The following is a 40,766-nucleotide window of genomic DNA, read 5'->3' as shown; positions in this document are numbered from 1 at the left end:
CCTGATCCCATGCCGAACTCAGAAGTGAAACGCGGTAGCGCCGATGGTAGTGTGGCATTCGCCATGCGAGAGTAGGACACTGCCAGGCACCCAATACAAGAAACCCCGCTCATCGAGCGGGGTTTTTTATTGGCTGAAATTCAGCACGTCGTCGGATTATTAGACTTTCCCCTTCTTGTCATTCATTGATTACCCTTCTAAAGCCCCAAAAAGACCTCTTTTCCTGTTCGATATTTGCTCACTAGTTCAATGTGTTGGATATAAAAAACACAGAATGTGATGCCTCTACCTTTCTTGTGATGCCCGCTCTGGTTTAATTCTTCAGTCCACATGGATGGACCAAGGAATCACAATAATTTAAGGAATAGACCCATGTTCAAAAGAACAGTAACGATGATGCTGGCGGCGGGAACCCTGGTATTAGGCGGTTGCGCATCCAATGGTGGTGCAGAGCAGGCTGGGGCAGACAACAGCGATTTCGGTGGCAAGTCCATCTACCTGCGCGGGGAGATGAACGACTGGATGGCGACTGATGAAAGCAAGGTAGTCAAGGTGGCCGACAAGCTCTATATGGCCAAAGGCACCCTCAAGAAAGAGTGGGCCCCCTACAAGTTCAAGTTTGCAGATTCAGGCTGGAGCTGCGGTACCAACTTTGGCTACAAGAGCCCGAGTGATGGTGTTGCCGTGTTGGGTGGTGAGGCTGTGCCGGTCAACCCCTGCTCCAAGTATGAGGACATGAAGTTCTCACCGGATGCCGATGGCGTCTACGAGTTCTATCTGAATATGGCAGGTGAAACGCCGACTGTTTACGTCAAGAAGCCCTGATCTATCTCTGAGTGTTAAATCTCTCAGCAAATTAATCAGTTAAGTGCCTCGGCCCAGAAATCTGCTGGCCGGGGCATTTTTTTAGTTTAGAATCGGCGCCTTCATGGCGTCAGGTGCACTATATGTTGTGTTATTAATTTTAGATGGCACTGTTTGTTGTGTTTTTTGCTGTTGTCATGATGTTGATGCATTCACATAAGGTTGATTGAAAATGGCTAAATCGAACCCGGTGCTGGAGAGTGAGCTTGGCTCCCGCCTTATCCACATGCAGGAAACGTCCCTCGAGATCTGGGATAGCAAGTATCGCCTCAAGAGCAAGGATGGCACTCCCATCGACAGCTCTATCGATGAGACCTACCAGCGGGTAGCCCGTGCGTTGGCAGAGCAGGAGCTGGAACCTGAGGCCTGGTATGAGCCGTTCCTGTGGGCGCTGCGCAATGGGGCCATTCCGGCGGGCCGCATCACCTCCAACGCCGGGGCTTTTGAGCACAAGCCCGCGACTTCAACCATCAACTGCACTGTTTCCGGCACCATCGAAGATTCGATGGACGATATCCTCGGCAAGGTGCACGAGGCTGGCCTGACCCTGAAAGCCGGTTGTGGTATCGGCTATGACTTCTCGACTCTGCGCCCGCGCGGTGCTTTTGTCTCCGGTGCCGGTGCTTACACCTCAGGTCCGCTCTCGTTCATGGATATCTATGACAAGATGTGTTTCACCGTCTCGTCAGCCGGTGGCCGTCGTGGCGCCCAGATGGGCACTATGGATATCCGCCATCCCGATGTGATCGAGTTTATTCAGGCCAAGCGTGAAGATGGCCGCCTGCGTCAGTTCAACCTCTCCCTGCTCATCACCGAAGATTTCGTCAAGGCGGTGAAAGAGGATGCCCCCTGGTCGCTGATCTTCCCCTACACTGCCAAAGAGGTGGAGCAGGATGGCATTGCGCTGGACGATCCTGCTCAGGTGCTATGGGCCGACTGGCCCAACAAGGAAGGGGTTGTATTCAACGAGTTGGGGCAGGTCGCCTGCAAGGTCTACAAGACCATGCCCGCCCGCAAGCTGTGGAATGTCATCATGACCTCCACCTATGACTATGCAGAGCCCGGCTTCATCCTGATCGACAAGGTCAACCAGATGAACAACAACTGGTTCTGTGAAGAGATCCGCGCGACTAACCCCTGTGGTGAGCAGCCGTTGCCGCCCTACGGTGCCTGTCTGCTGGGCTCGGTCAATCTGACCAAGTTTGTGCGCGACCCTTTTACTGAAAACGCGGCATTCGATTGGCAGGCGTTTCGCAAGGTGGTGGCCATCTTTACTCGCATGCTCGACAACGTGGTGGAGATCAACCAACTGCCACTGGCCAAACAGCGCGAGGAGATCACAGCCAAGCGCCGGCATGGCATGGGTTTCCTGGGTCTTGGTTCGACCCTCACCATGCTGCAGATCAAGTACGGCTCTGCGGCATCCGTAGCCTTTACCGAGCAGGTATCCCAGGAGCTGGCGATGACCGGCTGGCAGGAGTCCCTGCGTCTGGCCAAGGAGAAGGGCCCTGCCCCCATCATGGATCAAGAGTTTGAAGTGACCGGCAAGATGCTGCGTCTGCGCCCCGAGATGGCGGCTGATGGCATCAAGGTGGGCGACAAGGTGAAGGGCAAGGTGCTGCACGCACGCTACAGCCGCTATATGCAGCAGGTTGCCGAAGTGGATCCTGCGCTGGTCGCCGAGCTGGCCGAAGTGGGTGGGCGTTTCACCCACCACAGCAGTATTGCACCCACCGGCACTATCTCGCTGTCTCTGGCCAACAACGCCAGCAACGGCATCGAGCCGAGCTTTGCCCACCACTACAGCCGCAACGTTATCAAGCCGGGCAAGAAGAGCAAGGAGAGCGTGGATGTCTACTCCTTCGAGCTGCTGGCCTATCGTGAGCTGGTGAATCCGTCCGCCATGCCCTATGCCGATGATGAGGCGAGCCGTCTGCCGGACTACTTCATTACTGCTGATGACATCACCCCGGCGCAGCATGTGGACATTCAGGCTGCGGCCCAGCGCTGGATCGACTCCTCCATCTCCAAGACTGCCAACGTGCCAACCGATTTCCCGTTCGAGCAGTTCAAGGACATCTACATGTATGCCTCGGACTCCGGCCTCAAGGGGTGCACCACCTTCCGCTTCAATCCGGAGGCCTTCCAGGGCGTGCTGGTGAAGGAGAAGGATCTGGAGAACACCCTGTACGATTTCACCCTGGAGGATGGCTCCGTCATCTCCGTCAAGGGGAACGAAGAGATCGAATACGATGGCGAGCTGCATACGGCCGCCAACCTCTACGACGCCTTGAAAGAAGGCTATTACGGTAAATTCTGAGAACGACATTATGGTCAAGAAGATCGACAAGAAAATCGTCGCCTACAAGGTGCGTACCAAGGATGAGCCGCAAGAAGATCTCTCTGTGCAGGATGACGTAGTGCATATGCACGAAACCGTGCTGCGCCCGGAGCGGCTGATGGGAACCACCTACAAGTTGAAGACGCCGGAGCATGTCTCCGAGCACTCACTGTTCATCACCATCAACGACATCATTCTCAACGAGGGCACGGTTCACGAAACTCGCCGTCCGTTCGAGATTTTCATCAACTCCAAGAGCCTGGAGCACTATCAGTGGATCGTGGCGCTAACCCGCATCATCTCGGCGGTATTCCGCAAGGGTGGGGATGTCACCTTCCTGGTGGAGGAGCTGCGTTCCGTATTCGATCCCAAGGGAGGTTACTGGAACAAGGGCAAGTATGTGCCGTCGCTGATCGCCGAGATTGGGAACGTGATCGAGAGCCATCTCACCGAGATAGGCATGCTCAAGGCGCCGGGTTTGGACGAGCATCAGCAGGCATTTCTGGCCGAGAAGCAGGCCGAGTTGAAAGCCGCTCAGGAGGCTGAAGAGCAGCAGGCGAGCAGTGGTTTTCCGGCCAATGCCGCGCTCTGCTACAAGTGCCACACCAAGGCGCTGGTGCTGAAGGATGGCTGCATGACCTGCCTCAACTGCGGCGACTCCAAGTGCGGCTGACAGACAGGCCCAAGTAGTTGAACGATAGAGAAAAGACCGGCCACAGTGCCGGTCTTTTTATTGCTGTTTTTATGCGCAATCACATCAGGCGGCCAAGTGATTTGTTGCGCGATAGTAAAATCGGGCGTAGCGTTGAGGGTAATAAAACTGTCACGGCCGTGTGGTTTCAATGACATCTGAGATTCACACACGTGGCCCTTCAGTGCCAAGGAGGATGCTTATGGACAATACGGACCGAAAGCTGTTTATCCTGGATACCAACGTTCTGCTTCACGAACCCCTCGCTATCTACTCCTTCAAAGAGCACGATGTGCTCATCCCCATGACGGTGCTGGAAGAGCTCGATAACATCAAGGATCGCAACAAGGATGTCAGCCGCGACGCGAGGGTCGCCATCCGTGCGCTGGAGGATGTGTTCCGCGATGCAACCCCAGATCAGATCACCCAAGGCGTTCCGCTGGCTGGCGAAGCGAGCGGCAATATCTGCATCTTCAGCGATCACCATCTGCCGCAGGATGCCGAGGTGTTTACCGACAAGGAGGCCGACAACCGCATCATCAACGCGGCCCTCTATCTGCAAAAGCATGAGTTGAAGCGTCAGGTGGTGCTGGTCACCAAAGACATCAACATGCGCCTCAAGGCCAAGGGGGCCGGGCTTGCTCACGTTGAAGATTACCGTAGTGACCAGCTGATCGATGATATCCGCCTGCTAGCCAAAGGCTTTCAGGTGGTGCCCGGCAGCTTTTGGGAGCGGGTTGGCGAGTGCGAGAGCGAGACCCACGGCCGCGACACCATCCATGTGATCGATGCCAATCTGCTGGAAGGGGTTCACGTAAACCAGTATCTGGTGGATGAAGAGAATTTCTTCGCCGCCCGGGTGCTCAGCCACGATGGCAACAAGATCCGCATCAAGGATCTGGGCCGCGAGCGGCTGATGTCCCGCAAGGCGTGGGGTGTCCATCCCAAGAACGTCTATCAGGGGATGGCGCTGGATGCACTGCTCGATCCGCACATCGATCTGGTTATCCTGACCGGCCCGGCGGGTTGCGGCAAGACCTTGCTGGCCATGGCTGCTGCGCTGGAGTTGGTGATTGAGAAGGGCATTTACGAGAAGGTGATCGTCACCCGGAATACCCCGGAAATTGCCGAAAGCATCGGCTTCCTGCCCGGCACCGAAGAGGAGAAGATGATGCCCTGGCTGGCGGCGGTGACCGACACCCTGGAGGTGCTGCACAAGCAGGACGAGAACATGAGCGGCTCGCTCAGCTACATCATGGAGAAGGCCAACATCCAGTTCAAATCGGTCAACTTCATGCGCGGGCGCAGCATCCAGAACACCTTCGTGCTGCTGGATGAGTGCCAGAACCTGACCGCTTCCCAGATCAAGACCATCATCACCCGTTGCGGCGAAGGCACCAAGATCGTCTGCTCCGGTAACCTGGCCCAGATCGACTCCAACTACCTGAGTCCGGTGACCTCGGGTCTGACCTACATTGTTGAGCGTTTCAAGGATTTTGACGGCAGTGCCAACATCTTCCTCAATGGCGTGGTGCGCAGCCGACTGGCTTCGTTCGCCGAGGAGAATCTCTGATTTAGTTGACTATCTTCATATGAAAAAGGGAAGCCACTTGGCTTCCCTTTTTTGATCCCGTCACCAGTTCAGTGTCCTTGGGTCACTGTCCAAGGTAGCGCAGCAGCCCCGGGTGGTCGCTATTTTGTAGAATATCCGGCTTGCCTTGCAGGGCGATGCGCCCCTCGTCGACAAACAGCACCTGATCGGCGATAAGCTGGGCATCCTCCGGATTGTGGGAAACCATCAACACGGTAATGCCCTGCTCGCAGGCGAGGCGGGCCACTTCGGCCAGCATCTCCCGACGCAGGGCCGGATCGAGGGCAGAGAAGGGTTCATCCAGCAGCAGCAGCGGTTTGCCGCGCACCAACGCGCGAGCCAGCCCGACCCGCTGCTGCTGGCCGCCAGAGAGCTGTTCAGGCAGGCGGCTTAGCATCTCGCCAAGACCAACCCGCGCGGCTGCATCGATCACCTGTACCCGCTGGGCTGCACTCAGGCGCAGGCCCGGGTGCAAGCCGATGGCGATGTTGTCGAACACCGACAGGTGGAGGAACAGGTTGTGATCCTGAAACAGGGTGGTGACTGGCCGCTCGGCTGGCCCCAGCGGCAGCAGATCTTCACCATCGAAGCTGAGGCTGCCTGACTCCACCGGCACGAAACCGGCGATCATTCCGAGCAGGGTCGACTTGCCTGCGCCGCTTGGGCCGATCAGTGCGGTGATCTCCCCCTTGGGCAGCTTCGCGTTGAAGCTGACGCGCCAGTCGGGGTAGCTGGTCACCAGCGTATCAATGTTCAGCATGTTTTCCTCCAAGCCCCCGCTCCACCAGCCAGAACAGGGAGAAACAGAGCGTAAGCAACAGCAGAGCGGTGGCTGCTGCCTCGGTCAATCGGTAGCTGCCGAGCTGCTGGTAGAGCAGCCAGGGCAGAGTGGTGAGCTCCTGACTGCCAAACATGGCAATGGCGCCAAGATCCCCCAGCGAGAGGATCATCGACAGCGCCATCGCCAGTGCCAGCGGGCGGCGCAGCAGCGGCCACTCCACCAGTCGCAGGCGATGCAGGCCGCGTACCCCCAGACTGTCCGCCAGCCGATCGTACTGGCGTACCACCAACTGCATGGGGGCAGAGAGGGTGCGCATCACATAGGGCAGCGCCATCAGGGCGTTGACCAGCACCACCAGCCATGGGCCGAGTGCAAATACATCGGCAAAGGGCATAAACAGGATAAAGAGTCCGGTGGAGAGCACCACCGCCGGGATCATCAGGATCATCGAACCGCTGGCCTCCCACAGGGCCGCAGCGCGCCGCTGGCGGGTGCGCACCTTGAGGTGACGGCTGGTGAGCAACAGGCCGCTGCCGAGCAGGGTTGCCAGGGTGCCTGCCGCCAGTGCAATCAGCAGCGACTGGCCGCTCGCCTGCCACAGTTTGGCGGAAGTGAGCGCCGTCAGCAGGCCGGGGTGAAGGCCAGCCACCACAATGGCCAGCAGTGGCGGCAGAAAGATGGCGAGCCCGATACCGAGCGAGAGCAGGTCCACCATGGCCGTGCCCGGCTGATGGCGATCCGGTCGCAGGCAGGGGCGACGGGGAGTCACCCTGCTGGCCGGGGGGCTCTGCAGCTTGTGCTGCAGGGCGAGCAGGGCGGCGGTCAGGATGAGCTGCACCAGCGCCAATCCGCCCGCGGTGGCGAGATCGAAGTCAAAGCGCAGCGCCTGATAGACGGCCACCTCCAGGGTGGTGGACTTGGGGCCGCCGCCCAGCGCCAGCACGGTAGTGAAGCTGGTGAAGCAGAGCATAAAAATGAGGCTGGCCAGCCCCGGCAATATACCGCGAATCAGCGGCCACTCCAGCAGCCGGAAGATATGGGATGAGCGCATGCCGAGCTGGCTGGCGAGGCGCCAGCTCGATTCGGGGATGCTCTCTATGCTCTGCAGCATCAGGCGTGCCGCCAGCGGCATATTGAAGAAGACATGGGCCAGCAGGATACCGAACAGGCCGTAGAGATAATTGCCGGGATCCAGCCCCAAGGTGCGCAGCAGCTGCGGCAGCCATCCCTGTTTGCCGTGGACAGCCACGATACCGAAGATGGCGATGATGACCGGCAGCACCAGCGAGAGACCAAATAGTTTAATCAGCAGGGTGCGGCCAACGAAGCGCCGCCGCGCCAGCGCGCGGGCCACCGGAATGGCCAGCCCGAGACTGAGCAGGGTGGAGAGCAACGCCTGCCCCAGACTGAAGCCCAGCACATGACGCAGATAAGGGTCTGCGAGCAGGGTGCGGGGGGCCAGCGAACCGGCCTGCAACAGCAGGGCCGCGAGCGGCCCGAGGGATAACAGCAGGATCAACAGGGTGGCTGCACTGCCCGGCAGCCACCAGAGGGGACGAGCCTGTGGTTTCAGATAACGGCTCACTGGGTGACGGCTTGCAGCCACTCGCGGATCCACCCTTTGCGATTGGCGGCCACCTCATCGCTGCTGAAGGCGAGCGGCTTGGCTACGGTGATCATCTGCTCGAAGCCCTTGGGCAGCGGCGTGTCGATCACCGGATACATCCAGTTGCCGGTCGGGATCTCGTTCTGGAAGGCGGGGCTCACCATAAATTGCAGGAACTGGTCAGCCAGCTTCCCCTGTTTGGCGCTCTTCAGCTTGGCGGCCACTTCCACCTGACGGTAGTGACCCTCCTCAAAGGCGGCAGCCTGATACTGGGGCTTGTTCTCGGCAATAAGGTGGTAAGCGGGGGAGGTAGTGTAGGAGAGCACCATGTCCGCTTCGCCATCGAGGAACATGCCATAGGCCTCTGACCACCCCTTGGTGACGGTGACTGTCTTCTTGGCAAGCGTGGCCCAGGCTTCAGGAGCCTTGTCACCGTAGACAGACTTCATCCACAGCATCAGCCCCTGTCCCGGGGTGGAGGTGCGGGGATCCTGATAGATCACCTTGAGGTCGGGACGCTCCACCAGATCTTTCAGGCTCTTGGGCGGCTGCTTGAGTTTGTCCTTGTCATAAACGAAGGCGAAGTAGCCGTAGTCGTAGGGGACGAAGGTGTCATCCTGCCAGCCACCCGGCACCTTGATGCCATCCAGCTTGGCGGGATGGGGGGCGAACAGGCCGCTCTGCTTGGCTTCGCTGATGAGGGCATCGTCGAGCCCCAGCACCAGATCGGCCTTGCTGTGGTTGCCCTCCAGCCGCAGCCGGTTGAGGATGGCGACCCCATCTTCGAGGGGAACCAGATTGAGGGTGCAGTCGCACTCTTTCTCAAAGGCCTGTTTGATCTTGGGCCCCGGACCCCATTCGGCAGTGAAAGAGCTGTAGGTGTAGACGGTGAGGGTGTCGGCGGCGAACACATTGGCCGACAGCAGGCCGGTGGTGACCAGCAGCAGGGTCTTCATGGGTGGCACTCCCTATTACTTGTTAATAACGAGGTGCCAGCGGGTGAGGGCGCAAAAAATGAGCGCCATGCCTCAAATTCCTCCGCCAGCATTATCTGGATCAGGTACACGGGTATAATCTCAGCGGTAAACCGCACCCCGTTTGAGAAACGAACCGCATTGTATTAACGTTCTTTTGGGTAGACCAGCACAATTGTGCAATACCCATGAGATGACGCCCACCCAACAGAGGATGCTCGCGTGCTTACCAATACCAAGGAAAGGCGTGCCTTTGCGCGCATGGTCATCAATGCTCCGGTCACCGTCTATCAGCAGCAGCTGGTGCTGGAGGGGATCTGCCGGGATCTCAGTGCCAACGGCATGGGGATTGCGGTCTCTGAACACCAGCTCGACATCAATCAGCCCATCCGGATCAGTCTTGCCACCAACAACAACCTGTTGCCCCCCTTTGAAGCCCATGCCCGTATTATCCGGGTGCTGGAGGAGGAGAGCGGGTTGCTGCTGGCGGTAGAGTTTCTGCCTCAGGGTTAATCCTCTCTCCCCATCGGCAGAGGGAGGGGATTAACCTTTCTCCTGAACCGGCTGCACACTCAACTGCTTGCTATCGACCAGCGTTTTGCTGGTCGATGCTATTTGGCCCGCAGGCAAGGTGGCTGGACCGGTAGGTTCGAGCAACAAGTAGTTCTGCCCCTGCCAGTTGAGGGTCACATCCCCCGGCTTGGCGGGCAGGTCAACGGCCAGCAGGGCATGGCCGGGGACAAACACCATGGCCTGTTTCAGCTCCGGAAAGAGCTGGGCCAGCATGGCGGCCATCAGGGTTACCTTGCTGTCGCAATCACCCCGGTTCTGCTCCAGCACCTGACGGGGAGATAGAAATCCCTTGCCCTGCCTGCCGTTCAGGCTGTCGAGCTGCTGATAGGGGATGCTCTGGATAAAGGTGAGCATATGGGCCACGGTTTTCTGGCGCGCTTCCGTTTCGGTGCTGCCCTGCTGCTTTAGTTGATCCGCCAGCGGAGCCAGCCCGCTGCGACTCTCCAGCGCGATGCGCACATGATCCTGCTTCACCGCCAGCTGCCCGTCGGGGGTGTTGAAGTACTGGAAGTAGTGTTTGGTCAGCCACGCCTGCTCCTCTTTGCTCCGCTTGGACTGCAGAAAGGCCATCGCCTCGCGCGCCTTGTCCTGATTGCGGCTTTTCAGATGCAGCTCCAGCGAGGGGCGAGCGAGGGTGAACTGCACCTCGGGGTAGTTCTGGCGCACCTCCCGCAGCAACACCTGCAACACCTCCTCCTGCATTCTCGCCGGGCGATAGGCGATGAGGGGCGGCAACTTGCCCTGTTCGAGCCGGTAGGTGAGCTGTTGGGGTTTGCCTTCGCTATTTTGCCAGCCGACGCTGATCTGGCCGAGGCTGTTGTTGAAGCTGGTTTGGCTGGCCCCCGCAGGCAGGGCAAGCAGCAGGGCACAGAGCAGAGGAATTGCCGTCGGTCTCTTCATCATCCTTTCCTGTGGCACGGGCCAGTTCCGGTGGCCCAAAGTGGGAAGCGTCGCGGACAGTAAAACAGGGAGCCGAAGCTCCCTGTTGATTCTACTCGTTTTTTTGCAACTGGCGCGTTAAATCCAGCTCGGCTGCTTCGCCTCAAAGGCGCTGATGGCGGCCTCGTGCTGCAGGGTCAGACCGATGGCATCCAAGCCGTTGAGCAGACAGTAACGGCGGAATTCATCGATCTCGAAACCGAAGCAGAGGCTACCTGCACGTACCTGATTGGCTTCCAGATCCACCTCGATCTCGATGCCCGGTTTGGCGGTCACCAGCTGGAACAGGGCATCGACCTCCTCCTCCTTCAGGCGCACCGGCACCATGCCATTGTTGATGGCGTTGCCGTAGAAAATGTCGGCAAAGCTCGGGGCTATGATGGTCTTGAAGCCGTAGTCGGCCAGCGCCCAGGGGGCGTGCTCGCGACTAGACCCGCAGCCGAAGTTCTCGCGGGCCAGCAGAATGCTGGCACCGGCGAATTGTGGCTGGTTCAGTACAAACTCGGGGTTGGGCTGCTGGCCGGCATCGTCGAGGAAGCGCCAGTCGTGGAACAGGTGCTTGCCAAAACCGATGCGGTTTACCTTCTGTAAAAACTGCTTCGGAATAATGGCGTCGGTGTCGACGTTGGCGCTGTCGAGGGGGACGACGATCCCTTTATGCTGTTTGAATCCTGTCATCTAAATGTCCTCTTACAGTGCGCGAATGTCGGCGAAGCGGCCGGTGACGGCGGCAGCGGCGGCCATGGCCGGGCTCACCAGATGGGTGCGGCCGGCGCGGCCCTGACGCCCTTCGAAGTTGCGGTTGCTGGTGGAGGCGCAGCGCTCCCCCGGTTGCAGCCGGTCGTTGTTCATCGCCAGACACATGGAGCAGCCGGGCAGGCGCCACTCAAAACCGGCCTCGATGAAGATCTTGTCCAGCCCCTCGGCTTCGGCCTGTGCCTTCACCTGCTCGGAGCCAGGCACCACCAGCGCCTGCACGCCAGCGGCTACCTTGCGACCGCGAGCGATGGCGGCGGCGGCGCGCAGATCCTCGATGCGGCTGTTGGTGCACGACCCGATAAATACTTTGTCGATGGCAACGTCGGAGAGCTTCTGACCCGGTTGCAAGTCCATGTAGGCGAGCGCCTTGCGGGCGGATTGCTGTTCCATCAGATCGCTGAAGGATTCTGGCGCCGGAATAGGCTCGTTGACGGCAATCACCTGACCCGGATTGGTGCCCCAGGTGACTTGCGGGGCGATATCGGCGGCGTCCAGCACCACTTCGGCATCGAAGTGGGCACCATCGTCGCTCTTGAGGCTCTGCCAGTAGGCGATGGCCTGCTCCAGAACCTCGCCCTTGGGAGCAAACTCCTTGCCACGGATGTAGTCGATGGTGGTCTGGTCGGGGGCAATCATGCCCGCCTTGGCGCCGAGCTCGATGGCCATGTTGCAGACCGTCATCCGCCCTTCCATGGAGAGGCTCGCAATGGCATCGCCAGCGAACTCCACCACGTAGCCGGTACCACCGGCGTGGCCGACCTTGCCGATAATGGCCAGTACCACGTCCTTGGCGCTGATGCCCTCGGCCAGCTTGCCGTTGACCGAAATGCGCATGGTCTTGGCGCGGCCCTGTTTCAGGGTTTGGGTCGCCATCACATGTTCCACTTCGGAAGTGCCGATGCCGAACGCCAGCGAGCCGAAGGCGCCGTGGGTGGCGGTGTGGGAGTCGCCGCAGACGATGGTGGTGCCGGGCAGGGTAATGCCGAGCTCGGGGCCCATCACATGGACGATCCCCTGATATTTGTGGTTGAGATCGTAGAGGCGAACCCCGAACTCCTTGCAGTTGTCGGCCAGCGTCTCCATCTGGATGCGAGCCATCTCGCCGGAGGCGGCGATGTCCTTGGTAGTGGTGGAGACGTTGTGATCCATGGTGGCCCAGGTCAGGTCCGGGCGGCGCAGCTGGCGGTTCATGGCACGCAGGCCGTCGAATGCCTGCGGGCTGGTCACTTCATGCACCAGATGGCGGTCGATGTAGATGAGGGGGGTCTCCCCCTCCACTTCCCGTACCACGTGGGCGTCGAATACTTTCTGATAGAGGGTCTTGGCCATTGCTTCTCTCTTCCTTGTTCTCTGTTATGCGGCTCAGATCCGGGCGGCGATCTGGCTACCCATCTCGGACGTGCTCTGCACCGGGTGGCGGGCGCTGGCCTGATGCAGGTCGGCGGTGAAGTAACCCTCGGCCAGGGTCTGGGCCACGGCCTGCTCGATGGCTTGAGCTGCGTCTTCCTGGCCCAGGCTGTAGCGCAGCATCAGGGCGGCGGAGAGGATCTGGGCGATGGGGTTGGCAATCCCTTTGCCGGCGATATCCGGGGCCGAACCACCGGCCGGTTCGAACAGGCCGAAACCCGATTCGTTGAGGCTGGCGGAGGGGAGCAGTCCCATGGAACCGGTGATCATGGCGCACTCGTCGGAGAGGATGTCACCGAACAGGTTGGAGCAGAGCAGCACATCGAACTGGGACGGATCCTTGATGAGCTGCATGGTGGCGTTGTCGATATACATATGGTTGAGGGTTACGTCCGGATAGGACTTGGCGACTTGCGTCACCACCTCGCGCCACAGAATGGAAGAGGCGAGCACATTGGCCTTGTCGATGGAGGTGACCTTGCCACGGCGCACACGAGCCGACTCAAAGGCAATCTTGGCGATGCGCTCAATTTCGAAGCGATGGTACACCTCGGTGTCGAATGCCTTCTCGTTCGCCCCTTCTCCCTCACGCCCCTTGGGCTGGCCGAAGTAGATGCCACCGGTCAGCTCGCGCACGCAGGCGATGTCAAAACCGCGATCGGAGATATCGGCGCGCAGCGGGGAGAACTGCTCCAGACCAGTGTAGATGCGGGCCGGACGCAGGTTGCAGAACAGCTTGAAGTGGGCGCGCAGGGGCAGCAGGGCGCCACGTTCAGGCTGATCGTTGGGGGGCAGATGTTCCCATTTCGGGCCGCCCACCGAGCCGAACAGCACGGCATCGGCCGCTTCACAACCCGCGATGGTGCTTTGCGGCAGCGGGGTGCCGTGGTTGTCGATGGCGATGCCGCCCACGTCATGGCGATCATACTCGAAGGCGAGGCCGAACCTGGCCTGCACCTTCTCCAGCACCTTGACGGCCTCGGCCATCACTTCCGGGCCAATGCCGTCACCCGGCAATACTGCGATCCGATAACTGCTCATACACTCTCCATCCTGATATTGTCTTTGAGATCCCTCTGTCCGGTTTCCCCGACGCTGCGCGCGGTTGCCGGTTCAGACGTTCCCCGTCCTGATGTTGTCATTCCATGCCGTCTGTGTGGCTGCGAGTCCTGCTCAGACGGTTTCCGATGTGATGCTGTCATTCCATTCCGTCTGTTTGGTTCCGAGCTCTGTTCAGACGGTTTCTGATTTGATGCTGTTATTGCGTTCCATCTGCTCGGCCACCTGATCGGCGCGCCAGATGCTGTTGATCACATGGAGCAGGGCATGGGCCGAGGATTCGATGATGTCGGTGGCCAGCCCCATGCCGTGGAATTTGCGCCCCTTGTACTCGGCGACGATATCGACCTGACCGAGGGCATCTTCCCCTTCGCCCTTGCTCTTGAGGGCATATTTGTCGATGCGGATCTCATAGCCGGTGATTCGGTTGATGCACTGGTAGACCGCATCCACTGGGCCATTGCCGGTGGCCGCTTCACAGATCAGATCCTGTCCTACCTTCAATTTGACCGAGGCGGTGGCCAGCACCGAGCTGCCGCTCTGGACCCCGAGGTACTCCAGCTTGAAGTGCTCCGGCTCTTCGTGGATCTGGCTGAAGAAGGCCAGCGCTTCGAGGTCGTAGTCGAATACCTGCCCCTTCTTGTCGGCCAGGGTCAGGAACTTGCCGTAGAGGTGGTCGAGGTCGTAGCTGCTCTCGGCGTAGCCCATGGACTCCATCCGGTGCTTGATAACGTGGCGGCCGGAGCGGGAGGTCATGTTGAGGTTGTTCTGGGTCAGGCCGATGCTCTCGGGAGTGATGATTTCGTAGGTATTTTTCGCCTTGAGCACCCCATCCTGATGGATGCCGGAGCTGTGGGAGAAAGCGTTGGCCCCGACGATCGCCTTGTTGGGCTGCACCGGCATGTTGCAGAGCTGGCTGACCAGTGTGCTGGTGCGATGAATTTCGTTGTGGCGGATATTGGTTTGCACCCCGAGCAGGTCGGCGCGGGTTTTGAGGATCATCGCCACCTCTTCCAGCGAGCAGTTGCCCGCCCGCTCGCCGATGCCGTTGATGGTGCACTCGATCTGGCGGGCCCCCATCTGCACCGCGCCGATGGAGTTGGCCACCGAGAGCCCCAGATCGTCGTGGCAGTGGACCGAGATGATGGCCTTGTCGATGTTGGGGACCCGGTTGAACAGGGTGTGGATGATGCCGGAGAACTCGGTCGGCACCGTGTAGCCCACGGTATCGGGGATATTGATGGTACGGGCCCCCGCCTTGATGGCGGCCTCCACCATGCGGCAGAGATTATCGATCGGCGTGCGGCCCGCATCCTCGCAGGAGAACTCCACATCATCGGTGTAGCGCAGGGCGTGCTTGATGGCGCCGACCCCCATCTCCAGCACATCCTCGAAGCTCTTTTTCAGCTTGCTCTCCACATGGATGGAGGAGGTGGATATAAAGGTGTGGATGCGAAACGCCTCGGCGACCCGCAAGGCTTCGCCGGCGGCGTCGATATCTTTTGGCAGGGCGCGGGCGAGGGCGCAGACCCGGCTGTACTTGATGTGGCGGGCGATGGTCTGCACCGAGTGAAAATCGCCGGGAGAAGAGACCGGGAAGCCCACCTCCATGACGTCGACACCGAGCCGCTCCAGTGCTTGGGCGATCTGCAGCTTCTCCTTGACTGTCAAACTGGCCGCCAGGGCCTGCTCACCATCACGCAAGGTGGTGTCGAATATGATGACCCGATCTGACATGTGACTTCCCTCTTCCTAAGTTCGGTAACGTGCATCCTGCGGCGGCATAAAAAAACCCGTGCAGGGTGCACGGGTTTTTGTAAATTCCGGCTATGCCTTAGCCCGGCTACAAGGATCCCGCGCGAGTTAACGCGATTAGGGAGATTAGTAGTAGCGGGGTGGCGATACGCATGACGTTGTTATTCCTTCCAGTCGATAACGCTTTTACCAATATCGAGATTTTTATGCTGTGTCAACACGGAAGGTCAGGGGCAATCTGCTGGCGTATTTAATCGGATTGTAAAGGATTGCAAATTTCCTTGTCCCATATTCGGCCCATGACCGATTATCTGGTCATTCCTGCTGTGCTCTATTCTCTGCACAACCAGATCGACTTATCAGCATTGGCTGAATTATCTGAGGTGTTAAATGGAAAAACGTAGACCTGGTCGTCCGGTCGGACGTTCTGACATTCGTGACAAGTTGCTTGCTGCCGCCCGTGAGCGTTTTCTCAATACTCCCTATAGCAAGGTGACTACACGCGAAATCGCGGAGCTTGCTGGCTCCAATCTGGCAATGATCCACTACTACTTCGGCAGTAAAGAGGGTCTTTACAAAGCGGTACTGGGCGATGTCGCCGAGCCGCTTGACCATGCCTGGCAAGATGAACACAGCAATCACAGCCTCAACGAGCTGCTCAACACCTACTATCAGGTGATGGCGCCCAACAGCGAGCTGACCTCTGCCATCTCCAGCGCATTGTCGACCGAGAAGAGCCCGGGCCGGGATTTTGTGCTGAACCGCCTGCTGGAACGTCAGCTGCCGCAGTTCGATGCCCTGCTGGAAACCATGAAGTCCAACGGCGAGCTGGGTGACAACCTGGATCCCGACATGCTGAAGATCTCCTTCCTCAGCATGATGTGGCAGCCGTTCGTGATGAAAGATCTCTACGAGCAGGTGTTTGGCCTGAAAGTGGATGAGCACTTCATGGCCCGTCTGGCGGACCACAACTGCCGTCTGATGGAGACCGGTCTGCGCGGCAGCCACTGATTTTGCCGCAACATCGAGATTAAAAAGGGCCATTCGGCCCTTTTTTCATAAATCTGTTATCCCTTGTTCAACGTAACGTCATCCCGCTTTCTTACTCTGCAAGCAGAATTCAGGGAAGGAGGGGATATGAACAAGATCCAGCAATGGGACCTGCAGGTGTGCCGGGTCTGCCTGCTTCACGGCTACAACCGGCAGCAGGCGAGGGTGAGTCGTCTCATTTCCCGCACCGGCGATGGCCCGCTTTACGCCGTGCTGGCCGCCCTGCTCTGGTGGCAGGGGGAGGCAGAGCGGGAGCTGGTGCGACTGGCGCTGCTCGCCTTCGCCATCGAATTGCCCCTCTATCTGCTGCTGAAAAACAGCCTGAAACGGCAACGGCCGGTCGGCTTGCCGGTCTTTATCACTCCTTCCGATCGTTACAGCCTCCCCTCCGGTCACACCGCTGCCGCTTTTCTGATGGCTACCATACTGGCCACCGGCTTTCCGCTCTGGGCGCCCCTGCTGTTTGGTTGGGCGGCGCTGGTGGGGGCATCCCGGCTGCTGCTCGGGGTACACTACCTGAGTGATTTGGTAGCCGGTGCCCTGCTGGGTGGCGGTTGCGCCGTGCTGGCGCTCGGCTGGAGTCACTCATGAGGATACTGTTCGGGGTGCAAGGCACTGGCAACGGTCATATCAGTCGCAGTCGCACCCTGGCGCGGGCGCTACGCACGGCAGGGGTCGAGGTCGATTATCTCTTCAGCGGTCGCCCCGCTGACCGCTACTTCGACATGGAGGAGTTTGGCGCCTACCGCGCCTTTCCCGGCCTCACTTTTGTCAGTCACGAGGGGCGAGTTTCTCCGTGGCGCACCCTGCAAGCCGCCTCGCCGCTCACCTTCTGGCGGGATCTGCGGTCTCTCGATTGCAGCGAATACGATCTGGTGGTGAGCGATTTTGAGCCGTTGACCGCCCACGCCGCCCGCCGCTATGGCAAGCCGAGCCTCACCGTCAGCCATCAGGCCAGTTTCAACTGGCCCATCCCGCGCTGGGGGGAGGATGGGGTCAGCCGCCAGCTGATGCGCCACTTTGCCCCGGTGGATCAGCCGCTCGGGCTGCACTGGTTTCACTTCGGTCACCCTTTGCTGCCGCCGGTGATCGACCCCATCACCGCCGTACCGGATAACGGCGAGATCCTGGTCTATCTGCCGTTCGAGCAAACCGAGGCGATCGCTGCCCTGTTGTCGCGCTTTGGCCAGCAGCGCTTCGTCTGCTTTCACCCCGCCATTCGCACCCCCAGCCAGTGGCGCAACCTGCGTTTCGAACCGCCATCGCGGCACGGGTTTATCGCCGTGCTGGCCGGTTGTCGCGGCGTCATCTCCAACGCGGGTTTCGAGCTGGCTTCCGAGGCGCTCACCCTCGGCAAGAAGCTGCTGGTCAAGCCCCTCGGCGGCCAGTTCGAGCAGCTGACCAACGGCAAGACCCTCGAGATGATGGGACTGGCGACCCTGATGGATGTGCTCGATGCCAATCTGGTGCGCAGCTGGCTCGACAGCGCCTCGCCAGGGGCAGTCTGTTACCCCGATGTAGCGGGGGAGCTGGCCCGCTGGCTGGCGGCGGGCGCTGACGAGAGCGTGGCCTCTCTGTCACGTCGGCTCTGGGCGCGCACCCTGTTTCCGGAGGAGGTGAGTGATCGCCTGAGCGAGCTGGATGGGGGCGACTGTTTATCCAGTTGCTGGTTATCGCAAGTGAGCGTTGTTGACTAGACTGAAAGGCGATCCCACCAAGGAGAGGATGGAGCAAATGCGCTTTACCAATGAAAACGGCGAAGTCATGAACCTGGCTGACAATCTCACCCTGCACGAGTTGCTCGATATGGGTGTCAGCATCTCGGTCAGTGAAGAGACCGATCCGGATCAGCAGATCTGGTTGGCCGAGCCGGAAGATGACCACTAGATCGCTCTGCTGCCACAAAGCCCGCCACTGTCGGCGGGCTTTTTTATTGCCGTTTTTTCACCTGCCAGCACAATTCTCTGTCTATTAGCGTGACATCTTCCCATTTCTGTCACCGCCGCTCTTATGGCCGGGCACTGTCTGAAATGTCTGACTGGCACCCGCCGACAAAGCCGTGGACAAGCGTTGATTGGCGGGTTAAGTTGGTTTTTCACCCGATTTTCGGGTCAATGATGGAAAAATCCTTTTTTTCTGCTGCCGACGGGGCTGAATTGGGCCGATCTGCCTTCAGATAACAACAAGAAACGGATCGGGCCGTGCCGGGAAGCACGGCATCGTCGGCGGGATTCGCTAAACGGAGCAAAGCCTGGAGGGCTTTATCATGGAGATGTTATCAGGCGCCCAGATGGTGGTTAGAGCGCTGGAGGATCAGGGAGTGGAGCACGTTTTTGGCTACCCTGGTGGCTCGGTGCTCGACATCTATGACGCTCTCTTCGAAAACGGCAAGATGGAGCATGTCTTGGTGCGGCACGAGCAAGCCGCGGTTCACATGGCTGACGGTTACGCCCGTTCCACCGGCAAGGTGGGGACTGTGCTGGTAACGTCAGGTCCGGGAGCGACCAACTGCATTACCGGTATTGCCACCGCCTATATGGATTCCATTCCGCTGGTGATCCTCTCCGGCCAGGTGCCGACCAGCATGATCGGTGAGGATGCGTTCCAGGAGACCGACATGATCGGTATCTCCCGCCCGGTGGTGAAGCACAGCTTCCTGTGCAAGAAGGCGAGCGATATTCCCGAGGCCATCAAGAAGGCCTACTACATTGCCGCCAGCGGCCGCCCGGGGCCGGTGGTGGTGGATCTGCCCAAAGATGTGCAGAACCCGAAAGAGAAATTCCCCTACCAGTATCCCGAGACGGTCTCCCTGCGCTCCTACAACCCGACCAAGTCTGGCCATAAAGGGCAGATCAAGCGGGCAGCCAAGCTGCTGGTGGATGCCCAGCGCCCGGTGATGTACGTGGGCGGCGGCGCCATCAACGCCAATGCGGACCATCTGGTGACCAAGCTGGCGGAGCTGCTGAATCTGCCGGTGACCACCACCCTGATGGGGCTGGGGGCCTTCTCCGGTGTCCATCCGCAATTTATCGGCATGCTGGGGATGCACGGCACCTTCGAAGCCAACAAGACCATGCACAACGCGGATCTCATCTTCGCCGTTGGTGCCCGCTTCGATGACCGCGTCACCAACAACGTGGCCAAGTTCTGCCCCAATGCGACCGTGGTTCATATCGATATCGACCCGACCTCCATCTCCAAAACGGTGCAGGCCCATGTGCCCATCGTCGGCTCGGTGGAAACCGTGCTGGAGCAGATGCTGGAAGTGATCCGCGAGTGTGGCTTCGATAACGACAAGGAGGCGCTGGCGGACTGGTGGAGCCAGATCAACCAGTGGCGCTCCCGTCACTGTCTGGCCTACGAAAAGTCGGCTACCCAGATCAAGCCACAACAGGTGATCGAGACCCTCTACAAGGTGACTCAGGGTCAGGCATTCGTCGCCTCCGACGTGGGCCAGCACCAGATGTTTGCTGCCCTCTACTACCCGTTTGCCAAACCGCGCCAGTGGATCAACTCAGGGGGCCTCGGCACCATGGGCTTTGGTATTCCGGCCGCCATGGGGGCCCAGTTTGCCAACCCGGATGCGGTGGTCTGCTGCGTCACCGGCGACGGCTCGGTGCAGATGAACATTCAGGAGCTCTCTACCTGCATGCAGTACGGGGTGCCCATCAAGATCATCTCCATCAACAACCGTGCGCTGGGCATGGTCAAGCAGTGGCAGAAGATGTTCTACGGTGGTCGTCACAGCCACTCTTACATGGAGTCCCTGCCGGACTTCGTCAAACTGGCGGAAGCCTATGGCCATGTCGGCATCGCGGTGAGTGATCCGGCGGAGCTGGAGAGCGCCATGGAGAAGGCCTTCGCCATGAAGGATCGGTTGGTGTTCATGGATATCTCGGTCGACCCGGATGAGCACGTCTATCCGATGCAGATCAAGTTTGGTGCCATGGACGAGATGTGGCTGAGCAAGACGGAGAGAACCTGACGATGGAACATATTATTTCGGTCGTAACCAGGGAGCTCATGTTTGGTTCCATCAAGGACGAGATGTGGCTGAGCAAGGCGGGGGAAATATCATGAGACATATAATTTCCGTTCTGCTGGAGAACGAATCCGGCGCCCTGAGCCGGGTGGTGGGCCTCTTTTCCCAGCGCGGCTACAACATCGAGACCCTGACGGTGGCGCCGACCGAGGATCCCACCCTGTCGCGCATGACCATAGTCACCATGGGTGACGAGCGGGTGCTGGAGCAGATCCAGAAGCAGCTGCACAAGCTGGTGGATGTGCTCAAGGTGTGCGACCTGAGCGAAGGGGAGCATATCGAGCGGGAGATCGCGCTGGTCAAGGCGCGTGCCGCCGGTGGCGCCCGTGACGAGCTGAAACGGCTGGCGGATATCTTCCGTGGCCAGATCGTCGACGTCACTCCCGAGCAGTACACGGTACAGCTGGTGGGTACCAGCGAGAAGCTGGATGCCTTTATCAAGACTGCCGCCCAGACCAACGAGATCATCGAAGTGGTGCGCTCCGGTGTCTGCGGCATCTCGCGGGCGGACAAGGCGCTGCGGCCCTGATGGCTGGCGGGACAGCTGATGATGCGTCAGCTGCCGCAGAGTGAAAGAAAAGAGGGCTCTGCGGAGCCCTTTTTGTTTGGTTTTTCTTTACGATGGGAGGGGTGATGTTCGGTATTCATGATCTTGCACTGTTTATGGTCTCGGGGTTGCTGCTCAATATCATGCCGGGGCCGGACTCCCTGCTGGTCATGCTGCGCAGTGGCTCGCAAGGGTGGCGTGCCGGTTCAGTCGCGGCCCTTGGCATCGGCACCGGTGTCATTGTGCATGTGCTGGCGGCGGCCCTCGGTCTGTCGGCCCTGCTCAGCGCCTCGGCCGAGTTGTTTGCCCTTATCAAGCTGGCTGGCGCCATTTACCTCATCTATCTGGGGTTCTCCCTGCTGCGCCTGCAAGCAACGGGTTCCATGGAGAGAGGGGCCACCCTGCCAGCCCTCTCCTATGGCCAGATTTACCGGCAGGGGGTGCTGACCAATGTGCTCAACCCCAAGGTAGCGCTCTTTTTCCTCGCCTTCGTGCCCCAGTTCATCGCACCGGATGCCCCCGACAAGGCGCTCGCCTTTATCCTGCTCGGCTGCATCTTCAATCTGGGCGGTATCATCTGGTGTCATCTGCTGGTCTTTACCACCGTCTATGCCAGCCACAGGGTACGGTTGTCACAGCGTCTCGGCTGCTGGCTCAACCGAGGCATCGGCACCCTGTTTGTCGGACTCGGGATCAAGCTCGCCAGCGACTAGCTCGCCGCTTTCTGACCTGGGGCAGATTATCGTGCGCCGTGCTGTGGTATGGTCGGCAGTCAGCTGCGGGGCCAGCCCCGCTCTCTCTTTTTCAGGTCAGCCCCACTGGCCGCAGCAGCGAGATCCCTTGCCCAGATGAACATCGCCCGGCTCAAGAACTTTACCGAGATTGTGAAGAACAACTTCAACATCTCGGCGACGGCGGAGAAGCTCTATACCTCCCAGCCGACCCTCAGCAAGCAGATGAAGATGCTGGAAGATGAGCTCGGGCTCGCCCTCTTTACCCGCAAGGGGAAAAATTTGGTCGGCTTGACCAGCGCAGGCGAGCAGGTGATGGAGTTGGCCAAGGGGGTAGTGGCGCAGGTGGAGCAGATCAACCAGCTGTCGCTCGGGGAGCAGCTGGCCACCAGCGGGGTGCTGCGTATCGCCACTACCCACACCCAGGCGCGCTACAAGCTGCCAGCGGTGATTACCGAGTTCAGCCGTCATTATCCCGATGTGGCGATCCAGCTTCATCAGGGGGCACCTGCCCAACTGGCCCAGATGGTGCAAAGCGGCGATGTGGATATGGCGATCGCCACCGAGTCCATGTATCTGTTCGACGAGCTGGCCGCCGTCCCCTGTTATCGTTGGGGGCGCAGTGTGGTGGTGCCCCACGGTCATCCGTTGATCGACTGCCAGCCGCTGTCGATGGCGGATCTGGCCCGCTATCCCCTCATCACCTATGTGTTCGGCTTTACCGGCCGATCCAAGATGGACAAGGCCTTCAGCCGTCACGGCCTCTCGCCGAAAACCGTGCTGACCGCCACCGACACCGACGTGATCAAGCACTACGTCCGGCTCGGCATGGGGGTCGGGGTGATTGCAAGCGTAGCCTTTGACGAGGGGGATAGGGAGGCTCTGGTGAGCCTCAACATCGACCACCTGATCGCCTCGAGTGCCACCCACATCTGCCTGCGCAAACATGCCCATTTGCGTGACTACATGTACGACTTTATCCACCTCTACGCCCCCCATATCAGCCGGGAGACGGTGCAGCTGCACCTTATCAACCAGCCGCCCGCCGCCAATATGGCGGAGTTGCCGTGGCTCTAGCCGCGGGTTGTTTGTCGTACACAGAGCAAAAATACAGAGACAAAAAAAGAGAGGCCTTGGCCTCTCTTCTGGTTTTATCGGTATGCGGGATTAAGCGCTGCGGGTCGCCAGATTGATAAAGATCTGGGCTCCCACTAACAGGCAGTCGTCATCGAGGTAGTAGGGATTCGCATGCAGGTAGTTGCAGATCCCCTTGGCCTGACAGCCGCTGCCGAGGAAGAACATGGCACCCTTGCGGCCACGGCAGGCGTTGACCATGTAGCTGAAATCTTCGCTGCCGGTCATCGGCTGACCCAGGGCGTTGATCCCCTCAGAGGGCAATACGTCGGCGGCCGCTTGCAGCAGGCGGGCGCAGGCATCGGCGTGGTTCTCGACCGCCGGATAACCGGCATAGACCATCTTGGTCTTGAAGCCGCGCAGTTCGCTCTGGGCCACGATCTCCTTGAAGCTGTTCTTCAGGATCTGGTCGGTCTCGGCATCCATGGCGCGGATGGTGCCACGCGCCTGCACGTGGTCGGCGATGGCGTTGGGGATGGTGCCGCCGTTGATCATGCCGCAGCCAAATACGGCCGGGCTGAACGGACTGGTGCGCTTGGCGACGATGTAGTCCATGTCTTCGATGATCCGCACCGCTTCACGAATGGCATCCAGCCCCTTGTGGGGTGTTGAGCCGTGGGCAGAGATGCCGTGCACATCCAGCGTCCAGGCGGAGCCCCAGGAGGACATCACACCGTTGTTGAACTTGATGGTGCCAATCTCCATGGCGCCGTCGTTATGGAGGGCATAGACCTCGTCCACCCCCTTCATGCAGCCCAGTTCCACCATCTTCTCGGCGCCCGGCACCCGCATATCCTCTTCCGCCATCTGGAAGATAAAGCGGACGTTGTACAGCAGGCGCGCTTTGTTGGCGGCCAGAAACTTGGCAGCAGTCAGGGCAATCGCCATATGGGAGTCGTGACCGCAGTTGTGGGCCATCCCCTCGTGGCTTGACTTGAACGCAACTTCGCTCATGTCGTGCATCTCGAGGCCATCCATATCGGCACGGAAGGCGATGGTCGGCAGTACCGGGTCAACCACCAGATCCCCGTGAAAACCGGTGAAGCCCGGGTAGTCGGTGAGGCGATAGCCGAAGCCCTTCATCAGATCACGGCAGTAGGCCGAGGTCTTGAACTCGACGCCAGAGGCTTCCGGAATGGTGTGCAGATGGTGGCGCACTTCGTGACTGAAGTCGCGCAGGGCCTGCAGGGCCGGTTCAATGTGGATGTTGTTCATCAGATGATCCCTTGCATGGAGAAGCCGAGCTGGGCAACCAGCGAGGCGCCGAAGAAGCAGCAGGTGGAGACGATCATGAAGATCAGGATCACTTTCCAGGACATCTTCTTCAGCTCTTCCAGCTGACCGCCCACCGAGAGACCGGCAAAGGCCAGCAGCGGTACGCAGCAGGAGAGGAAGGAGATCTTGGCAACGGCGTCGATGAAGAGGCCGCGTACCGGTGTCTCCGGCAGGCAGATGAGAATGCCGATGATGGTGGCATAGGCAAATGCAGGCAGGGAGGAGGGCAGATAGCGCTTGGCAATCAGCGAAGCGAACACCACCAGTGACATGGCGATGAAGCTGTCACCCATCAGCCAGAGCGGGGTGCCGGTGGTCAGGGTCTGGGTAAACATAGCCAGCAGGATCGCCAGAAAGACGAACCGCATATCCATTACGATGCTTTTCATGCTTTCTCTCCTTTGGCAGTCAGGGCATAGATTTTTTCAGCGAGCGGTAGACCCAGATAGGTGAGGGACAGCGCCCCGAGAGCAGACGAGAGCAGGTTCGATGCAGCCGCAATACTCAGCACCTGCTGGGCCAGCGCTTCGTCGAGACCGTTGATCAGAGCACCGGAAGCGGCGCTCAGCATGGAGCCTGAGCCCACGCCGGAACCGGCAGCCAGCGCCAGAGGGTGCAGGCCGGTGAGCGGGGCGATACTGCCCAGCACGCTGAACCAGAGGGTACCGATGACGGAGCCGCACAGGTAGATGGCCAGTACGCCGATGTACTCCTGGGAGCCGGTGCCGAACTTGCCCTGAATCACTGCGACGGACGGCTCACGACTGATGGAGGAGCAGGCCCCGATGGCGCGGCGGCCAAAGCCGAACTTCACCGCCAGCGGAATGGCGATCAGGATAGGCAGCAGGTTGCCAATCTCCTGCAGGAACAGCGGCACGCCGACGCTCAGGATCATCTTCAGGTTGGGGATGATCATCCCCGCATACTGGGTGCCCAGGATCAGCAGGCTGAAGCCCACCATCTTGCCGCAGAAGCCCTCTTCTTTTTCGGTGAAGAGCTGCTTCCAGCCGGGGATGCGATCCTTGACCGGTTTGGCGGAGACAATCATGCCGATGATGACGGCAAAGAGCATCGGCAGGATCGGGATGATGGCGATGCCGATCTTGATCTCCTGTTTGCCTATCAGGTACTGGGCCACAAAGATCAGCATGGCGGTTGCCAATATGCTGACCGTGACCGTCTTGAGGGGGCTGGTTTGCTGCATAGTCTTTTCTCTTGTTATTCCCATGTGTGGCCATCGTCAGGATTGTCCAGACCGATGATGGGGGCATCATAGGGAGCTAAGAGGGGCAGGTATGTGACCTTCATCAAGCTGGCCATATGGCATTTTTTCATGGGGTATGCCCTTTAACCCTCTGGATACCAAGGGTTAAATGTCGTTAACAGAACGTCAGCATTGGCAGGACAAGATAAGCAAACAGGAGTGAAATGGCGACACCGCCCCGCAGGGCGGTGACGCGTATCAGACGGGCGTTTTGAGGCGGGCACTGCGCAGCAGCAGGGGGAGCTGGTAGAGCACCAGGGCGCCGAGTACCAGTCCGGCACCGGCCAGTTTGGCGCCGCCGAGGGGTTCGCTGTAGAAGAGGGTGCTCAGCAGCAGGGTCCAGACCGGTTCCAGCAGCATCATCAGGGCGGCGTGGGCGGTAGTCATCTTGCTCAATGCATGGGTGAGCAGCCAGTAGCGCAATGTGGTGGCGATCAAGACGCTCGCCACAAACCATCCCCAGATGCCGTGGCTGACTCCAGCCTCGGGCCACTGTTCGGTCAGCAGTGAGAGCAGGGTGCCGAGCAGGCCGGTCATCGCCAGTTGGATGCAGGTGAGCCAGGTGGGGGCAATGGATTGGGCAAAGTGGCGATGGACGGCAAGCTGGATGCCGAGAGTGGTGGCCGCCGCCAGAAACCATAACAGCGAAAGCGACACGCCCCAGTGGGTACTGCTGGAGAGCAGCAGCAAACCGGCGATGGCGATGGGCAGGGTGAGCCAGTAGTGGCGGCCAGGCTTGGCCCGAAAGGCTCCCCAGGCGGCCAGTGGGGCCATCAGGGTCGCGACGCTCATGATAAAGGCGCCGCTGCCGAGCGCATCGCTCTGGCTGATGGCGGTGACCCACAGTAACAGGCTGGCACCGAGCAATGTGCCGCAACCGGCGGCGCGCACCAGTTGGGCGCGAGTCGGCGGCGGTTCACGCAACCAAGCCAAGGGGAGCAACAGCAGCGCCGCCAGCAGGAAGCGGCTGCCGATAAAGGCGGCAGGGGGCAGTTCGCGGATCGCCTCTTTCGAGAAGAGCCAGCCAGCGGCGGCCAGCAGGGTGACCAGTACCATCAGCAGCAGAGGAGTGCGGTTCATCGGGGTCGTCATGGTGAAATGGAGGGGAGAGCATAAAGGAAAGGCGCCAGGTATTGCTACCTGGCGCCTTTCGCATCTGCCTTGAACCGCCGTCGCAGCTCGCGGCCAGCAATCAGTTCATGCCGTATTATCCTACCAGCAGTCCGATTAGGTATGCCTCAGTCCGATAATCTTAGTTAAGCTGCTGATTTATATTGACTAGCTTTCCGTTGATGTCTGATGCTATCTGAAGGGGTGCAACATAAGTGTGGGTTCAAGTGTGGGTTCAAAATGGCAATTTCAGATTCAAAACTCAAAGCAATGCTGCGTGGTCATGATGATGATACGCCCAGAAAGGTTGCAGACAGGGATGGGCTATCTGTTCTGTGGAGAAATAGCGGAAAAGTCAGCTTCGTGTACCGCTATCGAATATTAGGCAAGGCAAAAAACCTGACTCTGGGCTCTTATACCGGCCTTGAGGGGGGACTGTCACTTTCCGAAGCAAGGAAAAAGGCTGCGCAATGTCGAGCTTGGTTGGAAGAGGGCAATGATCCCGCGTTGATGACGCGGATCGGGAAAGATGAAAGGCTTAAGCCTGTCACGGTTAAAGATGCACTCGAGTATTGGCTCTGCCATCACGCCGATAAGAAAAGGTCTAACAGTCAGAAGCATCGCCAGCAATTTGCGAAGTGGGTCTATCCCCGTATCGGCGATCTTCCTTTGTCAGATTGTGATACTCGTCACTGGTTGAGCGTCTTTGACGAGTACTCGAAGGTGGCTCCTGTGGCTAGTGGGTATTGTTTCCAAAACTGTAAGCATGCTCTGAAGTTTTGCCGTGTCAGACAGTTTGCAGTGAGTAAGGCGTTGGATGACTTGACAGTCGCTGATGTTGGGCAAAAAGCGAGTAAGCGAGATAGGGTTCTGACGTTAGAAGAGCTGCGAACACTATGGGAGTGGGCTGAGAAGCTAGGTCCAAATTGCTACTACGGAAATTTGGCCAAGATTCTGTTGTCGTTTGGTGCAAGAACTCAAGAAGCTCGGCTATCAGCCACCGAAGAATGGAATCTAGTCGAAGGAACATGGACAGTACCAGCGTCCAACTCAAAAACAGGTAATAAAATCGTGAGACCAATACCTGATTTTATCCGGCCGACGATCGACGCCTTACTGAAAGCTGCCGCTGCACAGTCATCCCCATACTTGCTAGGGGAGCTCAAGCGACCAGAAGCGGTAAGTCAGTGGGGAAGGGGGATTTGGAAACGGATCGGGCATAGCACCCCTTGGACGTGGCACGATTTGCGAAGGAGCTTAGCGACCCGGCTAAATGAGGCAGGGATCGCCCCTCATGTTGTGGAGCAGATATTGGGTCATGCCTTACCCGGAGTCATGGCTCACTATGTTCATACCGTTCGGTTACCGGAACAAAAAGTGGCCTTGGAGATATGGGGGGAGCTCTTGAGTCCTTCGTTACAACAGGAAGCCAATGTTCTGCATCTGCAAGTGAGGTCGAGCACCTAGCTCGATGCCTAGGCGACTAGCCACGGCTCATGGCTTTCGTTCTAGCTTTCGCGACTGGTGTAGCGAGCAGGGCTATGCACGGGAGCTCGCTGAACGAGCGCTAGCCCATACAGTACAGAACAAGGTAGAAGCCGCTTACCACCGTACTGACCTGCTGGACCAACGTCGGCCCATGATGGATGCGTGGGCTGAGTTTGTATCCGGTAATTCACCAACTGAATAGGAAAGAAGCGGCCTTGGTGGGCCGCTTCTTTCTATCTTTCATTTTTCCTGACATGCTATGCAGCCACCAGATAAGCATATGTTGTAGCTTCCCTAGCCATTAGCCTCGCCTGCCCAGGGAGTTGGAGAAAAAACGTCAACAACTTAAGCAGTGCTGCTCTCGGGGGAGGAGAGAATGCCTTACGTCTGAACAGTCGTCGCCGTAGGTTTTGTTATCCAGAGATCTACCCGAGTCGTCGAAGTCATCGTCAGCGATAAAGCTGTCCAGCTCATCGTTGTCACCGCCCGCGTCATTGCCTTCATCGAAAAAAGACGGAATTGTTATTCTCGGGCATAGTCCGCTTGAGCTCTTCAGCATCTTGAGCTCTCTGGTTCTAGTTGCCGTGATTACTCATGATACTGCTCCTGTTCAGACCAGTGCAGATTGAACAGGAGAGTATTGAACGCGACTAGTGATGGAATTGGGAAGCCTGAGACGATAGACCTCTGCCCTCGTCAACTTGCGACAGAAGCCTTTCTTCTCTCCTTCTGCCGAAAGCTCTTCATGTAGTCTGCTGTCACCACGCAGTCAGCCTCTAGGTTCATCACGCTGTTAATGATGTCTGCCATCGCAGCATCAGAAGGCACATATCGATTTGGCAGGTGTCCGCCTCTTTCTTCGTAGCATTCCGCCAGATAGGCCAGGAACGCCCTGACAAAGTCCGCCTTGGATGACTTGGCCGAGCTCGTCCCTGCTGCAGTCATCGGGTCAGATGCCGCAGTGTGCCCCTCTCTGGAGTCGCGACTGATCTCATCCATGAACTCCGCTAGAGATGGCCAGTATTTCAGATCAAAGCTGTAAGCCAGCCCCTCTAGCTTTTCTTTTACATAGCTTCTGTAGCGGTAGTTGTTTTCGCCATGAGCGGCGGCTTCGCTGATCACATCAACAACGTGGTAATGGGTATCGCTGGTGAAGCCTGACTTGTTGTGAAGCTCATCTCTCTCACGCATCAGACCTGCAAGCTCTTTGGCCTTTTCAGCAATCGATTGATTAGTCCGAATCAACTTCGCCTTGTCTTCTCTGGCCTCCTTCAGGTTGTCACAGCTCCAGAACGCTTGGCTGGACAGTAGTCCCCTGAGAACGCTCAATACCGCCTCTTCGGAGGGCAGTGATTCGAAAAGATGTTTGTAAACCACCTTCATGTGAACATGGTACTTGAGTAGCCGATAGGCTACCTGGTTCTCGCTTGGCAGAATGTTGTGCTCTGTGTTGTAGGCGATCTCGTTTTTGAGAAAGTCTTCGCAAAATTTGACCGGGTCTTTGTTGTCTTTGAACATGGTTTACCTCTTTATCCCTGATTGGAACCCTTATATTACCGAGCCTGCCGGCAAAGTCGGTATCTATCGAATTTTTTCCAGTGATTGAATAGATACCTGTCGCTACTCATTCTTGTCCTTCGGTGTATAGTGATGCATCTATTAAAAGTGCATGGAATCAATGAGATGAAAATTAAACAAGTGGTAGTTTTGGCCATGACGGCCGGATTAGTGGCTGCTTGTGCGGTTGTTCCAAAGGGGAACTTTGTTACTGCGCCTTCGACACCGGCGCCGGAAGGGAAAGCGGGAGTTTGGCTGTCATCTCAGGAGAGCGCGATCGGGGATGCTGTTTACAACCTATACCTAACGCCAAACGGGCAGTACGCCGTATGTGGAGACTACCTAGGAGAGACGATTCAGGGAAGTTCCGGCAAGCTCACCATGAACAATGGCAAGCTTTCTACAATCCACTCCAGCGGCTATATGTCTGAGGTCAGTTTCATCGGCGACACTATGGCCATCAAGGACTTTATGACCTTTTCCAAAGCTGACCATCCGACCGCGAATTGCTACAAGTTCTTCAAAGACCGAGGAATGATAGAGTAAATACACTCCCGAGCTTAAAAGACATGGTCATACCTGATACTCGCCGTCTACTTGTAATTAAGCTCTCGCCCAGTTTTCAAATAGGTGGCATGCAGCCTAGACAGGCAAACTAACTGTTAATTTGATGTCTAGCAGCTTCACAGCGTAATTCATGCGACAGAAAGATCGATAGGAGGAGGAGTGACCGAATGTGAAGTAGTATATCCGCTGGAAGGTATGTGGGATCCACTGCAGGTCCGTATAGAGCTTAGGCAGATGTTCGAGCGCTGGTTATCACGGTCGCAGTACTCACGCATTATCACTGAGCATAAAGAAATTGTCGACGAGTTGAGTGTTCTCGAACTCTGTCAGCACTACCGTTTAGAGTATCTGGGAGGTGTAGAAGACGTAGCTCAGAATTGGGATGAATCGGCTCAACGGATAGCGGAAAATGGTCCCACGTTCGACGAACTCACACGTTTGGGCTGGCTGTTCTTCGATGGCAGCCGATGGTGTATGCAAAGTGCACCTATAGGTACATATTCGTACATCACCTATCCTACCCCCTGCACGGAAGCCTTTTTAACAAACTTGGAGAGGCTGAGGCTTGTTGCGAAGAGTGATACTCCATCTCCAGTAGCAGCAAAGCTTGAGGCGAAGATATTGAATGACAACTGGCTCAAGCATCATATCCCTACCAGAAATCCAGATTGGCTTGCAGGCAGGCTATGGGAGCAACTCTGCCCGAATTCCTCACCTTACGCTACCGACTATATCGACAGCATATTCTTGGAGTGGTCTGCATGGTGTACCGTTCTTCACGCAAGAGGGGACTGGGACATAAATTGGGGACCGACTCATAAACAGTACTGCCGTGAGGCAGCAGAACGAGTTCTGAAACGTCAAACTCTTTGGGGAACTTGGGACAACGATATTACACGCTATATGGATGTCCTTGAAAGAACGTTCGCGATCCCCCAGCAACAACTCTTGTATTGCAGTACTCCAAAAGTCCCGCTGCGGACATTAGTTAGTCGTTCAGAATGGCTGACAAGGTCCGATGCTGAACATTTCATACAGAGACGTTTCTTCACAACAACAGGTAGCTTTGCGTTCAATTTGCTTTGCTCCGAGCTTGAGAAGACCGATATTGGGGCAGAGCTCAAGTCTACTGCGGAAACGGTCCTATCATTCGCCACCGACCATCCTATGGCATTACAGCAATTCCTGTTTAGGGTAGATGCAGTGCCAACATTGTTGGTGGATATGCTAATGCATCAGCGAGCTGCATGTCTGGCAACCAAATTAATTATTGGATGGCGACCAGAGCTAGGCAGAAATAGTGATCGCAATCTGAGCCGGGAAGCACAAACTAAAGAGTTCGCAATCCAAGATGCGCTCTCGCTTTTGGCTTACCAGTTGCACGAGGGTTCGCTTGATATCGAAGAATATGCATCGTTGATCACTTGGTGCTACACCAGCGGCATAGGTAATGGAAGAGTCGTTGCCGATCCGAGGAGACACTTAGGGCGGCGGCTTCTCGGGATTGCCGCAAGGGAAAATGAAGAGCTTCAATCTGCATTGCTACAACATCTTGTATCTCAGATGGCATATCAGAATAACGTACAACGAGCATGTTTTGCAGGAGCCTTGAACGGGCTTGGCTGTCTTTTGAACGCACAAACAAGGGATTTGCGCTCAATCGTCGAACTATACTTAAAGTTTGCGCAAGAGCTGAAACTTGATTGGACCGATGTACCTAGTTTATCTCCGGAGTTGGCTGCGCAACTCGTCGCCACAGCATTCACACAAGTCGAATCTGACCGAAATGCGTTGTTAGTCCCATTCGATAGCGCGAAGCTGCTGCGAGAGACGTCTGACGACGAGAAATCGTCCCTGAAATTAGCTATTGCACGAACTATGAGAGAACACATACGGTTGCTAGCAAGAGCCGTTTCTGGTTGGTCTGACGAGACAGTACCGCAGGAACTTTGCGACGCACTGCAAGAACTGATTTCGCGCTACGCTATTGAGCATGAAGAAAAAGGACGCGTCGGAGCCCTCACTGATAGGTATAGTCCAAGCCGCTTTTGGGGTCGTGAAGATGGTTCACCGGCACAAGACCTCGCCGCTGCATGGCGTCGACTGACGACCTGTGATCAGGAATCTATGCTGCAGTCATTTACTCAGACTGACGACCCGGTACTACTCGCCGAACTTAGCCAGCATCTTCCAGCTGCGGCGAAGTCCTACCTCCAAACGAGGCTAAAGCAATTGAAGCCGGGAGACGCATCAATACCTTGGACTTGGCCAGAGCTACAGCACCGCATAGAATCCTTGTTGGTCATCGGGGAGCATAGTCTTGCCCGTGAGCACTTGGATGATGCAGAACAGGGCTTAGCCCGTGCATCACAGGAATTCCAGCTTAGTTTTTTTTGTCTTGGACTGAGGCTGTTTTTGCAGGAAAAGAACTGGATTGCGCTTGATAGTGCAGCCGTTCCATCCACCCTGCATGAGTTCTCTCTGCGACAAGCGCAAGAGCAACTGGACTTTTACAGAGCAACCTCCCAACTACTTCGTCCGCACGGTAATCTAGCATTTGCTCGAGCAGAGCTGAACCGCCTTGCGGCACATCCTGGTGCGGCGCTTACGTACAAGGAAAACTTCTTTGCGGTTGCGATCCAACAGCTTCTGGGGCCCAACCTGCACCCGTTAACCGGCGCTGACAAGGTGGTAGGAGAGAGCCTGCTTGCTGAAATCAATGCGATGGTCTCTATAGCTGATCGGCAAGCTAGTAGTAGTTTGCTTGCCAATCGAGCACTACTCTTATTGGCCTTGCAAAGGCCAGAGGATGCGTTGGAGAGTGTAGCTGCTCGTCGTCGGGAGACGCCAAATCCTAACCTCGAACTCATAACTGTTCTTGCAACTGTTGAGATGGGTCGAAGGGAGGATGCTATGGCAGTATTGGATGCTGCTATCATCGAATTCGGTGCCGACGATAAGCTAATTGGGCTTAAAAACGACCTAGAAGCAGGTATTCCAGCCGCAAGCTGGACATCACCATCAGTTACCATTGACCTAATTTCGTCTATTCGGGCCGCTTTGCAGCAGTTGATCGAGCTGCAACCCTCCCAGCTTGGTGATGTCCTTGGGCCCCCCGGACGAGGATTGAGAGGCTATCTCGTGCGACAAGTATCACGTGCAGTTGCTGCGCTTCAACACATGGGAGCCATGTTACGTGACAGGAAAAATCCAGAGGATGAGGCAAAGCTCGAAAACGACCTCAACACTGCGGTACGAGAGGTGTTAGGAGCTTCACTTGCAGTGGTCAAGTGGGACGTAGCTGACCAGTCGCTTGGTGGTGCTACCAAAAACGGTAATCCTGGTGAGCGAGATGCGGTTATCCGGGCCTCAGGTCAAGAAATATCCATCTATGAGGCTCTCGTCTGTTCTAAGCTCAACCGGTCTTATACTAAGACGCATTTCCATAAGCTATTGTCGTACGGCTTCTGCGATATCTATTTCCATGTCACTTACTCATACGCGAAGGAGCTCAAGCCTCTCCTCGATTACGTCAGAGTAATGCTCGAACATGAAGCCCCTTCAGGGCTCACATACCTTGACTGCGAAATTCTGGAGCCTCCCGATAGCGAGGTAAGCGGATATATGGCGACTTATCGAGCAGGCCATCAAGATATAGCGGTAGTGTTCTTCGTTGTAGACCTTAAAGCCTAAGGTAATCGCCCCCTTCAAATGGGGCGATTACCTTATTAAATTTATGATCCATTATTTATCAAATCCTTGTTATTTATGTCCTATGGCCAGCCATAAGGCTCGATGTGTCATGAAAAATTCTTCGCAGAGTGAAAAAGTGACAGATGAGGTAGTGCGGTCTTACAGGCTAATCAATTATGCTACGCAGCCACCTGATAGGCATAAAGCTGATGCGGCGCCTTCCCTGGCCATTAGCCTTGCCTGTCAGGTGGTCTGTTGCAGGTGATCCTGATAGACCTTCTGCCACTTAGTATGCTCAGCCTTATCGCCTCTGGCCTGCCAGAAAGCACAGATGCTCTGTGCCAATTCTGCGGCCATGGCATGGTCGTTATCACGACGACAAATCAGATACTGGGCTAGCCAGTTTTGGTACTGCTTCATTGAAACCTCTTAGACCGCTATCCAAATCAATTGACCGGATCGGTATCCGTCTTAGGCTGTGCTGCGCGATAAGCGTCCATGATCGGAGCCCAAGCCATTCCACTGGGAGGGGGATATTGCTTGTAGGCATCCGTGTAATCTTTGTCAAAACGTGCCCAAGCATTTTTAAACTGACTGGATAGAGGGTAACGTTGATCATAAGGGTCATCAGTGACCTCTTTAGCAATCCCCCTAGCCAGCAAGATATCAGGCTTCACTTTGGCGTTGGTTAAAAATGCTTCCACATAGCCGCCGGTGGCCATACCTAAGCCAATGTTATCGCGACGTACTTCACGCCATTCATCCCTCACCTTGATGCGATAAGGTTGCGCAATCATGCGTTCCAGTTCTGCTGGCAAGGCTAGGCTAATGCGATAGCGCTTTTTATCATGGAATGAAATCCACTCTACCTCTACCTTATCAGGAGCGGGGTGAATATCACGACGCCCCTTGCCAATGCGCCAGCGATAATCTTTGGCCTTAAGAGCTTTAGGGCCGACAAAACCGGCAGAACCATTGGTCGAGGCATCCACCAACTTACCTTGACGATAAAAGAGTACCTCCGTCACCCATAACTCATCAGCGTTCGAACCCACCATATGGCGCCAGTCCAGTAGTTTGGGGCCTGTGGGGGCAGCTTGGCAGGCTGCGACTAACGGCAACAGCAGCAATAAGGGTATCCAGCGCATTAATAACCTCCCTTTTCATTACCCGTCAGCTTGCGGATCTCTTTGTCACCAACCCTATTGGGCTTGTTGACTAACCCGGTATCTGCGCTGTAGTGCAAGTAACTCAGTCGCAACTTTTGGTACACTTCGTCAGGTAAGCGTCGAGCCAAGTTGATCACCTCTCCGCGCCGTTTGGCCGCATCAATCCAGAGTTCATCGAGTTTTGCTAGGTTCACTGTGGGGTATGAAAGAGCGCTGTTCATCATCAAATCCCGTCGAGTGGGGTCCCACTCTATAAATGGCGCTCCAGCATCCCGCGCCGCTTCCACCATCATGTGCAGCGGTATGCGTGAATATTCCCCCTCCACCACCCGGTGCAGTACCACATCGACACTGATGTTTCTATGCCCCCCTGATTGACTGCCCGTGATCGGACCCAGTGACCTAGGGCGCACATTCAAATAGCCAAGCCGAGTAGCGTCACTATGACTAGACAGAGACACAACACCTTTGCCCCAGCCTTGTTCAGCCCGCATTTTTGCATAGGCACAGGCATTCCGATATGCCTGGGCATCGGTTGGATGGACGTGCGGCAACTCATTGGAGCTGAAGGTCGCGATCGCGCAGTTTTCAGTGATGAGCGGTGAGGCGCCGTTGGGGTCACGCAGACTCCAGCGGCTGTAATAGCCGCCTCCGATATCGGAGTGGGCGCCTGGGATAATCACTTCGGTAAAACCGTCCGCGAGTGCGGTGCCTGCGGCATCGTCTGTGATACGGGTCAAATCAAAGTGATAGCGCCACTCGTCAGCCGCCACGATATGCACCACTCGTTCGGCACAATCAGGGGCCAACGTCACATAACGTTTGCCCCATAGATAGGAGCTGACCACGGTATCAAACAACCCGACAAACTGAATACGCACATCGTCGCGGCTGGCCCAATCAAAGCCGGACTTCAGGGGGATATCGGGGTCAGCAGCCATGGCCTCCACCAGTGGATGGTCCCCTTTCTTATCTATACGGTTTACAAACTGACGGGCAGCGGAAGCGCCTCGGCTAAACCCAAAAACATCGAACTCGACCTTATGGATGCACTCAATGGTGGGCAATATGCTTTCAAGTTGTTCTTTGATCTCCGCAACAATCTGAGTACGACAAGCCTCTTCGACACGGGAGGCACTGGAGGTTTGGCCCTTATCTGCCCCCAACCCTGCGGTGGCGTCATCCTCACCTTTGGCAGTGCCAATACCTTCAACATATACCGCGACTGTCAGCTCTGTTTCTGTTGGTCGTCTATACAGTTCATGTGCCTTGCCAATATTGGTGACGTCGTTTTTCTCGCTGTTATTGAGATCATCAGGCAACGCCCCTTCAAAACACTGCTCCAGCAATACCTGCTGCTCTTCCAGGCTACATTGCGCCAAGGCGGTCTCCAATGCACTTTTCCCTTCCCTGTGCTTGAAGGTGTTGTTGGCAGTGCCATCAAAGAACACCCCGATACGCAGGATATTCAGCTGATAGCCTTTCACCTCAATCACGTAGGAATGCTTGGTGATAAAGCGCGGCGGTTGGGCCTGCCCAGCTTTGTGCCCTTCTGGTAGCGGCTGCTCGGGGTCAGTGAGGCAAAGGTCGCCGGAAGTCACCTTGATGTGTTCGCGCTTTACATCGTCGTGTCCGAAGAGTTTGTCGGTATATGCGGGAACCTGGCTGGTTTCGCCTTCTTTCAGGGCTTCACGGGACTGAGCGGCTTTGAGCCACGGCTGGGTCTCGAGCTTGACGGTGACCGGCCCCACCGCCAACCCTTGTACCAGGGTCGGGCCCTCTTTCAGGGGCACGGTTTTGCTGGTGCCACTGGCATCGGTCAAGGTGGCTTTTTGCCCCTTGAACGAGCGGTTCTGTTCATCGCGAACGTCTATCTCAATCCAGCAGTTGTTCTTCTCACAGGGGATGCAGTGGGCACTGATAGCCATTACACGGCTCCTATCAATTCAGGGTGTTTGTTCAGCCAGTTATTCACCTGAGCCATTTCGTCGTCGGTCAGCATCAACGGCGCTCTGATGGCATCCAGCGCCATGCTTGCCTGTAGCGTGAGAGCGCCAGCTACCACGCCATCCAGGACGTCGCCTGTCAGCCCCGCTTGATTGGCCTGCTTGAGGACGGTGGTAATGGCGGCTTCCGGATTAGGATGACGCGCCATCATCTCCTCCATCCGTTGCCAGAAGTGGCGAGAGAGGATGTAGGCGTGACGGTTTTCGTCATAGAGCGGCGTCAGGTGGTGAGGCTGAATGCGAAACCAGGGGGCTTGGCGGGGAGTAAATTCGGTATCCGGTGTGCGCTGCCAGACACTGTCGTTGGCCCACAGGCTTGAGCAGGGCCCCAGGACATCATCGAGTTCCTGCTGGCTCATGGTGGCCAGCATCTTGGGAAAGACCCGATTATCGGCATAGCGTAGCCACATCACCTCGCCTTCGAAGGCCACCTCAATCAGGCTCTGCCAGTGCGACAGGACGACATCGATAGCCGCATCGCTGGCGACATATACTCCCCCCAATTGAGGGTGTGCAGCGATAAACTCGGGAGCTGGGTTGGGCAGTAGCCAGGGGCCTTGTTCGGCTTGGTCCGCAAACGCCGTACCGGCAAACAAGGGGATGGCATTGCTACCGTCCTGGTTGCAGTAGTCTGCAACCGCAGTGGTATCGAGCGCAGCATCGACGATAGCAAACAGTGGCCCGGGATGTTGGCTGCGCCATTCTTGAAAGGTCATGCCTTACCTCCTTGAGCAAAGGGGCAGGGCTTCACCAACGGTGCCATGGACTCCATGCTCTTTTGAATGGCGCTCGCTGGGATAGTGGCAGGTGGTGCGGGTGGTACCTTGACCGCCCCCGGCAAGCCGGGCATTTGACCCGCCCAACCGGAGCCAGAGCCGGGACTACCGCCAGAGTTCATCTTGATGGTGGGGCCGACCAGGGTGACGCCGCTTGGGTCAACCTTCACAAAGCTGCCGCCGACTTTGAGGGTCAGCTCGGAGCCTGCTTCCAGCACAATCTTGTTACCAGCCTTGATGTGGACCTCTTGGCCAGCCTCAACCAGTAGCGACTGGGCCAGTTTCTGGTGGAGGGAAGCATCCACTGTGAGCGAGTAGTCCGCCTTGATGTGGTCGCGCTTCTCGCCTTCTACCGTCAGGTGGTCGTTGGCCTTGATGCGGGTGACCCGCTCGTTGTCGATGTCCCGATGCTCATCGTGCTTGATGTGCCACGCCGCATCATTTTCGATAAGCACGTTCAGGTCTTTCTGACCGTGAATATAAATCTCTTCCTGCCCCGCTTGGTCTTCGAAACGCAGTTCGTTGAAGCCCTCGCCCTGGTGAGTTTCGGTGCGCAGCACGGTGCGAGTCTTGTTGGCGGGCAGCTCGTAAGGCGGTCGGTTGGTGGCGTGGTAGGTGCGACCGGTGACGATAGGCTGGTCGGGGTCCCCTTCCAGAAAGCTCACGATGACCTCGTGGCCGATACGCGGAATAGCCATCATGCCGTACTGACCGCCGGCCCAGCCCTGACTCACCCGCACCCAGCAGGAGCTCTGGTCGTTGGAGCTGCCGTAGCGGTCCCACGGGAATTGCAGCTTCACACGGCCATGTTCGTCGCAGTAAATCTCCTCCCCCTCGGGGCCGACCACTATCGCGATTTGCGGGCCGTCCACCATCGGCTTGTAAGGTGCCTCGGGGCTGCCGATGCGGGCACGCCAGGTAGTGCTCGCTTTCACTACGCCAAATTCGTTGTGGTAGACGGTCGGGCCGCTGCCACCTTCTTCCTCAAGCGCCTGGGGTTGTTCACCGGTGTGGCGGATATGGACGATTTGCCAGTCGGTGTTAAGGCTGCCGTTGGGGTGTTCGGTGAGTGAGAAGTGCTGACCCGGCAGCAAGGCGGCGCTGTTGGACTTGCCGCTGCCCGCCACCGCGTCATTGCGCAGGGCATCGAGCCGGTGCTGGGCAAAGGCCTTGCCGCTGCCGTCCTGCTTGTAGCGGCCCGGGTAGTCAAAGTGCTGATAGGTATCGCGCTGATGCTCAAGCTCTGCGCCCTGCCTTTTGTGGGAGAGGCCATAAGCCGGCGTCTTGAAGCTGTAATCTTTCAGCTCTACATCGCTTGGTCGCACCGCCTCGCGGTAGTGGAACTGGCGCACGTAAGGACCTTGTTCCAGCGAGCGGTTGCCGAGGTTGAAGAAGAGCTCGGGGCCGGCAGTCAGGGCTGCCGCGTCATCGGCAAACACAATGCGGTGCTTGCCTGCTTCAAACTCGTGGAAGTAGAACAAGCCCTCTTCAGCAGCGAGGCGGTTAACAAAATCGAGGTCGGCCTCCCGATACTGCACGCAGTATTCCCGCTGGGCGTGCTCGTTTTTCAGGGCAAAGGCGTAGTCGGTGATGCCATGCTCTTGCAGCAGGATACTGAGGATTTCATCGGGCTTCTGCGCCTGAAAGATGCGGGAGTTCTGGCGCAGGCCCAGTCGCCACAGGGCAGGTTTGACTTGCAGGCTGTAGCGGGTGCGGCGAAAGCCGCTGTCCCCTTGGGCAAACTCGCTCACTACGCCGCACACTCTGCGCTGCAGCTCTCCGTTGTACCACACCATGAGCTCGCACGGCTGGTCCAACACGGCGCCGAAATCGATGTCCGGTTGCTGGCTAGCCACCTCCAGGTGGAGGTTAAAGGGACGGTTCAAGCCCTCATCCAGCTTGAAACTCGCCACAACAAAGGCACTGTCAGCCAGTGCGCCAACCTTGACGGTGAATTGTAATCCTGTGCTTTGTGTCATGACCTTGTTCCTTATCCTGCTTGCCCGCTGCCCGAACCAATCACCACACCACCACAATCCACCACTGTGCCTGTGACCGCGATAGGCTTGCCGTTCACCAACACTGAGCCCACACCACCGGCAATGCTGCGTGGGTGGGGTGGATTGTTGGGCTTGTCGTGGGGCGCTAACGGGTCGCCCTGACGGGCCACTGGCTTACCATCGAGAAAGACATCAGGGCTGGCGGCTATCACCGGTGTCGGTGGAAAGCCATCGTGGTCGGTGCCGATGTCACCGAGCAGTGCAATGGAGGGACACATAACTCAAACCTCTTGTGTGCTTTGCCATCACTCCGCACCGAACGTCAGAACAGGGGGATGGCAAAACATAAAAGCTCCGGCAGCCAACGGCTGGCCGGAGAAAGCACGGGCTGATAGGCCGGTTGCACACCGGCCAGACAGTACAAGATTTACTACAAGGAATTCCAAAATAAGAAAGGGAGGCTTAGGCCTCGATAGGAGCACGCCAGTCGTCAGCACCAGAGGTACCGGCAACAGTGTGTTCCCAGTCAATCTTGCGGTAAGCCAGAGAGACCTGGATAAGCTGGGTGAAGTCAGACTTCGCCGGGTCCTGGCAGTGGGGCATCTGACAGTCGATATCAACGATGGTGGCATCGGTCAGCACGGTAGAGAAGAAGTGCTCTTGCTTGCCCTCAACGGAGGTGCGGTACCACTTCAGGGTCACTTTCGGCAGCATTTCGCCGGACGCCAGAGAGTTGTACATCAGCGGCACAGCTTTGTTCAGGGCAACGGTGAACTTGAACGGCTTGTGAACACGCTGACCGGCAGGCTGACCAGATTGCGGGTCGGTCGGGACGGTGACGACGTGCTGGAACTCTTGTACCAGCATCTCGTCTTCGTGGCCTTGTACAAAGATGTTGCCGACGGAGTCAGAGGTGAAGGCTCCAGCGGTGATGTTGCCCTGGGTTTTACCTTCGATGCTGATATAACATGGAGTTGGCATGTGTATGCTCCTAAATAGGTTGGTTAAACGAGATAG

General features: G+C 57.4%; 36 protein-coding genes, 1 rRNA gene and 1 riboswitch. Of the genes, 17 read left to right on the top strand and 20 right to left on the bottom strand.

Annotated features, from left to right (window positions below):
• From rrf to AB5Y99_RS00175, 5 genes are all read left to right on the top strand, one after another.
• Window positions 1-88: ribosomal RNA gene (rrf, locus tag AB5Y99_RS00195) — 5S ribosomal RNA — on the top strand; the annotation flags it as partial.
• Window positions 89-372: 284 nt separating this feature from the next.
• Window positions 373-825: a pullulanase gene (locus AB5Y99_RS00190; RefSeq protein ID WP_005349109.1), complete on the top strand. Its 453-nt coding sequence runs from the start codon at window positions 373-375 to the stop codon at window positions 823-825.
• Window positions 826-1,036: 211 nt separating this feature from the next.
• Window positions 1,037-3,184: an adenosylcobalamin-dependent ribonucleoside-diphosphate reductase gene (locus AB5Y99_RS00185; RefSeq protein ID WP_368208304.1), complete on the top strand. Its 2,148-nt coding sequence runs from the start codon at window positions 1,037-1,039 to the stop codon at window positions 3,182-3,184.
• 10 nt (window positions 3,185-3,194) lie between these two features.
• Complete coding sequence (locus tag AB5Y99_RS00180) at window positions 3,195-3,878, top strand: hypothetical protein (RefSeq protein ID WP_064337293.1); 684 nt, start codon at window positions 3,195-3,197, stop codon at window positions 3,876-3,878.
• Between the two features lie 220 nt (window positions 3,879-4,098).
• Window positions 4,099-5,469: a PhoH family protein gene (locus AB5Y99_RS00175; RefSeq protein ID WP_005358170.1), complete on the top strand. Its 1,371-nt coding sequence runs from the start codon at window positions 4,099-4,101 to the stop codon at window positions 5,467-5,469.
• A gap of 82 nt (window positions 5,470-5,551) precedes the next feature.
• Here the strand turns inward: AB5Y99_RS00175 and thiQ are convergent, their stop codons facing one another.
• The 3 genes from thiQ to thiB are packed head-to-tail and all read right to left on the bottom strand — an operon-like array spanning window position 5,552 to window position 8,830.
• Window positions 5,552-6,247, bottom strand: a complete 696-nt coding sequence (gene thiQ, locus AB5Y99_RS00170; protein ID WP_368208303.1) for a thiamine ABC transporter ATP-binding protein — start codon at window positions 6,245-6,247, stop codon at window positions 5,552-5,554.
• Window positions 6,234-7,853, bottom strand: coding sequence for a thiamine/thiamine pyrophosphate ABC transporter permease (thiP, locus tag AB5Y99_RS00165; RefSeq protein ID WP_368208308.1), 1,620 nt, complete (start codon window positions 7,851-7,853; stop codon window positions 6,234-6,236). Before thiP ends, thiQ begins: the two co-directional genes overlap by 14 nt.
• A complete protein-coding gene (thiB, locus tag AB5Y99_RS00160; protein ID WP_368208302.1) occupies window positions 7,850-8,830 on the bottom strand; it encodes a thiamine ABC transporter substrate binding subunit in 981 nt (326 codons plus the stop codon). The genes thiP and thiB overlap by 4 nt, the downstream gene beginning before the upstream one ends.
• Window positions 8,831-8,890: 60 nt before the next feature.
• Window positions 8,891-8,981, bottom strand: a riboswitch (TPP riboswitch).
• A gap of 89 nt (window positions 8,982-9,070) precedes the next feature.
• On the opposite strand from thiB, the gene AB5Y99_RS00155 reads away from it, so the two are divergent.
• On the top strand, window positions 9,071-9,361 hold the full coding sequence (locus tag AB5Y99_RS00155) for a PilZ domain-containing protein (protein WP_005339160.1): 291 nt from the start codon (window positions 9,071-9,073) through the stop codon (window positions 9,359-9,361).
• A gap of 30 nt (window positions 9,362-9,391) precedes the next feature.
• On the opposite strand, the gene AB5Y99_RS00150 is transcribed toward AB5Y99_RS00155, so the two are convergent.
• The 5 genes from AB5Y99_RS00150 to leuA all read right to left on the bottom strand — a co-directional run bounded on the left by AB5Y99_RS00150 (window position 9,392) and on the right by leuA (window position 15,322).
• Entirely contained in the window at window positions 9,392-10,321 is a 930-nt protein-coding gene (locus AB5Y99_RS00150; RefSeq protein ID WP_368208306.1) for a transglutaminase domain-containing protein, read from the bottom strand.
• A 117-nt stretch (window positions 10,322-10,438) separates the two neighbouring features.
• Window positions 10,439-11,038 (bottom strand): 3-isopropylmalate dehydratase small subunit, encoded by a 600-nt coding sequence (leuD, locus tag AB5Y99_RS00145; RefSeq protein WP_368208300.1) that lies wholly within the window; start codon window positions 11,036-11,038, stop codon window positions 10,439-10,441.
• A gap of 12 nt (window positions 11,039-11,050) precedes the next feature.
• On the bottom strand, window positions 11,051-12,448 hold the full coding sequence (gene leuC / locus AB5Y99_RS00140; RefSeq protein ID WP_368208298.1) for a 3-isopropylmalate dehydratase large subunit: 1,398 nt from the start codon (window positions 12,446-12,448) through the stop codon (window positions 11,051-11,053).
• A gap of 33 nt (window positions 12,449-12,481) precedes the next feature.
• A complete protein-coding gene (leuB, locus tag AB5Y99_RS00135) occupies window positions 12,482-13,567 on the bottom strand; it encodes a 3-isopropylmalate dehydrogenase (RefSeq protein ID WP_236321140.1) in 1,086 nt (361 codons plus the stop codon).
• A gap of 192 nt (window positions 13,568-13,759) precedes the next feature.
• On the bottom strand, window positions 13,760-15,322 hold the full coding sequence (gene leuA, locus AB5Y99_RS00130) for a 2-isopropylmalate synthase (RefSeq protein WP_368208296.1): 1,563 nt from the start codon (window positions 15,320-15,322) through the stop codon (window positions 13,760-13,762).
• Between the two features lie 408 nt (window positions 15,323-15,730).
• Between leuA and AB5Y99_RS00125 the strand changes: the two genes are divergently transcribed.
• The 8 genes from AB5Y99_RS00125 to AB5Y99_RS00090 all read left to right on the top strand — a co-directional run bounded on the left by AB5Y99_RS00125 (window position 15,731) and on the right by AB5Y99_RS00090 (window position 22,787).
• Complete coding sequence (locus AB5Y99_RS00125) at window positions 15,731-16,351, top strand: TetR/AcrR family transcriptional regulator (protein WP_005349170.1); 621 nt, start codon at window positions 15,731-15,733, stop codon at window positions 16,349-16,351.
• 126 nt (window positions 16,352-16,477) lie between these two features.
• A complete protein-coding gene (locus tag AB5Y99_RS00120) occupies window positions 16,478-16,981 on the top strand; it encodes a phosphatase PAP2 family protein (protein WP_005339149.1) in 504 nt (167 codons plus the stop codon).
• Complete coding sequence (locus tag AB5Y99_RS00115) at window positions 16,978-18,087, top strand: MJ1255/VC2487 family glycosyltransferase (RefSeq protein ID WP_368208294.1); 1,110 nt, start codon at window positions 16,978-16,980, stop codon at window positions 18,085-18,087. Before AB5Y99_RS00120 ends, AB5Y99_RS00115 begins: the two co-directional genes overlap by 4 nt.
• A 37-nt stretch (window positions 18,088-18,124) precedes the next feature.
• On the top strand, window positions 18,125-18,277 hold the full coding sequence (locus AB5Y99_RS00110; RefSeq protein ID WP_104015791.1) for a hypothetical protein: 153 nt from the start codon (window positions 18,125-18,127) through the stop codon (window positions 18,275-18,277).
• Window positions 18,278-18,656: 379 nt separating this feature from the next.
• The gene (locus AB5Y99_RS00105; RefSeq protein WP_043823044.1) at window positions 18,657-20,375 is read left to right on the top strand and encodes an acetolactate synthase 3 large subunit; all 1,719 of its coding nucleotides are present in this window, start codon (window positions 18,657-18,659) and stop codon (window positions 20,373-20,375) included.
• A 91-nt stretch (window positions 20,376-20,466) separates the two neighbouring features.
• Window positions 20,467-20,961, top strand: a complete 495-nt coding sequence (gene ilvN, locus AB5Y99_RS00100) for an acetolactate synthase small subunit (protein ID WP_005311605.1) — start codon at window positions 20,467-20,469, stop codon at window positions 20,959-20,961.
• A gap of 104 nt (window positions 20,962-21,065) precedes the next feature.
• Window positions 21,066-21,692: a LysE family translocator gene (locus AB5Y99_RS00095; protein WP_323893964.1), complete on the top strand. Its 627-nt coding sequence runs from the start codon at window positions 21,066-21,068 to the stop codon at window positions 21,690-21,692.
• Between the two features lie 135 nt (window positions 21,693-21,827).
• A complete protein-coding gene (locus AB5Y99_RS00090) occupies window positions 21,828-22,787 on the top strand; it encodes a LysR substrate-binding domain-containing protein (protein WP_323893962.1) in 960 nt (319 codons plus the stop codon).
• Window positions 22,788-22,877: 90 nt separating this feature from the next.
• On the opposite strand, the gene AB5Y99_RS00085 is transcribed toward AB5Y99_RS00090, so the two are convergent.
• From AB5Y99_RS00085 to AB5Y99_RS00070, 4 genes are all read right to left on the bottom strand, one after another.
• Complete coding sequence (locus AB5Y99_RS00085) at window positions 22,878-24,059, bottom strand: M20 family metallopeptidase (protein WP_323893960.1); 1,182 nt, start codon at window positions 24,057-24,059, stop codon at window positions 22,878-22,880.
• A complete protein-coding gene (locus tag AB5Y99_RS00080) occupies window positions 24,059-24,508 on the bottom strand; it encodes a hypothetical protein (RefSeq protein WP_042059844.1) in 450 nt (149 codons plus the stop codon). Before AB5Y99_RS00080 ends, AB5Y99_RS00085 begins: the two co-directional genes overlap by 1 nt.
• Complete coding sequence (locus tag AB5Y99_RS00075) at window positions 24,505-25,323, bottom strand: DUF3100 domain-containing protein (protein ID WP_005339140.1); 819 nt, start codon at window positions 25,321-25,323, stop codon at window positions 24,505-24,507. The genes AB5Y99_RS00080 and AB5Y99_RS00075 overlap by 4 nt, the downstream gene beginning before the upstream one ends.
• Window positions 25,324-25,581: 258 nt before the next feature.
• The gene (locus AB5Y99_RS00070; protein WP_323893959.1) at window positions 25,582-26,463 is read right to left on the bottom strand and encodes a DMT family transporter; all 882 of its coding nucleotides are present in this window, start codon (window positions 26,461-26,463) and stop codon (window positions 25,582-25,584) included.
• A 270-nt stretch (window positions 26,464-26,733) separates the two neighbouring features.
• On the opposite strand from AB5Y99_RS00070, the gene AB5Y99_RS00065 reads away from it, so the two are divergent.
• A complete protein-coding gene (locus AB5Y99_RS00065) occupies window positions 26,734-27,960 on the top strand; it encodes a tyrosine-type recombinase/integrase (protein ID WP_368208291.1) in 1,227 nt (408 codons plus the stop codon).
• Window positions 27,961-28,677: 717 nt separating this feature from the next.
• On the opposite strand, the gene AB5Y99_RS00060 is transcribed toward AB5Y99_RS00065, so the two are convergent.
• Window positions 28,678-29,499, bottom strand: coding sequence for a hypothetical protein (locus tag AB5Y99_RS00060; protein WP_368208289.1), 822 nt, complete (start codon window positions 29,497-29,499; stop codon window positions 28,678-28,680).
• Between the two features lie 165 nt (window positions 29,500-29,664).
• Here AB5Y99_RS00060 and AB5Y99_RS00055 point away from each other — a divergent pair, with 165 nt between their 5' ends.
• Window positions 29,665-30,084 carry a hypothetical protein gene (locus AB5Y99_RS00055; protein ID WP_319900978.1) on the top strand — a complete coding sequence of 140 codons (420 nt, stop codon included), beginning with the start codon at window positions 29,665-29,667 and terminating at the stop codon, window positions 30,082-30,084.
• Between the two features lie 180 nt (window positions 30,085-30,264).
• Window positions 30,265-33,798, top strand: a complete 3,534-nt coding sequence (locus tag AB5Y99_RS00050) for a hypothetical protein (RefSeq protein WP_368208287.1) — start codon at window positions 30,265-30,267, stop codon at window positions 33,796-33,798.
• A 243-nt stretch (window positions 33,799-34,041) separates the two neighbouring features.
• Here AB5Y99_RS00050 and AB5Y99_RS00045 read toward each other — a convergent pair whose 3' ends face one another.
• From AB5Y99_RS00045 to hcp1, 7 genes are all read right to left on the bottom strand, one after another.
• Window positions 34,042-34,218, bottom strand: a complete 177-nt coding sequence (locus AB5Y99_RS00045; RefSeq protein ID WP_017410961.1) for a hypothetical protein — start codon at window positions 34,216-34,218, stop codon at window positions 34,042-34,044.
• Between the two features lie 26 nt (window positions 34,219-34,244).
• Window positions 34,245-34,946, bottom strand: coding sequence for a DUF2931 family protein (locus AB5Y99_RS00040; protein ID WP_368208285.1), 702 nt, complete (start codon window positions 34,944-34,946; stop codon window positions 34,245-34,247).
• On the bottom strand, window positions 34,946-36,895 hold the full coding sequence (locus tag AB5Y99_RS00035; RefSeq protein WP_368208283.1) for a DUF2235 domain-containing protein: 1,950 nt from the start codon (window positions 36,893-36,895) through the stop codon (window positions 34,946-34,948). The genes AB5Y99_RS00040 and AB5Y99_RS00035 overlap by 1 nt, the downstream gene beginning before the upstream one ends.
• Window positions 36,895-37,689, bottom strand: a complete 795-nt coding sequence (locus AB5Y99_RS00030) for a DUF4123 domain-containing protein (protein WP_368208281.1) — start codon at window positions 37,687-37,689, stop codon at window positions 36,895-36,897. The genes AB5Y99_RS00035 and AB5Y99_RS00030 overlap by 1 nt, the downstream gene beginning before the upstream one ends.
• On the bottom strand, window positions 37,686-39,728 hold the full coding sequence (locus tag AB5Y99_RS00025; protein WP_368208279.1) for a type VI secretion system tip protein VgrG: 2,043 nt from the start codon (window positions 39,726-39,728) through the stop codon (window positions 37,686-37,688). Before AB5Y99_RS00025 ends, AB5Y99_RS00030 begins: the two co-directional genes overlap by 4 nt.
• Before the next feature lie 11 nt (window positions 39,729-39,739).
• Entirely contained in the window at window positions 39,740-40,027 is a 288-nt protein-coding gene (locus tag AB5Y99_RS00020) for a type VI secretion system PAAR protein (RefSeq protein WP_368208278.1), read from the bottom strand.
• A 184-nt stretch (window positions 40,028-40,211) separates the two neighbouring features.
• Window positions 40,212-40,730, bottom strand: a complete 519-nt coding sequence (gene hcp1, locus AB5Y99_RS00015; protein ID WP_010634822.1) for a type VI secretion system effector Hcp1 — start codon at window positions 40,728-40,730, stop codon at window positions 40,212-40,214.
• Window positions 40,731-40,766: the final 36 nt, after the last annotated feature.

This window comes from Aeromonas sp. R4-2, from assembly GCF_040908295.1.
In the GTDB taxonomy this organism is placed as follows: domain Bacteria; phylum Pseudomonadota; class Gammaproteobacteria; order Enterobacterales; family Aeromonadaceae; genus Aeromonas; species Aeromonas veronii.
Note: the sequence above shows the minus strand (reverse complement) of the source record. Positions and strands in the feature narration are given on the sequence as shown.

Bases quoted from the DNA above. Each gene is read 5' to 3' on its own strand.
- AB5Y99_RS00070 (WP_323893959.1), bottom strand. From the start codon at position 26,463: ATGAACCGCACTCCTCTGCTGCTGATGGTACTGGTCACCCTGCTGGCC.
- AB5Y99_RS00150 (WP_368208306.1), bottom strand. From the start codon at position 10,321: ATGAAGAGACCGACGGCAATTCCTCTGCTCTGTGCCCTGCTGCTTGCC.
- AB5Y99_RS00045 (WP_017410961.1), bottom strand. From the start codon at position 34,218: ATGAAGCAGTACCAAAACTGGCTAGCCCAGTATCTGATTTGTCGTCGT.
- AB5Y99_RS00110 (WP_104015791.1), top strand. From the start codon at position 18,125: ATGCGCTTTACCAATGAAAACGGCGAAGTCATGAACCTGGCTGACAAT.
- AB5Y99_RS00180 (WP_064337293.1), top strand. From the start codon at position 3,195: ATGGTCAAGAAGATCGACAAGAAAATCGTCGCCTACAAGGTGCGTACC.
- AB5Y99_RS00115 (WP_368208294.1), top strand. From the start codon at position 16,978: ATGAGGATACTGTTCGGGGTGCAAGGCACTGGCAACGGTCATATCAGT.
- AB5Y99_RS00125 (WP_005349170.1), top strand. From the start codon at position 15,731: ATGGAAAAACGTAGACCTGGTCGTCCGGTCGGACGTTCTGACATTCGT.
- thiQ (WP_368208303.1), bottom strand. From the start codon at position 6,247: ATGCTGAACATTGATACGCTGGTGACCAGCTACCCCGACTGGCGCGTC.
- AB5Y99_RS00025 (WP_368208279.1), bottom strand. From the start codon at position 39,728: ATGACACAAAGCACAGGATTACAATTCACCGTCAAGGTTGGCGCACTG.
- ilvN (WP_005311605.1), top strand. From the start codon at position 20,467: ATGAGACATATAATTTCCGTTCTGCTGGAGAACGAATCCGGCGCCCTG.
- AB5Y99_RS00090 (WP_323893962.1), top strand. From the start codon at position 21,828: ATGAACATCGCCCGGCTCAAGAACTTTACCGAGATTGTGAAGAACAAC.
- leuC (WP_368208298.1), bottom strand. From the start codon at position 12,448: ATGGCCAAGACCCTCTATCAGAAAGTATTCGACGCCCACGTGGTACGG.
- hcp1 (WP_010634822.1), bottom strand. From the start codon at position 40,730: ATGCCAACTCCATGTTATATCAGCATCGAAGGTAAAACCCAGGGCAAC.
- thiB (WP_368208302.1), bottom strand. From the start codon at position 8,830: ATGAAGACCCTGCTGCTGGTCACCACCGGCCTGCTGTCGGCCAATGTG.
- AB5Y99_RS00035 (WP_368208283.1), bottom strand. From the start codon at position 36,895: ATGGCTATCAGTGCCCACTGCATCCCCTGTGAGAAGAACAACTGCTGG.
- AB5Y99_RS00060 (WP_368208289.1), bottom strand. From the start codon at position 29,499: ATGTTCAAAGACAACAAAGACCCGGTCAAATTTTGCGAAGACTTTCTC.
- AB5Y99_RS00085 (WP_323893960.1), bottom strand. From the start codon at position 24,059: ATGAACAACATCCACATTGAACCGGCCCTGCAGGCCCTGCGCGACTTC.
- AB5Y99_RS00055 (WP_319900978.1), top strand. From the start codon at position 29,665: ATGAAAATTAAACAAGTGGTAGTTTTGGCCATGACGGCCGGATTAGTG.
- AB5Y99_RS00105 (WP_043823044.1), top strand. From the start codon at position 18,657: ATGGAGATGTTATCAGGCGCCCAGATGGTGGTTAGAGCGCTGGAGGAT.
- AB5Y99_RS00065 (WP_368208291.1), top strand. From the start codon at position 26,734: ATGGCAATTTCAGATTCAAAACTCAAAGCAATGCTGCGTGGTCATGAT.
- AB5Y99_RS00080 (WP_042059844.1), bottom strand. From the start codon at position 24,508: ATGAAAAGCATCGTAATGGATATGCGGTTCGTCTTTCTGGCGATCCTG.
- leuA (WP_368208296.1), bottom strand. From the start codon at position 15,322: ATGTCAGATCGGGTCATCATATTCGACACCACCTTGCGTGATGGTGAG.
- AB5Y99_RS00095 (WP_323893964.1), top strand. From the start codon at position 21,066: ATGTTCGGTATTCATGATCTTGCACTGTTTATGGTCTCGGGGTTGCTG.
- AB5Y99_RS00075 (WP_005339140.1), bottom strand. From the start codon at position 25,323: ATGCAGCAAACCAGCCCCCTCAAGACGGTCACGGTCAGCATATTGGCA.
- AB5Y99_RS00175 (WP_005358170.1), top strand. From the start codon at position 4,099: ATGGACAATACGGACCGAAAGCTGTTTATCCTGGATACCAACGTTCTG.
- AB5Y99_RS00185 (WP_368208304.1), top strand. From the start codon at position 1,037: ATGGCTAAATCGAACCCGGTGCTGGAGAGTGAGCTTGGCTCCCGCCTT.
- AB5Y99_RS00120 (WP_005339149.1), top strand. From the start codon at position 16,478: ATGAACAAGATCCAGCAATGGGACCTGCAGGTGTGCCGGGTCTGCCTG.
- AB5Y99_RS00020 (WP_368208278.1), bottom strand. From the start codon at position 40,027: ATGTGTCCCTCCATTGCACTGCTCGGTGACATCGGCACCGACCACGAT.
- AB5Y99_RS00030 (WP_368208281.1), bottom strand. From the start codon at position 37,689: ATGACCTTTCAAGAATGGCGCAGCCAACATCCCGGGCCACTGTTTGCT.
- AB5Y99_RS00040 (WP_368208285.1), bottom strand. From the start codon at position 34,946: ATGCGCTGGATACCCTTATTGCTGCTGTTGCCGTTAGTCGCAGCCTGC.
- leuD (WP_368208300.1), bottom strand. From the start codon at position 11,038: ATGACAGGATTCAAACAGCATAAAGGGATCGTCGTCCCCCTCGACAGC.
- leuB (WP_236321140.1), bottom strand. From the start codon at position 13,567: ATGAGCAGTTATCGGATCGCAGTATTGCCGGGTGACGGCATTGGCCCG.
- AB5Y99_RS00190 (WP_005349109.1), top strand. From the start codon at position 373: ATGTTCAAAAGAACAGTAACGATGATGCTGGCGGCGGGAACCCTGGTA.